We start from the raw sequence: 54,617 nt of genomic DNA, 5'->3' as shown, positions 1-54,617 counted from the left end.
TCGGCGGTGGGGTCCTCGAAGAACAGCAGCGCCAGCGTGCCGGTGTGCATCTTGCGCAAGTTGGACGCGTTCTTGTCGACCTTGTAGTTGAGCTGGTCGGCGGCGGCCTGGATGCGCCGCCGGGTTTCCTCATTGACCAGCGGGCTGCCACGCAGCGCACGCGACACCGTGGCCTGGGATACCCCGGCCAGGTGGGCAATGTCGATTGAAGTGGCCTTTGCCTTCATCCGCAACGCGATCCGCCGGCATCCCTTGCGACGGCGCCGTGCCGTCGTTTCCGAATCCTAGCCGGTTTGCGCGGCGCGCGTCGTATCGGCTCCTTCGCTGCTCGCGCGCGGCACAGGCCAGCTGCACCGTGGCCGGCTTTTTTTGCGGGAAGGCGTTCATGCGCGCATGTCCTCCAGTTCGACGCCGCGGGTCTCGCGCACGCCGGACAACACGAACAGCAGCGACAGCAGCGCGAAGCCGGCATACAGGCCGTAGGCGAAGGTGAGGCCCAGTTCGGCCAGCGCGGGGAAGCTGCTGGTGATGGCGAAGTTGGCCAGCCACTGCGCCGCGGCGGCCACCGCCAGCGCGGTGGCGCGAATCGAATTGGGGAACATCTCGCCCAGCAGCACCCAGACCACCGGGCCCCAGCTGACGCCGAAGAACACCACGTAGGCGTTCGCCGCGACCAGGGCCACCATGCCGACCGAACCGGGCAGGCTCAGCTCCGCGCCGCTGCCAGTGGCCTGCGAGAAGCACCACGCCATCACGCCCAGGGTGATCGCCATGCCGGCCGAGCCGACCACCAGCAGCGGCTTGCGGCCGATCCTGTCGACCAGCGCGATCGCCACCAGGGTCACCAGCACGTTGACGATCGAGGTGACCACGGTAATGGTGAACGAGTCGGCCTCGCTGAAGCCCACCGAATGCCACAGGGTGGACGAGTAGTAGAAGATCACGTTGATGCCCACGAACTGCTGGAACACCGACAGCAGGATGCCGATCCAGACCACCGGCAACAGCCCGGCCGCCTTGCCGCGCAGGTCGCTCAGGCGCGGCTTGTGTTCCGAATGCAGGCTGGCTTCGATGTCATGCAGCTTGCTGTCCAGCGCTGCCTCGCTGTGCATGTTCAGCACCTTGCGCAGCACGATGCGGGCTTCGTCGATGCGGCCCTTGGCCACCAGGTGGCGCGGCGATTCCGGCACGCCCAGCACCAGCACGCCGTACACCAGCGCCGGCAGGGTGGCCACCAGGAACATCCAGCGCCACGCCGCCAGGCCCAGCCACAGCGGCTGGCTGGCTCCGCCCGCTGCACCGCTCAGCCAGGCATCGCTGAGCAGGGCGGCGAAGATGCCCAGCACGATCGCCAGCTGCTGCATCGAGCCGAGCCGGCCGCGGATGTTCGCCGGCGATACCTCGGCGATATAGGTGGGCGCGATCACCGAGGCCACGCCCACGCCGATGCCGCCGACCAGTCGCCACAGGATCAGGTCCCACACCGCAGTGGCCAGTCCCGAACCGATCGCGCTGGCGACCAGCAGCACCGCCGCCACCTGCATGGTGCGCACGCGGCCGAAGCGGTTGGCCAGCATGCCCGCATACCAGGCGCCCAGCGCCGAACCGAGCAGGGCACAGGACACCGCGAAGCCGATCTGCGCCGCGTCCAGCGCGAAGCTGCCGCGGATCGCGTCGACCGCGCCGTTGATCACGGCCGTGTCGAAACCGAACAGGAATCCGCCCAGCGCGGCCGCCGCCGAAATCAGTACCACTCGCGCCGTGGCGTGCCGCCCCAGGCCATCTCCGGTTGCATCCATCGTGCTCATCGCGTCTCCCCAACGTCATGACCAGTCATCGCAGTCGATTCTGCGGTGTGCGTGCGGCGCTGTCCGGCTGAATACGTATGCAGGAACCCACGCGGACTGCCCGTGCCCACCCCTGCCCGCTCCTGCACCTGGCGCCATCGGGCGCTACTATGACAGCGCTGTCATGTTTCGCCAAGCGTGATCCGAAAACGTCGCTGGAACCGCGCTCCCATGCTGCTTGCGGAACGGCGGACGGCGCCCGGACGCAGCCGTACGCCAGGTGTTTGCGAATCATCGGTGGCGCCACCGGTGCGCTGCGGCGAAAGCTAGTCCGCCGCGTTGATCACCGCGAGGAAGTCGCGGCCGTAGCGCTTGAGCTTGGCCTCGCCCACGCCGCTGACGCTGGCCAGCTCGTCCTCGTTGGCCGGCAACGCCCGCAGCATGGCCAGCAAGGTGGCGTCGTGGAACACCACGTAGGGCGGCACGCCCTGCTGTTTCGCCAGCTGGGTGCGCAGCGCGCGCAGCTGGTCCCACATCGGCTGCTCGTAGGCCTCGATGCCCAGGCTGCCGCCATGACGGGGATCGCCGGTGACCAGCTTGCTGTCGCGCCGGCGCCGGGTGGCGCGTTCGGGGCGGGCGTCCTCGCGCAGCCTTACCTGCTTGCCGCCGCTGAGCACGGCGCGGCTGGCAGCGGTGAGCCGCAGCGTGCCATAGCCTTCGGCGTCGGCTTCGAGCAGGCCGGCCGCCAGCAACTGGCGGAACACCGAGCGCCACTGCTTGTCGTCCAGCTCCGCGCCGATGCCGAAGGTGCTCAGGCGATGGTGGTCGAAGCTCAGCACGCGCTCGCTCTCCTCCCCGCGCAGCACCGCGATGACGTGGCCGGAGCCGAAGCGCTGGCCGGTGCGGTACACCGCCGACAACGCCTTCTGCGCGGGCACCGTGGCGTCCCAGGTTTTCGGTGGCGCCACGCAGTTGTCGCAATGGCCGCAGGGGCCGGGATAGCTTTCGCCGAACGCGCCCAGCAGCAGCTGGCGGCGGCAATCGATCGCCTCGGCGTAGGCCAGCAGGGATTCCAGCTTCTGCCGCTCGACCCGCTTGCGCTCATCGGCCGATTCGGACTGCGCGATCATCTGGCTCATGGTGACCACGTCGGACAGGCCGTAGATCATCCACGCCTCGGCGGGCAGGCCATCGCGGCCGGCGCGTCCGGTTTCCTGGTAGTAGCCCTCGATGCTGCGCGGCAGGTCCAGATGCGCCACGAAGCGCACGTCGGGCTTGTCGATGCCCATGCCGAAGGCGACCGTGGCCACCATCACCACGCCGTCCTCGCGCAGGAAACGCTGCTGGTTCTTCGCACGGGTGGCCGCATCCAGGCCGGCGTGGTACGGCAGCGCCTCGATGCCCGATTCGGCCAGCCACGCGGCGGTGTCGTCCACCTTGCGCCGGCTGAGGCAGTACACGATGCCGGACTCGCCCTCGTGGCCGAGCAGGAACTCGCCCAGCTGGCGCTTCGCGTTGTGGCGCTGGCCGACCCGGTAGCCGATGTTGGGCCGGTCGAAACTGGAGACGAATTGCCGCGCGTCCTGCAGTGACAGGCGCTCGACGATTTCCTCGCGGGTGCGCGGATCGGCGGTGGCGGTGAGCGCGATGCGCGGCACGTCGGGGAAGCGCTGGTGCAGGATCGCCAGTTCGCGATATTCGGGGCGGAAGTCGTGGCCCCATTGCGACACGCAGTGCGCCTCGTCGATCGCGAACAGCGCCACTTCGGTGCGTTCGAGCAGGTCGAGGAAGCGTGAGGTCAGCAATCGCTCCGGCGCCACGTAGAGCAAATTCAGCTCACCGGCCAGCAGCTGCCTCTCGACCTCGCGCTGCTGATCCCCCGCCAGGCTGGAATTGAGAAACGCCGCCGCCACGCCGGCCTCGCGCAAGGCGTCGACCTGATCCTGCATCAGCGCGATCAACGGCGACACCACGATGCCGGTGCCCTGACGCAGCAACGCGGGGATCTGGTAGCACAGCGACTTGCCGCCGCCGGTAGGCATCAATACCAGTGCATCGCCGCCCTCGCCCAGATGCTCGACCACCGCCTGCTGCTGGCCGCGAAAACTGGGATAGCCGAAAACGCTTTGAAGAATGTCGAGGGAAGTGGGCATTCCGGGAATGCTAGCAAATGCAGGGGCGCCGCTTCGCGCAAGCGGGTGTGCGCGGGACGCGCGAGGGCTTGTGGGTTGGCGATGACAAGGGGCTTCTCCCCTTCCGTGGGCGGAGAGAAGAGGCGAAGGCAAGGGGCGCTTTGGCTTGTTGGGGCTTCCCTCTCCTCAATCCTCTCCCGCAAGCGGGAGAGGAGGCGAACGCAAGAGGCGCTTTTACTCTATTGGAGCGGGGGGCCCCACAGCGCGTGGTCGAGATCGGCGTCGAGGCCGAACCGCGACAGGGGAACACGGCCGTTCTTTACCTCGACGCCTTCGGCGCGCAGGCGGCGCGACTGTTCGCGGAAGCCGCGGCTTCCCGGCGGCATCGCAATGTGCCCGCTGGAACGCAGCACGCGGTACCACGGCAGTTCCATGCCGTCGGGCACTTCGCCCAGCAGCCGGCCGACCAGGCGCGCGCGACCGGGCAGGCCGGCGCGCGCGGCGATCGCGCCGTAGCTGGCCACGCGTCCTTGCGGAATGGCGGCGATGGCGGCGTAGATGCGGGCGGCGGCATCGTTCATGGTTCACGCGGCGCAAGGGAATCCGTGTCAGAGTAGCTTCCGACCTTCGCCAGCGGAAGCCGCACCATGCGCCACTTCGAAGCCGTGCGTTCCCACATCGGCAGCCTGCACGAGCTGCGCCACAACGATCCCTACCTGATCAGCTTTGACCTGCAGCTGGCGCAGGATCGCAGCCAGGGGATCTACCTGGCCGAGCTCGAGGACGAGGCGGGACGACGCTATCTGCGCATCTCCACGCCGGTGGGTCCGCTGGCCGGCACCGACCCGAACCGCTGCCTGCGCTTCAACTGGCAACAGCGCACCGGTTTCCTCGCGGTCGCCGACCTGGACGGCTCGCCCTATCTGCACCTGTGCGAAAACCGCCCCTACGAATTCCTCGACCAGGCCGAGCTGCAACGCGTGGTCGGCGAGCTGGGCACGCTGGGCGACGAGCTGGAGCAGCTCATCGCCAACAGCAGCGATTCGCTGTAGCCGAAACTTCGCTCAGGACACCAGCCGGAACAGCAGCACCAGCCCGTAGGCCAGCAACGCGGTGATAGGCAGGGTCAGGATCCATGCCCACACCATCCGCTCGACCACCGACCAGCGGATCGCGTTGAAGCGCTTGGCCGCGCCCACGCCCATGATCGAGGCGGACACGTTGTGGGTGGTCGACACGGGAATGCCGAACACCGACGCCACCAGGATCACCGCGGCGGAGCTGGTTTCGGCGGCGAAGCCGTTGATCGGATGCAGCTTGACCATCTTGTGGCCCAGCGTCTTGATGATGCGCCAGCCACCGCCGGCCGTGCCGGCGGCCATGGTCAGTGCCGATACCACCTTCACCCACACCGGGATTTCGAAACCGCCGGCCGGGTTGCCGTCGATGCGCAGGAAGCTCAACCAGTGCGGCAACTGGTCGAACTGGTGGGCGGCGGTGCCGCCGGCCAGTGCCAGCGCGATGATGCCCATGCTCTTCTGCGCGTCGTTCATGCCGTGCGCCACGCCCATCGCGCCCGCCGACAGGATCTGCGCCTTGCCGAAGAACGCGTTGACGAACGGCGTGCGCCCGAATCGGCGCGACCAGCCCTGCCGGTTGGCGAACCAGGCCAGCAACGCGTACAGCGCCCCCATCAGCAGGAAGCTGATGATGAAGCCGCCCAGCGGCGACAGCACCATCGGCACGATCACCTTGGGGATCACGCCGTGGCCCTTGAACACACTGCCCTCGACCCAGATCACCGAATCGAAGTTGTTGCCCGAGGCGGCGATCGCCGCACCGACCAGCGAACCGACCAGCGCATGGCTGGAGCTGGACGGCAGGCCCAGCCACCAGGTGATCAGGTTCCACACGATCGCCGCCAGCAGCGCGCAGATCAGCAACTGCGAACTCATCTCGATGACGCCGGCATTGATCAGCCCCGAGGCGATCGTGGCGGCCACCGCCGTGCCCATGAACGCGCCGACCAGGTTGGTGCCGGCCGCCATCAGCACGGCCTGCCCCGGCGTCAGCACCTTGGTCGCCACTACGGTGGCGATCGAGTTGGCGGTATCGTGGAAACCGTTGATGTAGGTGAAGGCCAGCGCGATCACCACCACCGCGATGACGATGCTCATGGGCGTTCACCGCAGCTGGGGGAAATCCCGCACGGCGTCGCATGCCGGGTTGCAATGCACAGGGTCACGGGCGTGGCCTCAGGAGTTCTTCAGCACGATCGAGTAGACGATGTTGCCGACGTCGCGGCACTTGTCGATGGCCTTCTCGATCAGCTCGAACAGATCCTTGGACAACATCGCCCGCATCACGTCGCCGCCTTCCACGTACAGCGTGCGGTACGGCGCCAGCAGCATGCGGTCGCCTTCGGACTCCAGCGCCTGCAGGCGATCCTGCAGCTTCTTCACCGGGTCGATGCGCAGGCCGCGGCGCAGCTCGTGCACCATCTGCACCACCACCGCGCTGGACTGCTCCAGCACCAGCGCGCGCTGGGCGAAATCCACGCCGACCAGGCGCCCGGCCACGATCTCGTAGCGCTCGGCGAATTTCTCCACGGTCTTGGGAATCTTGTACAGGGCGGAGTTCAGGGCCTCGATGTCCTCGCGATCCAGCGCGGTCACGAAGGTGTTGACCAGGCCTTCGCTGATCTGCGCAGCCAGTTCCTTTTCGCGCGCCCGGGTCACCGCGAACGCGGCCATCACCTGCTCGGCGCCCGGCCGGGTCAGCAGTTCGTGCAGCGCCTTGGCGCTTTCGTGGGCGGTCTCGGCGCTCTGTTCGAGCAAACCGTAGAACTTGTCGCCTTTGCCGAAAATCGTCTGCAGTGAAAACATGCGGGCCACGCCTGATCGAACGGAATGACCGGGATGTTACAGGACTGCCGTGCTGCCCTGCATCAATCCGCATCCATCGGCGGGGTGATGCGCAGGGTCAACACCACTTACACTGTGCCCATGCACCCTCCCCCATCATTGCCGCGATGCTGACCCAAATCGCGCTCGTCCTCGTCCTGGCCCTGTGCAACGGCTTCTTCGCGCTGTCGGAGATGGCCCTGGTGGCTTCGCGCAAGAGCCGCCTCAAGCAGATGGCCCTGAACAGCCGCAAGGCAGCCGCGGCATTGCGCCACGCCGAGGCGCCGGAGCATTTCCTGTCCACCGTGCAGGTCGGCATCACCCTGGTCATGCTGATCACCGGCGCGATCGCCGGCGACGCGCTGGGCGGCCACATTGCCGCCGCCTTGGAGGGCACGCGCCTGACCTGGCTGCTGCCGTACGCGCGGATCATCGGCATCGTGCTCGGCTTCGTGCTGATCTCGTACATCCAGATCGTGTTCGGCGAACTGGTGCCCAAGCGGCTGGCGCTGGCCTCGCCGGAGAAGGTGGCCTCCTACGTGGCCATCCCGATGCTGGTGCTGTCACGGATCACCGCGCCGTTCGTGTGGCTGCTGAACCATTCCAGCAACCTGCTGCTGCGCATGTTGCGGGTCAACCAGCTCGGTAGCGGCATGGTCACCGAGGAGGAGATCCGCCTGCTGGTGGCCGAGAGCGCCGAACAGGGCGTGCTGGACCCGGATGAGCACAACATGGTGAACCGGGTGCTGCGCCTGGGCGACCGCACGGTAGACAGCGTGATGACCCCGCGCATGCGCATCGCCTGGCTGGACATCGCCGGTACCCGCGAGGAGAACATCGAGGTGCTGCGCGAAACGCCGTATTCGCGCTACCCGGTCTACCGCGGCGACGAAAGCGACGTGGTCGGCGTGGTCGAGGTCAAGCGCCTGCTGCACAGCTTCGCCGAAGGCATGCCGGAACTGTTCGAACACCTGTCGAAACCCCTGTTCGTGCCCGCCGCCGCCCGCGCGCTGGACCTGCTGGAGGAATTCCGCGACGCCGAAACGCCGCTGGCGCTGGTGGTCGACGAGTACGGCGACATCGAGGGCGTAGTCACCGTCAACGACCTGCTGGCGGCCGTGGTGGGCGCCAGCCAGATCGGCCACGGTGGCGGCAACGAGGCCAGCCCGATCATGCAGCGCGCCGATGGCAGCTGGCTGATCGACGGCAGCCTGCCCACCGACGACCTGCGCGAACTGCTGCAGATCAGCACGCTACCGGGCGAGGACGAACACGATTTCCGCACCGTCGCCGGCATGGTGATGACCGCGCTGGGCCACGTGCCGCAGACCGGCGAAGTGTTCGCCTGGCACGGCATCCGCTTCGAGGTGGTCGACCTCGACGGCGCCCGCATCGACAAGCTGCTGGTCACGCCGGCACCGTCGCTGGAACCGTCCGACGACGAGCAGTAACACTGCTTATGTTCCTCCCCCTGCTTGGCAGGGGGAGGCCGGGAGGGGGTAGCCCGAGCTTGCCCCAAAGCTGAAATCAAGAGCGAACCCCTCCCCGGCCCTCCCCTGCATTGCAGGGGAGGGAGCGAAGCGGGCTACTTGTCTTTTGCCAGTCCCGCCATTCGCTGCGCGTCAGCCAGGATGCCGTGCAGCACGCGCAACTCGCGTTCGTCCGGCTGGGCGCGCTGGAACAGCTTGCGCAAGCGCAGCATGATCGTGGTGGGCTCGCGGCCCTTGTGGAATTCGATGTCGTTCAGGGTCTGCCCCAGGTGGCGGTAGAACTGCTCCATCTGCGCGGCGTCGGCCGGCGGCTCGTCGTGCTCGGGCGGTGGCGCGGGCAAGTCGTCGCCCAGCATCGCCAGACGCACCTCGTAGGCCATCACCTGCACCGCCTGCGACAGGTTCAGCGAACTGAAGTCGTCCACGCTGGGAATCCGCACCATCGCGTGGCAGCGCGCCAGTTCCTCGTTCTCCAGCCCGGTGCGCTCGTTGCCGAACACCAGCGCCACCTGCTCCCCGCGCATCGCCGCGGCCAGCACCTGTTGCGCCGCCTCGCGGGGGGAAATTTCCGGCAGGTTCACCCCGCGCCGGCGCGCCGACAAGCCCAGCGCCAGGCTGGTGCCGGCCAGGCCTTCAACCAGCTCGCGATGGATGCCGGCCCCGGCCAGCACGTCGTCCGCGCCCGCAGCCAGCGCGTTGGCCTCCGGGTCGGGGAAGCGGTACGGCGTCACCAGCTCCAGTCGCTGGAAGCCCATCGTGCGGATCGCCCGCGCCGCGCTGCCGATATTGCCCGGATGCGAGGTGCGCACCAGCACGTAACGGATGCGGGCGGCGAGGTCGTGGAGATCGGTCATGCGCTGGGCGGATTGGCGGTGCGGGTCGACAAGGATAGTGGACAAGGGCGCCCGGGGCTCGCCTCTGCTAGAATCGCCGGCCGCAAACCCGCTCTCTTCCAAAGTCGATACCCATGGCCAGACCACACGTCACGATCGCGGCGCGCGCCGCGCGTTCAGCAGGCAATGTGATCCTGCGCTACATGAACCGCATCGACGGCCTCAACATCGTCGAGAAGCAGCAGATGGACTTCGTCTCCGAAGTCGACAAGCTGGCCGAGGCGGAAATCATCAAGGAACTGCGCCGCGCCTACCCCGACCACGCGATCCTCGCCGAGGAAAGCGGCGCGATCGGCAAGGGCCCGCTGACCTGGGTGATCGACCCGCTGGACGGCACCCACAACTACCTGCGCGGCATCCCGCACTTCAGCGTCTCCATCGCGCTGCTGGAAAAGGGCGTGCCGATCCACGCCGTGGTGTTCGACCCGCTGCGCGACGAGCTGTACACCGCCAGCAAGGGCGATGGCGCCTATCTCAACGACCGCCGCATGCGCGTGTCCAAGCGCGAGAACCTGGGCGGCGCGATGATCGCCACCGGCTTCCCGTACCGCCAGCGCGAACACCTGGTGCCGCAGCTGGACATGACCCGCGCCATCCTCGGCCAGGCCGAGGACATCCGCCGCTCCGGCTCCGCCGCGCTCGACCTGGCCTACGTCGCCGCCGGCCGCTACGACGGCTACTTCGAGATCGGCCTGAAGCCGTGGGACATGGCCGCTGGCGTGCTGCTGGTGCATGAAGCGGGCGGTCGCTACTGCGACTTCGCCGGCCGCGACGGCATCCCGGAAAGCGGCAACATCGTCGCCGGCAACCTCAACGTGGCCAAGGCCATGGTCGACGCGATCGGTCAGCAGGCGACGCCGGCGTTGCTCAAGGCCTGAGCGCCTCCCCCCTTCCGTGAAAAAACAACGGTGCCCATGGGCACCGTTGTTTTTGTCATAACGAAACTGGCTCTGCGTCAGCGTGACGCCTGCGCCTGCCGCAGCCGTTTCATGAGAGCCTGCACGAAAAGCAGGTCGGTGACGGAATCGCCCATATCCTCGTCTTCGCTCAAGAGCAATTGCGCCTCGTACTTTTTCAGCGAAAGCAGCAGATACGTCAGTTCCCTGTCTGTGAATTCGAGTGCACTCATCGGTGTTCCAGGTCAATAAATGGAAGTAACAAGATCAATGCCGCGCAGGCTGAACGGAACTTGCGCAACCAACGAAAGGAAGGCGGAAACCGGCATCTTGCGAGTAATCGACAATCGTCCGAGTCGACTCAATATCCTGATTCGTCAGCCTCGCGCAGGAAGCTGCGCAGGAACGGCACGGTGATCCGCCGCTGCGCCGCGAGCGAGGCCTGATCCAGCTTGTCGAGCAGGTCGAGCAGCGCGCCGAGATCGCGCGCATAGCGGGTGAACAGCCAGTCCAGCACGCTGTCATCCAGTTCGATGCCGCGTGACGCGGCTTGCGCTTTCAGCACCATGCGGCGTTCGTCGTCGTCCAGCGACTTCAGCGCGAACTGGGTGCAGGCACCGAGGCGCGAGCGCAGGTCGGGCAGTTCGATGCCGAGCCGGGTGGGCGTGGCGTCGGCGGCGAACAGCAAGGCGCTGCCTTCGGCGCGGGCGCGGTTGTAGAGGTCGAACAGCGCGTGTTCCGCGTCGCGGTTGCCGGCAATGGCGCCCAGATCGTCCAGCGCCAGCAGTTCGCCGCCGGCGACGCCGCGCAAGGCCGCGGCATGGTCGGCAATCGTCGCCAGCGGCAGGTATTGCACGCGCCGTTCGGCGGCGATGGCGGCCTGGCAGGCGGCCATCAGCAGATGGCTGCGGCCGCTGCCGCTGGCGCCATGCAGGTAAACCCACGGTGCACCGGGCTGCAGCGCCAACGCCTGCACCGCGGCCAGTGCGGCGGCATTCGCGCCGGCATGAAAATGTTCGAAGCGCTGCCGGCGTGGCCAGCGCAGCGCGAGCGGCAACTGCGGGATCATGGCGTGGACGAGTCGCCCGGCGATGCCACGTCGACCGCGGAAGTCTCGACCTCACCATCGTGGTGCACGGCCACATCCACCTCGGCGATCACCGGATCGTCCGGCCCTTCCTCGTTGTACAGCTCGCTCATCCGGTAGCGTTCGATCAGGTAGCGCAGCAACACCATGATCACCGACGCCGCCGGCAGCGCCAGCAGCACGCCGAGGAAGCCGAACAGGTAGCCGCCGGCCAGCACCGCGAACATCACCGCCACCGGGTGCAGGCCGATCTTGTCGCCGACCAGCTTGGGCACCAGCACGTAGCCTTCCAGCAACTGGCCGACCGCGAACACGCCGCAGACCAGCAGCACGTGGGTCCAGTCGCCGTACTGCACCAGCGCGGCAATGATCGCCGCCACGAAGCCGATGATGAAACCCAGGTACGGCACGAAGCTGAGCAGACCGGCGACCATGCCGATCAGCAGGCCCACCTGCAGCCCGACCATGCCCAGGCCGGCGCCGTAGAAGACGCCCAGCGCCAGCATCACCAGCAACTGGCCGCGCACGAAGGCGCCGAGGATCTTGTCCGACTCGCTGGCCAGGTGCGCGATGGTGGGCTGGATCGAGCGCGGCAGCATGCCGTCGATCTTCGCCACCAGCCGATCCCAGTCGCGCAGCAGGTAGAACGCCACCACCGGGATCAGCACCAGATTGGTCAGCGCCATGGCGATGCCCAGACCCGAGCGCGAGACCTTGCCGATCACCGCGGTGGCGACGCCGCCGATCGAGCCGATGTGTTCCTTGATCGCCGTCAGCATCCGATCGCTGTCGAAGGTGTGCGGGTCCAGGTGCAGCCGCGCCTGCAGCCACGGCCACACGGTGTTCTGCGCCCAGTCGCCATAGCGCGGCAGGTTGCCGACCAAGTTCTCGACCTGGCGCGCGATCAGCGGGATCAGCAGCAGCAGCACGCCGACCACCGCCACCAGGATCACCACGAACACGATCGTGGCCGACCACATCCGGTTGAGGCCGAGCCGCTCCAGCCGGTCGGCCAGCGGGTCGCCCAGATAGGCCAGCATCGCGGCCACCGCGAACGGCATCAGCACCGGCGCCAGCAGCCACATCAGGTAGCCGATCACCAGCACGATCGCCAGCAGTTGCCAGCGCCGCGAAATGTCCCTGTCCTGATTCATCCCGTCACCTCAGCCAGCGCAGGTTCGCGTCGGCGCCCGGATGCGGTTCGCCCTGCAGCAGCAGGTGGCCGCCCGCGGCGAGGTTGGCGGCCAGCGCGCTGATCGGAACCGCCGCCTTGATGTCCAGCAGCACGGCATCGTTCTGCGCGCCCAGGGTCAGCACCTGTTTCACCGTCGGGTCGTCCTGCAAGGTGGAGATCAGCCTGGCGTAATCCATCGCGCTGTCCAGCCCGCTGACCCACAGTTTGCCCTCGCTGGGGCCGGCGCCAATCACGTTGAGCTGCTTGCCCAGCCGGTCGACCAGGCCGTTGCCGGCATCGCCCAGCAGGCTGTCCGCGCTCGCGCCCTGCGCAGTCCAGTGCTGGGCCTGGCCACCGGAAATCAGCGTCCAGTCCGCGCTGTTGCCGGCGAGCTTGCCCAGCAGGACCAGGCCGGTGCGGTACTGCTGGTTGACCCCGGCCAGGGCCGACGGGTCGGCAGCGGCGATCTTGGCCGGATCGGGCGCGCTGGCCGCATCGGGATACACCACGTTGATGCCGCGCGCGTTGGCACTGGCCGCCAGGCTGGCCAGTGCCGTCTGGTCGAGCAGATGACCATTGCCGTCCTGCACCAGCAACAGCACGGGCGGCTTGATGCCCGCGCTTTGCACGCCCAGCTTCGAGACCAGCCGGCGCACCGAACCGGGCTCGAAATCCACGTTCAGGATCAGCCCGGTGGCGGCGCGCTGGTACTGGAATTTCTGCACCATGGAGGTGGCCTTGCCCAGGGCATCGGCGTAACCGGCGTTGCTGCGCAGATCCTGCCCGCCGGCGACCCGCGTCAGCACCTGGGCCAGCGCGGTGGAGAACGCCTGGTCGCGCTGGGCGTCGCTGGTGTCGGCCACCGGCACCACCACCGAATACGGCGAGCCGGCGAGCTGGGCATGCAGGGACGGCAAGGCGGCAAAAGCCAGCAGCAAGGTGAGCATCAGCAGGCGGGACAGGCGCATGGGGCAGGCATCTTCTTGGAGAAATCTCCCGGGAAGTCTGCCCAATAGTGTCCCCAGCGTCCATCGCGACGGTGTCGAAGCCGGCGAAGGCGAACGGCAACGGCGCCACAAGCTGGTAAACTTGCGCGTTTCACCCACGCCGCAGATCCTGACCAAGGTCCTCGCCATGTCTGACGCCCTCACCTACCGCGCCGCCGGCGTCGATATCGATGCCGGCAATGCGCTGGTCGAACGCATCAAGCCGCTGGTCAAGCGCACCCTGCGGCCCGAGGTGATGGGCGGGCTGGGCGGCTTCGGCGGCCTGTTCGACCTTTCCGGCCGCTACAGGGAGCCGGTGCTGGTCTCGGGCACCGACGGCGTGGGCACCAAGCTGAAGCTGGCGCAGATGCTGAACCGCCACGACACGATCGGCATCGATCTGGTCGGCATGTGCGTCAACGACGTGCTGGTGCAGGGCGCCGAGCCGCTGTTCTTCCTCGACTATTTCGCCACCGGCAAGCTGGACGTGGACACCGCCGCGGCCGTGGTCGGCGGCATCGCCACCGGCTGCGAGCTGGCCGGCTGCGCGCTGATCGGCGGCGAGACCGCCGAGATGCCGGACATGTATCTGCCGGGCGAATACGACCTGGCCGGCTTCACCGTGGCCGCGGTGGAAAAGTCGCAGATGCTGACCGGCGACGCGATCGTGGCCGGCGACGTGGTGCTGGGCGTGGCCTCCAGCGGCCCGCATTCGAACGGTTACTCGCTGGTGCGCAAGATCCTCGAACGGGCGGGCAGCCCGCTGGATCTCGACCTCGGCGGCGTGAAGCTGGTCGACGCGCTGATGGCGCCGACCACGATCTACGTCAAGCCGATGCTGGGATTGCTGAAGAATGAAACCGTCCACGGCATGGCTCACATCACCGGCGGCGGCCTGAAGGAAAACATCATCCGCGTGGTGCCGGATGGCCTCGGCATTGCACTGGATGCCACCGCGATCGTGCTGCCGCCCGTATTCGACTGGCTGATGCGCGAAGGCAACGTGGCGCGCGAGGAAATGTGGCGCACGTTCAACTGCGGCGTCGGCTTCACCGTGATCCTGCCGCGCGAAGCGGTGGCCGGCGCGTCCGCGCTGCTGGCCACGCACGGCCTGGCCAGCTCGGTGATCGGCGAGATCGTGCCCGCGCAGGGCGACGAGCGCGTGCATATCGGCTGATCCGTTTGGCCTCCGCACCCGCCAAGGTCGCCGTGCTCGCCTCCGGGCGCGGCAGCAATCTCGCCGCCCTGCTCGACGCGCGTGCGCGCGGCGAACTGCCGGTCGAATTCGTGCTGGTGGGCAGCGACAAGGCCACCGCCGGCGCACTGCGGCTGGCCGAAGCCGCCGGCATCGCCACCCTGGCGCTGGACCCGCGCAGCTATGCGGATCGGCGCGCGTTCGATCTCGACCTGTTCAAACGAATCACCGACAGCGGCGCCGAATGGCTGGTGCTGGCCGGCTTCATGCGCATCCTCGACGGCGAGGCGCTGCGACCGTGGGCGGGACGCATCATCAACATCCACCCCTCGCTGCTGCCGAAATACCGGGGCCTGCACACGCATCGTCGCGCGCTGGAAGCAGGCGACGCCGAGCATGGCGCCAGCGTGCATTTCGTCACTGCCGAGCTGGACGGCGGCCCGGTGATCGCCCAGGCGCGCCTGCCGATCGTGGCCGACGACGACGAACAGTCGCTGGCCCAGCGGTTGCTGCCACTGGAACACCGCCTGCTGCCGGCGGTGCTGGCCGACCTGGCCCATGGTCGACTGCAATGGGACGGCCACGGCCCACGCTTCGACGACCAGTCGCTGGCGATGCCATTGCAACTGGGCGAGCACGGGCTGCAGCCTTAAAGCAGGTTCAGCCCGGCCTGCGCAGACTCGGCGCATGACTATCCGATCCCTGCTCGCTCCCCTGCTCGGCCTTGGCCTGCTGTTCGGCAGCCACGCCGCCGCAGCCACCCAACCCCAGGCCTTCACCGCCACCTACGACGTGCTGCAGGGTGGCCAGCCCATGGGCGTCGCCACGATCCGGTTGCACGCGGCCGGCGACGGCCAGTGGATCTACAGCAAGGACGTCAAGGGCACCGGCGGACTGGCCGCCCTGCTTGGCGCCAGCGTCAGCGAATCCTCGCGTTTCCGCTGGAAAGGCGACGTGCCCGAGGCGATCAGCTACGACTACCGGATGCAGGCCGCGGTGAAGCAGAAGCAGCGACACCTGGCGGTGGACTGGGCGGAAAACCGGGTCAGCGTCGACGAGGGCAAGGGCGCGCAGAGCTATCCCGCCAGTCCCGGCATGGTCGAACGCAACACCCTGGCGCTGGCGCTGGGGTTGGCGCTGCGCGACGGCAGACAGCAGATCGCCCTGCCGGTGGCGGTACGCCAGGAAGTGCAGACGCAGAACTTCAAGGTCAGCGGCAAGGAAACCGTCAAGGTACCCGCCGGCAGCTTCGACGCCGAGCGCATCGACCGCACCGACGCCGACCGCGGCTTCAGCGCCTGGTACGCCCCCGACCGCTACCCGCTGCCGGTGAAACTGGCCCAGCACGACGGCGGCGACCTGGTGCTGGAACTGGTGAGCTACCGGGCCGAGTAAGCCCAAACCCGCATCCCCGGCAGACCCGCCGCCCCGACAAACCGCCGCCCCGGCAAACCCGTAGCCCCGAGAGCACCTTGATCCCTCCCCCTGCTCGCAGGGGGAGGAAGGGAGGGGGTAGCTCAGGCCCTCGCGGAAAATCGGCGAAACCAGCGGGGGTAGCTCACGCCCTCGCAGAAAATGAGCGGAACCCGCGGGCTAGCCCAAGCCCTCGCGGAAAACGGGCGGAACCCGCGGGGCTAGCCCAAGCCCTCGCGGAAAACGGGACGGAACCAGCGGACTAGCCCCCCTCACCGAAGATCAAGCGCCCCCATCCCAACCCTCCCCTGCTACGCAGAAGAGGGAGCAAGACGAAGGATCAGTTCGGCAGACGCCGGATCTTCGCGCCAAGCACACCGAGCTTCTCCTCGATGTTTTCGTAGCCGCGATCGATGTGGTAGACGCGGTCGACGGTGGTGTCGCCCTTGGCCACCAGGCCGGCCAGCACCAGGCAGGCCGAGGCGCGCAGGTCGGTGGCCATGATCGGCGCGCCGCTCATCCGGGACACGCCCTGGATCACCGCGGTGTTGCCTTCGAGCTGGATGTTCGCGCCCAGTCGCTGCAATTCCTGCGCATGCATGAAGCGGTTCTCGAACACCGTCTCGGTCACCACGCCGGTGCCTTCGGCCACGCAGTTGAGCGCGGTGAACTGCGCCTGCATGTCGGTGGGGAACGCGGGGTATGGCGCGGTGCTGATGTTGACCGCCTTTGGCCGACGGCCACCCATGTCCAGCTCGATCCAGTCGTCGCCGGTGGAGATGTGCGCGCCGGTCTCCTCCAGCTTGGCCAGCACGGCCTCCAGCGAGCTGGCCCGGGCATGGCGGGCACGCACCTTTCCACCGGTCATCGCGGCGCCGACCAGGTAAGTGCCGGTTTCGATGCGGTCGGGCAGCACGTCGTGCTGGGCGCCGTGCAGTCGTTCGACGCCATGGATCACCATGGTCGAGGTGCCCACGCCCTCGATCTGCGCGCCCATCGCGATCAGGCAGTGCGCCAGATCGACCACTTCCGGCTCCTGCGCCGCGTTCTCGATCACCGTGGTGCCCTGCGCCAGCGTGGCAGCCATCATGATGTTCTCGGTGCCGGTGACGGTGACCATGTCCATCACGATGCGTGCGCCCTTCAGCCGCGATGCCTTCGCCTTGATGTAGCCGTTTTCGACCGTGATCTCGGCACCCAGCGCCTGCAGGCCACGGATGTGCTGATCGACCGGACGCGAGCCGATCGCGCAGCCGCCCGGCAGCGAGACCTCGGCCTGGCCGAAGCGCGCCACCAGCGGCCCCAGCACCAGGATCGAGGCGCGCATCGTGCGCACCAGGTCGTAGGGCGCCACGCAGGTGCTGGTGGTGCGCGGGTCGACGTGCATCTTCATGCGGTCGTCCAGCACCAGTCGCACGCCCATCTGACCGAGCAGCTCGATGAAGGTGGTGACGTCATGCAGGTGCGGCACGTTGCCGATGCTCACCGGCTCGTCGGCCAGCAGGCACGCAGCGAGGATGGGCAGCACGGCGTTCTTGGCGCCGGAAATGGCAACCTCGCCGTTGAGTGGCGTGCCGCCGCTGATCAGGATTTTGGCCATGGGTGCAGGGAATCGGGAATGGAGAATCGGGAATGGAAAATCGGAGGAGCCGAGGTCGGGCGCGGAACTGGACGGAATGGCTTTTGACCATTCCCCAGTCCCTATTCCCTGTTCCCGTCTTCCTCCGGAGTCAGTGTCTTCAGCGCCAGCGCGTGGATCGCACCGCCCATCAGCTCGCCCAGCGTGGCGTACACCAGCCGATGCCGGGCCAGCGGCAACTTGCCGCCGAACTGGCTGGCCACCACGGTGGCCTCGAAATGCACGCCATCGGCGCCGCTGACCTCCGCCTTTGCACCGGGCAGGCCCTGTTCGATCATCGCCTGGATGCGGCTGGAGTCCATCGGGTAGTGTTCCATGAGGTGGTCGGGCCAGCCGGAAGGCGGATTCCCGCTGGAACGGAATCCTTTGTGCTGGCTTATCACGTTAAAATGGGAAGATGCCATGGTAATGGAAATACGCTGGCGCAGAAATGACGAGGGCTCGGCAGCAGGCGGAACCGGCCCGCTTTCCACCGCCCTCCGTGTCCCCGCCACCTTGCCTGAGCCCTCATGAACGCACGCACCGCCCCGCCCCTCCCGACCTCGCTGGATGCCGACCTGGTCACCCGCAGCGCACGCACGGTGGTCGCCACCGAAGCGGCCGCCGCGCTGGCGCTGGAATCGCGGATCGGGCCGGAGTTCGTCGAGGCCTGCCGGCTGATCCTGGGCTGCAAGGGCCGCGTCGTGGTCAGCGGCATGGGCAAGTCCGGCCATATCGGGCGCAAGGTCGCTGCCACCCTGGCTTCCACCGGCACGCCGGCATTCTTCGTGCATCCGGGCGAGGCCAGCCATGGCGACCTCGGCATGATCCTGCCGCAGGACGTGGTGCTGGCGCTGTCCTATTCCGGCGAGACCGACGAACTGCTGTTGATCCTGCCGGTGATCAAACGCCAAGGCATCCCGCTGATCGCGATCACCGGACGCCCCACCTCCTCGCTGGCGACCCAGGCCGACGTGCACCTGGACGGCAGCATCTCCAGCGAAGCCTGCCCGCTGGGCCTGGCGCCGACCACCAGCACCACGGTGGCGCTGGTGTGGGGTGACGCGCTGGCGATCGCCCTGCTCGAGGCACGCGGGTTCACCTCGGACGACTTCGCCCGCTCGCACCCGGCCGGTGCGCTGGGCCGCCGCCTGCTGTTGCACATCAGCGACGTCATGCATACCGGCGACGACGTGCCGAAGATCTCGCCCGACGCCGGGATCACCGCCGCCCTGGTCGAGATGACCCGCAAGCACCTGGGCATGACCGCCGTGGTCGACGCCGATCAGCGCCTGCTGGGCGTATTCACCGACGGCGACCTGCGCCGCGCGCTGGACGACGAAGGCGTGGACCTGCGCGGGGCCACCGTGGCCGAGCTGATGACCCGCGGCCCGAAAACCATCGGCGCCGACAAGCTGGCGGCCGAGGCGGCGCAGCTGATGGAGAAATACCAGATCCACGCCCTGCTGGTGGTCGACGACGAACAGCGCGTGGTCGGCGCGTTGAACATTCATGATCTGCTCCGGGCGCGTGTGGTCTGATCCCGATTTGCCCCGGCAAATCGGAAAATCAGGCAAACCCGCCTTTCGAGGCTTTTCACAGCAACCATGGACTCATGACCTACCTCGCCAACCTCTCCGCCGACATCCTCACCCGCGCCGCGAAAATTCGCCTGGCCGTGTTCGACGTGGATGGCACGCTGACCGACGGCCGCCTGTGGTACGGCGAGGATGGCCGCGAAACCAAGGTCTTCCACGTGCATGACGGCCTGGGCCTGAAGCGGCTGCAGGCGAACGGCGTGCAGGTGGCCATCATCACGGCACGCATCAGCCACCCGGTGTCGCTGCGCGCCGAGGAACTGGGCATCAGCCACGTCTACCAGGGCCAGGGCGACAAGCGCGGCTGCCTGCAGCAATTGCTCGACGCCCTGCAGCTGACGCCCGAACAGGCCGCCTTCGTCGGCGACGACCTGCCCGACCTGCCGCCGATGCACATCGCCGGGCTCGCCGTGGCGGTGGCCAACGCCCACCCCTGGGTGGCCGAGGCGGCGCACTGGCAGACCACCCGCAGCGGCGGCATGGGCGCGGCGCGCGAGGCCTGCGATCTGATCCTGCACGCCCAGGGCAAGAGCGACGCCGAACGGGAGCGCTGGCAGTGAGCCTGCGCCTGTGGCTGCGCGACCGGCGCCTGCCGGCCGCGACCATCGCGATCGCGCTGGCTGCCGGCGTCGCCCAGATCCTGCTGTGGTGGTTCGGTCCGGCGCCCAGGACCAACGACTTCGTGGGCCCGCCGCGCTCGGGCTACACCCTGACCGACGCCCGCATGACCGAGTTCAACGCCGAGGGGAAGCCCAGCTTCCACCTGCAGTCGCCGCACCTGGAACGCCGCGAGGGCGACGACTCGCTGTACCTGAATTCGCCCACGTTCCAGCTGCCGGCGAACCAGGCTGGCGTCCCCGACTGGCAGGGCAAGTCGTTGTATGGCTGGGTCAACAAGAGCGGCACCGAGCTGAAACTGCAAGGTCCGGTCGACATGCACCGGGCAGCCTTCCGCGACGCGCCCGCCGCGCAGATCCAGACCGCCGACATCACCGCCTGGCCGAAACAGAACCGGCTGGAAACCGCCGCGCCCGCGCAGATGGTGCAAGGCGGCACTAGAATCAGCGGTATCGGCATGCGCGCCGACCTGAATGACAAACACCTGGAGCTGCTCGATGACGTTCATGCCACCTTCCCGCCGCGCAAGCGCTAGGTTCGCGCTCGGCATTGCCGCTCTGGGCCTGCTCGCGGCACAACCTGCCCTGGCGAAAAAGAGCGACCGCCTGCAGGAAATGCACGTCGGCGCGAAGCATTTCGACGGTTTCCAGAAGCCCAACAGCGTCAGTACGCTGAGCGGCAGCGTGGTGATCACCCAGGGCACCCTGAAAGCCACCGGGGCGCAGGCCAAGGTGTATTTCGACGGCGACAGCCAGATCAGCCGCGTGGTGATCACCGGCAGCCCGGCCCATCTCGAGCAACTGGACGAGAACAACAACCTGGTGCTGGGCGACGCCGCCACGCTCGACTACGACAACCTCAAGGGAATCGCCGTACTCAGCGGCAACGCCTCGATCACCCAGAAGGGACGTGGCGACGCCCACGGCGACAAGCTCACCTACAACACCGAGACCAGCCAGATGACCGGCGAAAGCAGCGGTGACGGCCTGGTCCACATGACCTTCAAGCCGAAGGCGAAACCTGCCGACGACGCGGCGCCCGCCGCATCCTCGAGCACACCGGCCAAGCCGGCCACGCAGGGACAGCCGTAACCGATGCTCTCCGCCGAAGGTCTGCAAAAGAGTTTCAAGTCGCGCCAGGTCGTGCGCGAATTCGGTTTCTCGATCCGCGAGGGCGAAGTGGTCGGCCTGCTCGGCCCCAACGGCGCGGGCAAGACCACCTGCTTCTACATGGTGGTGGGACTGATCGAGGCCGACGCGGGCAGCATCAAGCTGGACAAGCTCGACATCACCGGCCTGCCGATGCATGCGCGCGCCAAACTCGGCATCGGCTACCTGCCGCAGGAAGCGTCGGTATTCCGCCGGCTCAGCGTGTCCGACAACATCATGGCGGTGCTGGAACTGCGCGACGGCCTGACCGCGCAGCAGCGCGAGACCGAGCTGGAAAACCTGCTGGACGAGCTGAAGATCGCCCACATCACCGAACAGAAAGGCATCAGCCTGTCCGGCGGCGAGCGGCGCCGGGTGGAAATCGCCCGGGCGCTGGCCGCCAACCCCCGCTACATGCTGCTGGACGAACCGTTCGCCGGCGTCGATCCGATCTCCGTGGGCGAAATCCAGCGCATCGTGCGCCACCTCAAGGAACGCGGCATCGGCGTGCTGATCACCGACCACAACGTGCGCGAGACCCTGGGCATCTGCGACCGCGCCTACATCCTCAACGAGGGCGAAGTGCTGTCGCGCGGCACGCCGGCACACATCCTGGCCGACGACAAGGTGCGCGAGGTGTACCTGGGTCGCGAGTTCCGGCTCTGAAAAAGCTGTCGCGGCATCTTTCGGCGCCACGGGAATCTATGGCCGCGCCCGCAGGCTCGGGTTACGATGGCCCGCGTCCCCTTCCGATCCGGCTGGCATGAAACCCGCACTGCAGTTTCGCCTCCACCAGCAGCTGACGCTGACGCCGCAATTGCAGCAGGCCATACGCCTGCTGCAGCTGTCGCAACTGGAGCTGGAGACCGAGCTGCGGCAAATCGCCGAAAGCAATCCGCTGCTGGAATTCGCCGAGGAGATCGAAGACGAGGAAGCCCCCGAGGTCAGCGAGGCCGAATTCGACTACCCCAGCGTCGAGGCGGTGGCCACGGCCGGCAGCAACGACGAGGGCGAAAGCAGCGAGTGGGCTGACGGCGGCGGCACGGCGGAAGCGCCCATCGACTTCTCCAGCAGCAGCTCGGGCAGCAGCTCCGGCTCGCGTGGCGACGACGACTTCGAGCCGCAGAGCGTCGCGCCGGAAACGCTGCAGCAACACCTGCTGTGGCAGCTCAACCTCGCCTCGTTCAGTCCGCGCCAGCACCTGATCGCCACGGTGCTGATCGATGCGCTGAACCCCGCCGGCTACCTGGCCGAGGGCCTCGATGCGGTCATCGCCGCCCTGCCCGCCGGTTTCGATGCCAGCATGATCGAGATCGAGACCGTGCGCCGCCAGTTGCAGGGATTCGATCCCACCGGCGTGGCCAGCCTCGACCTGCGCGACTGCCTGCGCGTGCAGCTGGAACAGTTCGATGCCGCCACGCCGCAGCGCGAACTGGCGTTGCACATCGTGGACAGCGAACTGGACCTGCTGGCCCGCAACGACATCGCCCGGCTGGCCCGGCGCCTGCGCGCCAGCGAGGACGACGTGGCCGAGGCGGCTGTATTGATCCGCAGCCTGGACCCGCGCCCCGGCGCGGCGCTGGACACCACGCCGGTGGAATACGTGGCGCCGGACGTCTACGCCCTGCGCGACGGCCCCCGCTGGCGGGTCAGCCTGAATGCCGACGCACAGCCGCGGCTGGGCCTCAACCAGCACTACTGCGGGCTGATCGCCAAGGCGCGCGGCGAGGATGCCAGCTGGATGCGCGGCCAGCTGCAGGAAGCGCGCTGGCTGATCAAGAGCCTGGAATCGCGCGCCGAGACGCTGCTGAAAGTGGCCGACGCGATCGTGCGTCGGCAAAGCGCCTTCCTCGACTACGGCCCCGAGGCGATGCACCCGCTGGTGCTGCGCGAGGTGGCCGAGGAGGTCGGCATGCACGAATCGACCATCTCGCGGGTCACCACGCGCAAGTACCTGCATACGCCACGCGGCACCTTCGAGCTGAAATACTTCTTTTCCAGTGGCGTATCCACCGAGGACGGCGGCAGCGCCTCGGCCACCGCCATCCAGGCCATGCTGCGCAAACTCATCGACGCCGAAGACGTGCGCAAGCCGTTGTCCGACCTCGCCATCACTGAGGAGCTCAAGCGCAAGGGCATCCAGGTTGCCCGTCGCACCGTCGCCAAGTACCGGGAAGGCCTGCGCATTCCCACCTCCAGCGAGCGCCAGCGCGCGGGCTGAACGCCTCGTCGCGGCGGGAACTTGGTTAACGAAAATTCGCTCCCATACCTGTTACAGAATGACTGACGATGTGTCGGCGCCTGCGGCCCGACGCGTCCACCCCGCCGCGACAACGCGGCACTGCACCACCAGAGGAGGCGACCCATGCAATTCCAACTCAGCGGCCAGCAGATTGAAGTCACCCCGGCCTTGCGCGAACACGCCACGGCCAAGCTCGACCGCCTCACTCGCCTCGACGACAAGCTGATGAGCCTCGCGATCGTGCTTTCGGTCGACAAGCTGCAGCAGCGCGCCGATGGCACGCTCAACGCGGTCGGCGCCACCCTGCATGCCGAGGCCACCGAGGCCGACATGTATGCCTCGATCGACGTGCTGTTCGACAAGCTGGTCGCCCAGTTGCGCAAGCACCGCGAGAAAGTGGCCGACAAGCATCAACGCGAAGCGCGCGAGGAGCGCCAGTACGGCTGATCCCGTCGCTTGAACGCCACCCGGAACGGCCCGCCACGTGCGGGCCGTTTCCTTTTCTGAACACGTACCACCGTCCAAGCTGGCACAATGGCCGCGTCGCCGCGAAGCCCCGCCGGGCAACGACACGCGGCGCAGAGGACTGAGCTTGGACCGGATCAGCGCGCGACAACTCTACGATGGTGTCCACGAACGCATGGCCCTGCGCTGGGTGTCGGGCATGCGTGGCGAATCGCGCGTGCTGGAGCCGGGCGTGGCGCAGTCGCGGCGGCCTTCGCTGATCGGCTACCTCAACGTCATCTACCCGAACAAGGTGCAGATCATCGGCTCGGAGGAGCTGAACTTCCTCGACGGGCTGGACTCGCGCCAGCGCTGGGAGGTGATGCACAAGATCGCCGCCTACCAGCCGGTGGCCCTGATCGTGACCAAGGACCAGCCGATCCCCGCCGACCTGCGCGAGGTCGCCGAGGAAACCGGCACGCCGCTGTGGACCAGTTCCAAGCGCGGCCACGAACTGCTGACCTACCTGCAATACCACCTGGCGCGCATGCTGGCGGCGAAGATCACCCTGCATGGCGTGTTCATGGAGGTCTTCTCGATCGGCGTACTGATCACCGGCGAAGCCGGCTCGGGCAAGAGCGAGCTGGCGCTGGAACTGATCAGCCGCGGCCACCGGCTGGTCGCCGATGACGCCACCGAATTCACCCTGATCGCGCCGGACGTGATCGACGGCACCTGCCCCGACCTGCTGCAGGACCTGCTGGAAGTGCGCGGCCTGGGCGTGCTCAACGTGCGCGAGATGTTCGGCCACATGTCGGTAAAGACGTCCAAATACCTGCGCCTGGTGATCCACCTGAAGCCGCTGCGCGACGGCGAGGACATCGATGCGCTGACCCGTCTGACCGGCGACATCGGCCACCGCGAGGTGTTCGACGTGCAGGTGCCGATGATCACCCTGCCGGTCGCCTCCGGCCGCAACCTCGCCGTGCTGGTCGAGGCCGCCGTGCGCAGCCATGCGCTGAAGAGCAAGGGCATCGATCCGGCGCAGACCTTCATTGACCGCCAGGCGCATCAGTTGCGCCGGCTGCCGCCATGGTGAACGCATGAACGGAAACACTCCCCTGCTCGACCTGCAGGTCGACCCCAGCGAGATCCACCTGATCGTGCTCACCGGCATGTCCGGCGGCGGCAAGACGGTGGCGCTGCGCGCGATGGAGGACCTGGAGTTCTACTGCGTCGACAACCTGCCATCGGCCCTGCTGCCGCAGCTGGTCAACGCGGTGATCCAGGGCAACAGCAAGCACCGGCGCATCGCGGTGGGCGTGGACGTGCGCAATCGCGGTACCGACTTCGCCCACATGCCGACCGTGCTGTCCGAGCTGGCCGCCGCCGGCGTGCAGGTGCACCTGGTATTCCTGGACTGCCGCGACGAGGTGCTGATCAAGCGCTACTCGGAAACCCGTCGCCGTCATCCGCTGGCCACCCGCGGCGTGTCGCTGGCCGATGCCATCGTCGAGGAGCGCCGGCTGCTGCGCCCGCTGATGGCGATCGCCGAGAAGGTGATCGACTCCAGCGAACTCAACGTGCACCAGTTGCGTCGCCTGGTGGCCACCGGCTACGCCCAGGCCACCGAGGGCCTGACCCTGATGTTCCAGTCGTTCGCCTTCAAGCGCGGCCTGCCGCTGGACGCCGATTTCGTGTTCGACGCGCGCTGCCTGCCCAATCCGCACTGGCAGGCGCACCTGCGTCCGCTGTCGGGCAAGGACGCACCGGTACGCGAGTTCCTCGAAGCCGAACCCCTGGTCGGCGAATACTTCGCCGACACCGCGCGCTGGCTGGATGCCTGGCTGCCCCGCTTCGAACAGGACGACCGCAGCTACGTGACCATCTCGATCGGCTGCACCGGCGGCCGGCATCGTTCGGTCTACCTGGTCGAAAAGCTGGCCGCCTACTATCGTGACCGCCGCGAGGGCGTGCTCGCCTTCCATCGCGAGCTGGAGTGAACCGGCATGACTTCGCCAACCCGCAGGAAACAGCAGCCATGAGCGTGGGCGTGCTGCTGATGACCCACGAAGCGGTCGGTCACGCGATCATCTCGGCGGCGCACCACGTGATGCCGAAGCTGCCCTTGCGGGTGGACGCGGTGGAGGTGCCGCCCAATGCCGATCCCGACGTGATGCGCACGCTCACCGCGCATCACGCCCGCGAACTCGACCACGGCGACGGCGTGCTGATCCTTGCCGACCTGTACGGCGCCACGCCGTGCAACATCGGGCTGTCGCTGGGTGCGCTGGGCGTGCGCCTGCGCTGTGTCTCCGGGCTCAACCTGCCGATGCTGCTGCGCGTACTCAACTATGCGGAAAAACCGCTGGACGAACTGGCCGAGATCGCGGCCAGCGGTGGCCGCGGGGGAATTTTCATCGACCATGCCTGACCTCAAGGATGCCCTGATCCATTCCACGCAGGCGTCACCGGCTCTGTCTGCCCGCAGGTTCGCGGTGCGTCGACGAAGCCAGGCCGGCCGCCTGTCAAGGAGGCGCGCCGCGGAGATGCGGGCAGACAGAGCCGGCCCCCACCGGCTGACAAATAATGACGGGGTGATGTCCAGAAGGCCCGCAGCCGGCAGCGCGCGGCTTGCCAAGGCGGCCGGCCTTGGCTGCGCCACGCGCCACCATCTGCGAACCTTCTGGACATCATGCCGCCTGTGCGGAATGGATCAGGGCATCCTTTCTCATGCTTGAACAAGAAGTCGTCATCTCCAACAAACTCGGGCTGCACGCCCGCGCCTCGGCCAAGCTGGTGCAGCTGGTGCAGGGCTTCAAGTCCACCGTGTGGCTGATCAGCAAGGGCCGCGAGGTCAACGCCCAGAGCATCATGGGCGTGATGATGCTGGCCGCCGGCCTGGGCAGTCCGCTGACCATCCGCGCCGAAGGCCCCGACGAGGAACCTGCGCTCGCCGCCGTGGTCGAGCTGTTCGAGCGCAAGTTCGACGAGGGGGCATAGTGATGCAGGGAATCGGGAATCTGGAACCGGGAATCGGCAAAGCCGGCTGCACCAGGTTGACGGTGCATCGCCGGCCTTCGCGCGCCCTGCTCCTGACCATTCTCCATTCCCCATTGCCCATTCCCGACTCCGCAAGGAGCCAAGCGTGAGACACCTCCTTCCCGGCACCGTCGCCGCCCACGGCATGGCGCTTGGCCGTGCGCGGCTGGTGCAGCCCAGTCGTTACGCGGTCGACAACCGGCCGCTGGGCGAGGACGAAATCGAGGGCGAGCTGGAACACCTGCACCGCGCGCTCGACACGGCGCGGCAGGAGCTGCGCGAACTGCGCAACCGGCTGCACGGCGCGCTGGCCCGCGAGGTCAACGAATTCATCGACGCGCACAGCCTGCTGCTGGACGACGCCGAACTGCTGCGCGGGCTGGACGACCTGGTCCGGATCGGCCACTACCGCGCCGGTGCCGCGCTGAAGAAGCAGCGCGATCGCCTGTCCGCCGTGTTCGAGGCGATGGACGACCCCTACCTGCGCAGCCGCAAGGAAGACGTCGAGCAGGTGATCAACCGGGTGATCTCCGCGCTGCAGCGACAGACCAGTCCGGAAGAACGCAAGCTGGCCGCCCGCGTGGGCGAAATCCTGGTGGCCGATTCGATCGCGCCGGGCGACATGGCGCAACTGGCCGGCAACGGCCTGCTCGGCGTGGTCGCCAGTTCCGGCAGCGCCTATTCGCACAGCGCGATCCTGGCGCGCAGCCTGGGCCTGCCGATGCTGGTGGGCACCCGTGACGCGCTGTCCAACATCCACGACGACGACCTGATCCTGCTCGACGCCGAAGGCGGCGAGGCGATCGTCCATCCGACCGCGCAGGACCTGTCGCGCTACCGTGCCTGGCAGCGCGAGGCGGCCATCGAGGGGCGCCGCCTGGCCAAGCTGGCCAACGCGCCCACCCGCACCCGCGACGGCGTCGAGATCGCCCTGCTGGCCAACGCCGAAACGCCATCGGACGTGGCCATGGCCCGCGCCCGCGGCGCCGACGGCGTGGGTCTGTACCGCACCGAATTCCTGTTCCTCAAGCACAAGGGGCTGCCTTCGGAAGACGAGCAGTTCATCGCCTATCGCGACCTGGTGATGGGCATGGGCGGCCTGCCCGTCACCATCCGCACGCTGGACCTGGGCGCCGACAAGGCCGACGCCGCCGGGCTCAGCCTGCGCGGCGAGGACAACCCCGCGCTGGGCGTGCGCGGCGTGCGCCTGTCGCTGCGCTATCCCGCGGTGTTCACCACCCAGATCCGGGCGATCCTGCGCGCCGCCTGCTACGGCCCGGTGCGCGTGCTGGTGCCGATGGTGACCCAGCCCGACGAACTGATCGCGGTGCGCACGCTGTTCAAGCTGGCGCGCCAGGACCTGAAGCGCGAGAACATCGACCTGCCCGAGAAACTGCCGCTGGGCGCGATGATCGAGGTGCCGGCGGCGGCGATCAACGTGCGCGCGCTGCTGGAGCACGCCGACTTCCTCGCCATCGGCACCAACGACCTGGCCCAGTACGTGCTAGCCGCCGACCGCGGCAACGACGCGCTGGAGAACATCTACAACCCGTTGCAGCCGGCGCTGCTGCGACTGATCTCGCACGTGCTCAGCGCCGGCCGCCGGGCGAAGAAGCCGGTCAGCCTGTGCGGTGAAATCGCCGGCGACGTGAATTTCACCGCGCTGCTGCTGTTGCTCGGCCTCAACGAATTCAGCATGCACCCGGCGCAGATCCTGCAGGTGCGCGACCGCCTCGCCACGCTCGATCACGCCGACCTGCGCCGCAACCTGGCCCGCCTGCTGCGCGCCCACACCCATGAGCAGGCCGAGGCGATGCTGCGCGAGATCGTGAGCCGTTCACAGGAGCAGGCGCTGCCCGCCAGCGCTTCCACGTAAATCATCGCGGGTTTCCGGCGCGGCAAGGCGGCGCGGGCTTCAGGCGGCGATCTAGAAACCGATGCTGTCGAGAAACGCCTCCAGCAACGCACCCCGGTATTTCTGCCGGTGCAGCAGCAGCGAGAGTTTGCGTTGCAGATCCAGGAACGGCGTCTTCAGCGCCTTCAGCCGTCCGGTTGCCAGGGCATCGGTGACCGCCACCGAAGGCAGGCAGGCGATGCCCAGGCCGGCGACCACGGCCTGCTTGATCGCCTCGATCTGGTCCAGCTCCAGCACCGTCTCGCCTGGCGGCAGCTGTGACAGCACCCGCTCGCTGGTGGCGCGCGTGGCCGAACCCGGCTCGCGTAACACCCAGCGGGCACCGGCGAAATCGGCGGGTTTCAAACCCCGCTTGCGCGCCAGCGGATGCTCCGGCGGCGCGCATACCACCAGCGAGTCGTCGCGCCACGGTCGCACTTCCAGCAGCGGATGGGCCACTGGGCCCTCGACGCAGCTGATGTCCAGGCTATGCTCCAGCATGCCTGCGGTGATCGTCTCGGTGTTGGCCACGCGCAGCCGGATCGCCACCTGCGAATGCGCCCGCACGAAGCCACCCAGCAATTCGCCGACCAGGTAATTGCCCACCGTGTTGCTGGCGCCGATGCGCAGCTCGCCGCCCAGTTCGGCACCGTCCTCGCGGCCGCGGCGACCGAACTCGGCGTGTCGCTCCAGCAGCTCCTGCGCCAGCGGCAACAGCTCGCGGCCACGGGCGTTGAGGTGCAAGCGGCCGCGCTCGCGGTCGAACACCGGCCCGTCCAGCTGTCGCTCCATCTCGGCCAGCGCCATGCTGGCCGCCGGCTGGGTCAGGTGCAGTCGCTCGGCCGCGGCACGCACGCTGCCGAGCAGTGCGATCTGCACGAACACGTCCATCTGTCGCGGGCTGATGTTGATCATCAGCCGAGTTTATACGACCAATCACATATTCCAAGTTCTGGTTATGGACTGCACGACGGACAATGGCCGCCATTCCAGGAGTCCAGCATGTCCGCCCCCGCTTCCGTCGCCACGCCCAACCCCTTGCTGCAACGCGCGCCTGGCTTGTTGCTGGCGGTGGCGATCGCGCTGCTGGCCTGGTTGCTGGGCCGCTGGGCGCCGCTGATCGGCGGGCCGGTGATCGGCATCGTGCTGGGCATCGTGGTCGGCAACACGCTGCCGCTGGGCGCGCGTTACGCGCCGGGCATCGCGTTCGCCGGCAAGAAGGTGCTGCAGTGGTCGATCATCACGCTGGGCTTCGGGCTCAGCCTGGACCAGGTGGCGAAGACCGGACTGGAGTCGCTCTCAGTCACCCTGATCACGATGACGATGGCCTTTCTGTCGGCTTGGGCGCTGGGCCGCTGGCTGGGCGTGCACGACAAGCTGATGGTGCTGATCGGCGTGGGCACCGCGATCTGCGGCGGCTCGGCGATCGCCGCGGTGACGCCGATCATCCGTCCCGACGACCACGACACCGCCTTCGCGATCTCGACCATCTTCCTGTTCAACGTGGTCGCCGTGCTGCTGTTCCCGCTGCTCGGCCACCTGATGCACCTGTCCGACCTCGGTTTCGGCCTGTGGGCCGGCACCGCGATCAACGACACCTCGTCGGTGGTCGCCGCCGGCTACAGCTACAGCCACGCCGCCGGTGACTACGCCACCATCGTCAAGCTGACCCGTGCCACCCTGATCATCCCGATCTGCCTGGTGCTGGCCTTCGTGGTCGCAGCCCGCGAAAAGAGCAAGCACGCCGAAGCAGGCAGCGCCGGCCACTTCAGTCTGGCCAGCATCTTCCCGTGGTTCATCCTGTGGTTTCTTGTCGCCTCCGCCTTGCGCACCGCCGGCCTGATCCCTCTGGCCATCCAGCCATCCATCCACTTGCTCGCCGAATTCCTGATCATCGTGGCGCTCACCGCGATCGGCCTGTCCGCCAACCTGCGCAAGATGATCTCCAGCGGCCCCCGCCCGATCCTGCTCGGCCTGGGCGTGTGGATCGCGGTGGCAGTGAGCAGCCTGCTGGTGCAACTGGTGATCGGGCGGCTCTGAGCCACTGCTCGAGGCGTGACCCTGCGCCAACCACCTGCCATGCTTTGCCGACCACGCCCGCGTCCAGCGGCACATAGGGAAATGTCGAATGATGAAACAGGTGATTTTTGCCGCCCTGGCGCTCGGTCTTCTCACCTCCTGCAGTTCCAGAAAGCTTTCTGCCGATGAATGTGGGACCTTGATCGACAAGGAAATCGACTTCGCCGTCTCGGTCATGCCGCCTGATGCCGAAGATTGGTTCCGCAAATCACACGCGGATGACCGTGCCGATCTCGTGGCCAAGTGCGTTGCGCGCAAAACCCATCGCAAGTATTACAACTGCATGAGCAAGGCCAACGATCCGTCGACCCTGCGAAAATGCGTCATGGACGAAGGCCGGCGCAACAAGTAGAACTTCAAAATGGGCATCATGGGGAGCATCGCGATGCTCCGCTGGCAGGATGGCAACGGGATATTCCACGCTGCCTCCCTGCATGACCCTCGACGCTTACGCCTTGCCCTGCTCCACCAACGTCAACGCCACCTTGTCGCGCAGATACACCGGCAAGGCCAGCTCCGGCGCTTGCGCGTGGCCAGCCATGAACTCGCGCATGGCCAGTTCGGCGACGTGCGCAGCTTGCGGGTAGCAATGGCCATCGGCCGAATGCAGGGTGCCAGTGAGGCGCTGGCTCAGCACGGTGGCGTAGGTGACCCAGCCGCTGCCGACCACCTGCCAGGCATCCGCTTCAGGCAACACCAAGGTGTCGGCGGTGCAGATGCGTTCGTCGTCCAGCGCGACCAGGCCACCGTTGTCGTCGCGGCGGTAGCAGGCAGCGTAGATTTCGCCCATGCGCGCGTCGATCACCGCGAGGATGGCGGTGCCTTCCTCCTCCGGCGCCTCCAGCGCCAGCGCGGCGAGCGAGGAGACGGTGATCACTGGCAGGTCCAGCGCCAGCGCCATGCCCTGCGCCAGCGACACGCCCAGGCGCACGCCGGTGAACGCGCCGGGGCCGCGGCCCACGGCGATCGCGTCGAGCGCGTGGCGGCCGATGCCGGCTTCGGCCAGCAGTTCGTCGGCCATCGGCAACACCAGTTCGGTGTGCCGGCGTGGCGCGATTTCGCTGCGGGCGATCAGTTCGTCGCCGTGGATCAGGGCGACGGAGCAGGCTTCGGTGGCGGTTTCGATCGCGAGCAGATTCATGATTGTTCCATGATAGCCGCTGGCGGCTCGGTCGAGGTCGGTACGTACGCATACCAGTCGATGCGGCGGGTCAGGTACATCATCAGCGCGACCATCGCCAGCAGCACCAGGGCGCCGATCAGCAGCGCGTACTGCTCGGCCGCGATCAGCCCGTACAGCATCGCGTAGATCAGCCCAAGCACGCCGCCCAGCAGCAGGCCGGCGCGACGTGCATGCAGCACCGCCATCGCATAGCCACCGACCGGCACGACTACCGCGGCCGCCGCCAGTGCATAGGCCAGACCGAAACCGATCTGCTCGGACAACGCCAGCAGCACCACGTAGAACGTGGCCAGCGCCGCGCCGACCAGCAGGTATTGCACCGGGTGCACGCGCAGCCGCTTGAGCACCTCGAACAGGAAGAACGCCACGAAGGTCATCGCGATGAACAGCAGGCCGTACTTCCCCGCGCGCACGTTGCGCTGGTACACGTCGACCGGCTGGTACAGCTGCACGCCGAAGGTCGACGCCTGCAGCGCGGCCGCCATGGCGTCGCCGTCCGTCCAGTGCTGGCCGTAGCTGCGATTGAGATCCAGCAGGTGCCAGTGGGCGCTGAAGCCGTTGGCATCGATCGCGTGTTCCAGCGGCAACGCGGCGCCGATGAAGCTGGGGTCGCTCCACGGCGCGCGCATGGTCACGTCGGTGCTGCGCGCCAGCGGCAGCATCTGCAGCGCCTCGGTGCCAGCCAGCTTCAGGCTGATCTGCACGTCGATCGGCCGGTCGCCCAGCACGTCGAGGTCGATCGGCACCACCACGTTCGGCCATCCACCCAAGCGATCGGCCGACGATTCGAAACGGGCCGGCTGACCGTTGACCCGCAGGTCGGAAATTTCCTGCAGCCCGCGCAGGTCACCGATCGGCAGCCGCAGCTCGGCCTTGCCGCCCTGCCACGGCGCGTCGCTGGCATGGCGATACTGGGCGATGTCCTGCGCCCGGAATTGCGCGCCGAGCTTCACCGTGGCGACGAAGACCGGGGCGGTGTAGATGCCATAACTGCGCGTGGTCACAGCCATCGCCACGTCCAGCTTCAGCGCGTCGGCCAGCATGCTTTCGCTGCCCGCCTGCCAGCGCGGCGCCGCCTGACCTTCCACCGCCACCTGACGCAACGTGGGCACCACCAGCACCGGCCCGCCCAGCACCTGCTTGCCGCCCCAGCCTTGCGCGATCTGGCTGATCGCATCGGTGCGCAATTGCTGCCGCTCGCCCACCAGCCCGCGTACCTGCATCAGCGGTATCGTCATCAACAAGGCCAGCACCCCGACGCCAAGCACCTTGGCGGTCACCGTCTGTGTCCATTGCATCATGTCGCCTCCCCGAATGGAGCCTGCATGAAAACAGGCACAACGGGCTGCACCGCGCCCCAAACGGCCCGTTCGAGGGCGGGCATGTGGCCGGGGCAAGGCAAGCAGGAACCGGGTGACGCCACTTCGCAACGACGGTCTTCAATCGCGGGCGCCGCTGCGGATGGCTTCGAGAAAGCGCATCACCTCATCGGTGCGCCCAAGAGCCACCAGGTTCGCGGCCGTGAGGCCATCCAACTCCGCGATGCGGATGTGCAGATACCAGTCGGCTGCCTCGTCGGGGTTGCGCTCGATGCGCGACGCGGCCCGGCACACCGCCAGCATGTCACTGGCCGGAGGCAGCACAGCGGCGCTGTCCCGCCTCGATTCGCTCGACAAACCCATGGCACTCTCCCGAAGTGATCCAGCCGCACGGCGTGCGTCCATCACGGCAGGGTCCGGTGGCGGCACCCATCACACGATGGTGTCGATCGATACCATCGGAGAGGGCGCGGCTCAGCGGTGTCCTGTTCACGTGGTCGGCCTGTAAAGATCGACAGGCAAGCGCTGGCAGAACGCCAACGCCTGCCCGCTTGGCCCGGTTACCTTGCCTGCGCGGCCTGTTCGATCAGCGCCGCGACCTCGGCGGGGTGCGACACCATCACCACATGCGAGGCGCCCTTGATCACCACGGTCTTGCGCGAGTGGGCGCGTTTCGCCATGAAGGCCTGGGCTGCCGGCGGAATGTTGAGGTCCGCGCTGCCGTAGATGAACCATGACGGGATGCTCTTCCACGCCGCCGACGTGCTCGCCTCGTGCAAGGCGGCGTCGGTGACGGGACGCTGCCCGACGGCCATCAGCGAAGCCTGCGCGGCGGGAACGTCCGCGGCGAACTGGGCATGGAACTTGTCCTGTTCGATGTACAGATCCTTGCCGCCGTCGGCCAGCTCCACCGGCGGTGCCAGCGCCGAACCCAGCGAACTTCCCGGGAAGCGGCCGGACAGCTCAGCCGCGTTCTCTCCGACTTCGGGCGCGAACGCCGCCACGTAGACCAGCGCCTTGACGTTGTCCTGACCCGTGGCCGCTACGCTGATCACCGGGCCGCCATAGGAATGGCCGACCAGCACCACCGGCCCGTGAATCGACTTGACCAGGCTGGTGACCGCCACCGCGTCGCCGTTGACGCTGCGCAACTCGTTGGCCGCCGCGATCACCGTATAGCCCTTGTCGTGCAGGCGCTTGATCACGCCATTCCAGCTGGACGAATCGGCGAAGGCGCCATGCACCAGCACCACCGTGGGCTTGGGCGCCGGCGTGTTCCGTGCCGAGGCGGCCAGCGGCATGGCCAGCGCGAGGACACCCAGCACGAGCCATCCGGCGAGCGGGTTGATGAGACGTTGGGACAGGAATTTCATGAGCTTGCCTCCGAGGGCGGGATGGGGAAGGTCAGCCAGGCTGACGCGAGAGTTCAGGCCAGTTCGATCGTCACCACGATGTTGCCGCGCGTGGCATGTGAGTACGGGCAAGCCTGGTGCGCGCCGTCGACCAGCCGCTGCGCCTGCTCGCGATCCAGTCCCGGCAGCGAAACCGACAGGGTCACGGCGAGTCCATAGGCCGTGTCGTTTTCCGTGCGCCCCAGCGACACGCTGGCGTCCACTGCGGTATCCGCCGGCAGCCTGATCTTCTGCGCCGCGCCGACGATCTGCATCGCACCCATGAAGCAGGCGGAATAACCGACGCCGAACAGCTGTTCCGGATTGGTGCCCGGCTTGCCCGAGCCGGGCGGACTGAGCGTGACATCGAGAGCGCCGTCGCTGGATGTGCCCGCGCCGTCACGACCGCCGGTGGTGTGGGTATGCGCGGTGTACAGGATTTTCTCGAGTGGCCTGGTCATGCTGAATCCTCTTGCGGAATGGAAGAAACCGAATCCACCGGTGACCGCCAGCCCCGTTTCGCGATGAAGAGGTGGCTGCCTTGTGGCAGACATGTTTGCGATATCGCGCAGCACCGGCCAGCCGGGTTCAGGGCAACAGACTGTCGACACGAAAGACTGTTGACGGGCGCCTCCCGGAAGCAGCAGGCCACTCAGCGCGATGCCGATGACGCGTGGCGCATGACATCAAAGCCAGTGCCCCGGCTCCATTGCACGAAGGTATCGACCGATACCAAAGCATCACTGCGCCGCGCGGTCAGCGCCGGATGTCTTCCGCCAGCTGCCCGTCGGAAAGTTCAAGCCAGCGCTCCACGGCGATCTCCGCCAGAAAGGCCGGATCGTGGCTGACCACGACCAGCGCGCCTTCGTACGCGCGCAGCGCCTGCGCCAGCAGATCGGCGGATGCGAGGTCGAGGTTGTTGGTGGGCTCGTCCAGCAGCAGTAGTTGCGGTGCCGGCGTGGCATGCAGCACGCAGGCCAGCATTGCACGCAGGCGCTCGCCGCCGGACAGCGCGGCGGCCGGCAGGTGCATGCGCGCGCCCTGGAACTGCAGCCGGGCGAGCAGGTTCGCGCGCTCCCGCGCCGGCATGTCGGGTGCGGCAAGCGCAAGGTTCTCGATCACCGTGCGAGCAGGATCGAGCCCGTCCAGTCGTTGCGACAGGTAGGCCACGCGGCCCGCGCCGCGTCGCACGCTGCCCGCGTCCGGCGTCAGTTCGCCGGCGATCACCCGCAGCAGGCTGGACTTCCCCGCACCATTGCGGCCGCCCAGTGCGATGCGTTGTGGCCCCTGGATGTCCAGCGCCAGTCCCTGCGGGCCGAACAGCTCGCGGCCGCCCTGCCGCACTCGCAAACCTTCAGCGGCAAACAGCACGCGATCGGCTGGCACCCGCGTGGTCGGCAATGAAAGATCGAGCTGCGCGCTATCGCGCAGCGCCTGCGAAGCATCGAGCAGACGCGCACGCGCCTGCTCCACCCGCGCCGCGTGCGTCGCGTCTGTCTTCGCTGCCGAAACCTGCGCCGCGCTCTTGCGGTTGCCCGCGACGATCCGCGGCAGCCCGGCATCGGCCACGCCGCGCGCGGCGTTGCCCGCCCGTCGCGCGGCGCGTTCGCGTGACTGCTGCATCGCGCGCTGCTCGCGCTTCGCCTCGCTGCGCAGGTTGCGCGCCTGCTGCTCGGCCGCGTTCTGCGCGGTTTCCAGCGCGTCGCGATAGAACGAAAAGCCGCCGCCGTAGACACGCAGGCCGGTCGGCGTCAGCTCGGCGACCTGGTCCATCCGCTCCAGCAACTCCCGGTCGTGGCTGGCCACCAGCAGGCAGCCCTTCCAGTCCTGCAGCACCGAATGGAGCCGCTGGCGCGCCGTCCGATCCAGGTTGTTGCTCGGCTCATCCAGCAAAAGGACGCCAGGACGCCGCAGCAGTTGCGCGGCAAGCCCGAGCGACATGGTCTCGCCGCCACTGAACGTCGCGAGCCGGCGTTCCAGCACCACCTCGCCGAGGCCCAGACGGGCCAGCGTCGCCATGCTGCGCTCGCGCAGGTCCCAGTCGTTGCCCACCGTGTCGAAGTGCGCAGGATCGGCATCACCCGCGGCGATCGCTTCCAGCGCACGCAGCTTCGCCGCAATGCCCAGCACCTCGGCCACCGTGGCCTCGCCATCCAGCACCAGGTCCTGCGGCAGGTAGCCGACGATGCCGGACACCTCGATCCGGCCCGCTTGCGGTTGGAGTTCGCCCGCCAGCAGTTTCAGCAAGCTGCTCTTGCCCGCACCGTTGGGTGCGACCAGACCGGTGCGCACGGCACCCAGGACGAAGGAAAGATCCTGCAGCACCGGCGTGCCGTCGGGCCAGGAAAAAACGAGGTTGGAAACGCGAATGCGTGGATCCGCCATGCGGAATCTCCCATAGTGCGCAACCGCCTTGGCGGATGCAGCTGAAGCCGGACGGCAGCCCTTGGGCATGTCGTCAGATGCTATGGATGGACCGTATGGCTCACATGTGGATCGCGATCTCCTGCAGGAACACGCATTCTACAGACAGGCCAGCTGCAGCAAACTAGGCCACCGGAAAATCCGTGGAGGCACTCAATTCGCGCCATCGCTCCAGTTCGTCGAGCTTCGCCCGGTCAGCCTGCTCGATGATCTTCAGCGCGTCGCTGCCCAGCGGCAGACGAAACGGCGGTTGTTCCAGCGATGCCAGCTTGAGGATGGCCTGCGCCGCGCGTACGGGATCACCCGGCTGCTTGCCGTCATAAGCGCGCTGCGCCCGCGCGGTCGCGCCGACCACCGCATCGTATTCCGGACGTCCCGAGTTCAAACGGGTCGACGCGCCGGCAAAGTCGGTGCGAAAGCCACCGGGTTCGACCACGCTGACGTGCACGCCGATCAAGGCCATCTCGCGCGCCAGCGATTCGGAGAAACCTTCGATTGCCCACTTGGCAGCGGAATAAGGCGCGCGCCCAGGGGCACCGATGCGTCCGCCCACCGACGAGAACTGGATGATGTGGCCGCTGCGCTGCGCACGCATCAGCGGAATCACCGCCTTGGTCATGATGATGGTGCCGAACAGGTTGGTGTCGATCTCGCGCCGGAAGTCCTCCAGCGTGGTGTCCTCCACCGAATCGACATTGCCGTAGCCCGCCACGTTGGCCAGCACGTCGAGTCCGCCGAAATCCTCCAGCGCCATCGCCACGGCACGGGCGGCCGCCACCGGATCGGTCACGTCCAGCGCGACAAGCCGCACGGCGTCACCGTGACGCCGTTTCAGATCGTCGAGCGTTGACGGATCGCGGGCGGTGGCGACCAGCTGATGCCCGGCCTCCAGCACGGCCTCGGCCAGTGCGCGGCCGATGCCGCGCGAGCTGCCGGTGATGAGCCATCGTTGTGACATGGGTTCTCTCCTGATGGTTTCTGCTGATCAACAACTCACTTCGCGTAGCGGGTGAACACCAGATCGTGGTTCTTCACCCGCGAATGGTGACAGGCGTAACAGGTGCGGTGCTGCGTCTCGTCGGCCGGCTTGCCGTTGATGAAGCGGCCAAAGCCCCAGCCGCCAGTGGCCGCGTACCTCTTCGAATCCTTCACCATGAACTGCACCGTGGTGGCCGCACCGGGGACGGAAGCCGGCTCGAACTCGCTCGACGGCACACGCTTCCACGCCAGCTTGGCCAGCACCGCGCCATCCGGAAATGGCAGCGTACCTTCGCGATAGGCCTGGATCGCGATGGCATTGCCCAATACCGCGCGCAGCTCGTTCAGCGGCGCCGCTTCCTGCGCCGGGGCGATCAACTGCCATTGCCGGTAGCCGTCGGGGATGGTGACGCCGTAGATCGGCGAGGCGGGCTTTTCGGCGGTGGCGTGAGTGGCGAACGCCACCGCCAACGTGCAAGAGGTGGCGGCCGCCGCGAAAATCACGAGCTGCAGCAGTTTCATCGAAGTACTCCCTTCACAGACTCGACTTTTTCAATGCCGTCATTCCCGCGAAAGCGGGAATCGCTCCACCACGGCGGAGCGGGTCATCCAGGTCGCTTCCCTGCGAGATCAGGATGGATTCCCGCTTCGCGGAAATGACGGCCGGAGGGGAAGGCTCGGGCGGCGTCAGAGATGATCAGCGTCGACCACTGCCTTCGTGAACGCCTGCGGTGCTTCCTGTGGCAGGTTGTGGCCGATGCCGCCGCTGATCAGGCGGTATTCGTACTTGCCGCTGAAGCGCTTGCGGTAGGCCTCCGCTGGCGGATGCGGTGCGCCATTGGCGTCGCCTTCCATGGTGATGGTCGGCACGCTGATCGCCGGGAATGTGGCCAGCTTCTTTTCCAGCGTCGCGTACTTCGCCTCGCCCCTGGCCAGATCCAGCCGCCAGCGGTAATTGTGGATCACGATGGCGACGTGGTCGGGGTTGTCCATCGCCACGGCGCTGCGTTCGAAGGTGGCGTCGTCGAACTTCCATTGCGGCGAGGCCAGCTGCCAGATCAGCCTGGCGAAGTCGTGGCGGTTCTTTGCATAACCGATGCGGCCGCGCTCGGTGGCGAAGTAATACTGGTACCACCACTGCAGCTCGGCCTTGGGCGGCAGCGGCTGCTTGCCGGATTCCTGGCTGCCGATCAGGTAGCCGCTCACCGACACCAGCGACGTCACCCGCTGCGGCCATAAGGCTGCGACGATGTCGGCCGAACGAGCACCCCAGTCGAAGCCGGCCAGTTCGGCGCGCTCGATTTTCAGCGCATCCATGAAGTCGATGACATCCTGCGCCAGCGCGGCGGGCTCGGCATTGCGCATGGTCTTCGCCGACAGGAAGCGCGTGCCGCCATAGCCGCGCGCATAGGGCACCAGCACGCGGTAGCCCTTCGCCGCCAGCGCCGGAGCTACCTCGGCGAAGCTGTCGATGTCGTACGGCCAGCCGTGCAGCAGGATCACCACCGGCCCATCGGCCGGGCCGGCCTCGGCATAGGCCACGTCGAGCACACCGGCCTTGACGTGCTTCAACGGTCCCAGCGTCGCGTGCGCCGTGGCAACCGGCGCGGGCACGGGCTGGATCGGCTGCGCATCGGCCGAACCGGCCAGGCCCAGCTGCGTGATCGCCAGCGCCAGCAGCGAGGTACTGAGGAAGCGGCGACGGATGGACCGGCTCGGTCCGTTCAACATGTTCAAGTTCATGACAGTCTCCGCGCAGGCGCGTGCCTGCGGTTCGGGTTCAAGTGGGGAAACAGGCAACGCTCAGTGCGGGGCGCGTCGTTGCTGGCTGGCGCGCCAGGCCAGCAGGCCTGCCTGGATGATGAAAAACACGCCGCCGCCGGTGGCGTAGACCGACAACACGGCCAGCGACGGCTGCTCGCCGAGCGCACGGGCGACGTACGACGTGCCGACCAGGAAAGACAGGCCGCCGGCAATCAGCATCGGCCACTGCCTGCCCAGTTCGCGTCCGCGCCGGCGCAGGCCAAGCACCAGCTGCGCCGCCCCGGCGATCACCGCCCACGCGCCGAACAGCGCCAGCGCCTGCGCCACGCCGAGCGTTCCCGCCACGCCCATGCCGATCGCGGCGAGCGTGCTCAGCACCGCGTTGAAGGCGGTGATCCGGCGTTCCGCGTCGCGCGGCATGCTGGCGTAGTCGATCAGCGACGACACCGCGTCGATCAGCGGATACGTCGCCAGCAGCGCGATCGCCAGCGCATCGAGCGGGTCATGTCCCTTGGCAAACGCTGCCGCCCACAGCACGGCCAGCACGCCGCGGACCAGGTACAGCCGCAACAGGGAGGACCGGTTCGCCGGGCGCGGACGCGTCGGCGCTACGAGGACGGCACGTTTCAAGGTGGTAGTCGTGGTCATGGTTCGCTCCATGGCGAAGTGGAGAATGGACAAGCGCAGCCAGGGGCCGCACCTGCCTCCGTGGTCAGCCGGCCGGCGCGGCCGTCACGTCCTCGGCGTTCTTGCGCAGCGGACGGAACGCCTCGCGCAATTCCTCGCTGAACTCCTGCGGCTGCTCCCACGCGGCGAAATGGCCACCCTTGGCCGCTTCGTGGAAGTAGTACAGCGACGGATACGCCTGGCTGGTCCAGCTCTTCGGCGCGCGGTAGATCTCGCCGGGAAACACCGTCACCGCCACCGGCACCTTGATGGTGGCGGTCTTCTGCGCCTCGGCGCTGAAGTTGTTGTTGTTGTTTTCCCAGTAGAAGCGCGACGACGCGGCGCCGGTGTTGGTGACCCAGTACAGGGTCAGGTCGTCGAGGATCTGGTCGCGGCTGAGCACGCGCTCGGGGTGGCCGTCGCTGTCGGTCCACTCGGCGATCTTCTCGTAGGTGAAGGAGGCCAGGCCGGCGGGCGAATCGGACAGCGCATAGCCGATGGTCTGCGGCCGCGTCACCATCATCGCGCCGTACGCCGCGTTGCGGCCGAAGAAGGTGCTGAGCTGGTTGTACGCGCGACGTTCGTCGGCGGAAAGATTCGCCGGCGCCGGCGCGTCGGTGTTGATGCCGGTCACCAGGTTCGCCGGTATCGTCGCCGGCATGTTGAGGTGGATGCCGAGCAGGCCCTTCGGCGCCTGGCGTGCCAGCGCATCGGAAATCACCGAGCCGTGGTCGCCACCCTGCGACACGTAATGCGTGTAGCCCAGGCGCTTCATCAGCACGTCCCACGCCCTCGCCACGCGGTCGGGATTCCAGCCAAGCTCGGTCGGCTTGCCCGAAAAGCCGTAGCCGGGGATCGCCGGGATCACCACGTCGAACGCATCCGTGGCACGGCCGCCGTGGGCCACCGGATCGGTCAGCGGCCCGATCGTGTTGATGAACTCCAGCGGCGAACCCGGCCAGCCGTGGGTGAGGATCAGCGGCATCGCATTCGGTTCGCGCGAACGCACGTGGACGAACTGGATGTCGACACCGTCGATCGTGGTGACGAATTCGGGCAGTGCATTCAACTTCGCCTCCACCTTGCGCCAGTCATAACCGTTGCCCCAGTACTTAAGCAGCGCCTGCATCGTCGCCAGCTGCACACCTTGCGAGGCGTCGCTCACGGTTTCCTTGTCGGGCCAACGTGTAGCAGCGATGCGCTTGCGCAGGTCGGCCAGCTCGGACTCCGGCACGTGGATTCGGAAAGGACGAATGCTCGTGTCGCCCTTGCCGGCAGTCGATCGCGCACCGGCGACCGAAGCGGCCTGGGCGAAATGGCAAGGCACCGACAAGACGACAGCACTCGCCATGACCAGGAACGAGGCGACGATGGGGCGCCGACGGGGCAACGAAGGGGATGCAGACATGACCGATCTCCGGGGACGGGAGCACCGCAGCGAGCGATGCGAAACGGTGAGCTGCCGAGCGGCAACTCGCAGAACCGATCACACCAGAAGACCCGGAGACGCACGATTGCACGATGGTGTCGGTCGATACCTTGGTATCGGTGGCTGTGCGCAAGGCTACCCTGAGACTGCCGCGAATTCGCCGATCTTCCCTGCCATGACGCTGGCATGGAGACATTCAGGCGTGTCCGCACTCGCGGATGCGGACACGCGCAACAGCGCCTCGCAAGGAAACGCAGCTTGCAGTGGCGTCGAGCGGCACGCTTATCCGAGGAACGACATCAGGCGAGCGTGAGGCGCCCGCCTGCTCATTCGGCTAGCGGAGACATGGCCGCTATGAGGCGCCGGTGTCTGTATCCGGCAATGCGGAGGCAAGTTGCTTCCTCAGTGTCTGCAGATTGTTCACCGCTTGCTCAAGCATGGCCGTCATCTGACTGACCACATGCAGGAATTCCCGCGGATGCACCGTATCGGTACGCAAGTCGGCCACCGTGTCGACCAGACCGGTCCCGCTCATCAGCAGCTCCGTGTCTTCGGACATCGTGGTAACGACGTCGCGCTGGCTCGCATAGGCCACGGCGTACCGTTGCAAGCGGCCCGGATCGATCCACCCGGCCGACTGATTGGCGACCATCACGTCCCATGCCTCATGGCGCAACGTGGGAAACATGAGTTTCAGGTCGAAATGTTGCCTGGTCTGCTCCAGGACGCGCTGCGCGATCAGGTCATCGGAGGTGTGCATCTTCAGCTCCCGGGTCACCTCATCCCGGATGCCCCGCAGTCGCACCATCTGCGCCAGGTCGTGTTGAAGATCGGTATCGCATTCCGCGAGGTTCGCGCGGATTTCCGCTTCGATCTGGGTACTGGCCTCGGCCGCTGCATGACGGTGATGCGCATGTTCGATCCAGGCTTCCAGCCCCAGCGCCGTGAGGATGCTCAGCACGATCATCAGATAATGCTTGGCGAAATCCTTGAGTGAATGGAGGCGTACTTTCAACACTTCGAGGTGCATGGCGGACTCCGCTGAATGACGTTTTGAATTGCCATCGGCGATATTAATGGGGGCGGAGGTTCCTGGCAGGCTCAAACAACGGCGCCTGGCCTTGGCAGCCACCTCACGTTCTTCCAGACATGGCATGTGGTGAACGCAGCGCGCCTGCAAGGCGCGCAGGTCTTGATCACCGCCAGTCGCCCAGGAGCATTCGTGCCGGCCTTCTGATGATCCGCAAGGGCAGCGCTCGCTGGCCGTTCACGCCAGGTAGCCGCCGTCGACCGTCAGTGCCGCGCCGGTGATGTAACTGGCCTCGGGGCGGGCCAGGTAGGCGACCAGGCTGGCCACTTCATCACCACTGCCCATGCGTCCCAGCGCCATCATCGGCCGCAGCCGTTCGCGCACGGCTTCGTCGCTGACGATGTCGGTTTCGGTGGGGCCGGGCTGCACCACGTTGACGGTGATGCCGCGTGGCCCGAGGTCGCGGGCCATGCCGCGGGTGAGGCCGGCGACCGCCGCCTTGCTCATGCTGTACGCCGACGAGCCCGCAAAGCCGGTGCGGTCCGCCGCCACGCTTCCGGTGGTAATGATCCGCCCACCCTCACCCATGTGGGCCAGCGCCGCCTGCACCGCCACGAACACAGCGCGCACGTTCACTGCCACGATGCGGTCGAAATCGGCCAGCGCGTAGTTGTCGACGCTGCCGTTGCTGATGATGCCCGCGTTGTTGACCAGGATGTCCAGACGGCCAAACCGCTGCGCCGCCTGTGCCACCGCCGCTTCGACTTCGGCAGGCTCGGCGCTATCCGCCTTGATCGCAACGGCGGTGCCACCGTTCGCTGCGATGCCGGCAACGATTTCTTCGGCGGCCGCCGGTGAAGCCGCGTAGGTGAAGGCAACCGCAACGCCTTCGCTGGCGAGCCGGCGCACGATGGCCGCGCCAATGCCACGGGAGCCGCCGGTGACCAGCGCGGCCTTGCCGGCGAGACTGTTGGTGTCGTTCATGAGCGTGCTCTCTCTGGAAAGTCAGGGGAGCGATCAGACCAGAGCGATCACGGCCGCGCGATCGCACGATGGTGTCGGTCGACCTTGCGCCACGCCTACCTGGAGCGGGCGCACGCTACACGAAGCGAGCCTCCATCGACGCGCCCTTCCGGACGGCCCCGCTCGGGGCCACCGAACCGGCACGCCGCCAACCGACACCAAAGTATGATGGGCAGGCGCCGGTGACTGGCGCATCCTGCTGCCACGACGACGCCAAGCGAGGGCCGGTATGGAGAACGAATTCAGCCGCGCCGTCGATGTGATTCCGGGACTTGTCTGGATCGCGCGTCCCGACGGGCAGGTCGACCACGTCAACCGGGGCTGGTGCGAATACACCGGCGGCACGCCTGGCGATGCCGCCGGCCAGGGCTGGCTCGATGCCATCCATCCCGACGACCTGCCCGAGCTGCGTGAGCACTGGCATGTCATCGTGGCGTCGCGGCAACCCGTGGACATGGCGGCACGCCTGCGGCGTTTCGATGGCGCCTGGCACCACTTCGTCTTGCGGGTCAGCCCCGTAACCGACGACACCGGCAAGCTGACCCATTGGCTCGGCATGGCCTGTGACATCGAAGATCACCGGCACACGACCGGCGTAGCCTTGAGCTTCGTCGGCGATTTCGCGGCAATGGCCGATGTCATCCCCGCCTCCGTGCTGCTCATGACGCCTGACGGAGAGATCGAGTATTCCAATCGCCGGTCGCAGGAATTTCGCGGCGCGACACTGGAGCAGCAGCGAGGCTGGAAGTCGGCCGATCTGATTCACCCGGACGATCTGCCTGCCGTGGTTGCCGCCTGGGAACGCTGCGTCGAGACCGGCGACCTGTTCGAGATGGAATTTCGCTCACGCCGCGCCGATGGCGTCTATCGCTGGTTCCACGTGTTCAGCCAGCCGATGCGGGGTGCCGCAGGCCGCATCGAGCGCTGGTGCACGCTGGACGTGGACATCGACGACCAGAAGCGCGGCGAGGCCTTGCTGGCAAGCACGCTGGATGAGCTGGCGGATTCGGAAAATCACATGCGCGCGCTGATCGACACGGTGCCGGGTTTCGTGTGGCGGGCCAAGCCGACCGGCGAGGTGGAATTCATCAACCAGCGCTGGTGCGACTACACCGGCCTCAGCCTGCAGCAGTCGCTGGGCCATGGCTGGACGTCGCGGATTCATCCGGAGGATGCCCTCCCGCTGGGCAACTACTGGCAAGCGCTGCTTGATGCCGGCAAACCCGGATCATTCGAAGCCAGGCTGCGCCACCTCGACGGCAGCTATCGCTGGTTTCTGATCCGCGCCGTGCCGCTGCTGGACGCCGCCGGCCGTGTCGTCAACTGGTACGGGCAAAACACCGAGATCAACGATCGCAAGCGGGCCGAGATGCTGCTCGCGGGCGAGAAACACCTGCTGGGGCTGATGGCTGGCGGCGCACCGCTGTCGCAGGTGCTCGCATCGCTTTGCAAGCTGGTGCAGGCGAGCCTGGATGACGCACTTTGCAGCGTGGTGCTGGTCGACCCCCGGCGCACGCGCTCGGTGCAGGAAACATCGCGGCGCCTGCGCCTGCAGCCAGGCGCCGCCCCGGATGTGCCCGCCGACCTGCTGGAAGACACCGATGGCCGACCGCTGGAGTCCGATGCCAGTCCCCTCGCGCTGGCGGCGACGCGCGACGTGCCGGTGTTCGTGGCGAACGTGGCCGAAGAAGCCCGTTGGGAGGCGTGGCAGTCAACCGCGTTCGCGCACGGCATCCGCGCCCATTTGTCGACGCCGGTCAAGTCCAGCACCGGTGACGTGATGGGCGTGCTGTCGATCCTGTTCCGCGAACCCAGGGCACCGGAGCCGTCGCACCACAACCTGATCGCACAGTTCACGCAGTTGGCCAGCATCGCGATCGAACGCTCCCGCAGCGAGGCCGCGCTGCGGCAGAGCGAAGCGTTTCTGGCCAGGACCCAGCGACTCACCCTGACCGGCACGGTTGCCTGGCGGGTGGCTACCGACGAAATCCTCTGGTCGGAAGAGTTGTATCGCATCTACGAATTCGATCCCGGCGTGACGCTGACACACGACCTGATCAACACCCGCATCCACCCGGAAGACATTCCCGCCCACGATGAAATGCTGCGGCGGCAACGCTACGAGGCCAGGGATTTCGAAAGCGAGCACCGATTGCTCATGCCCGACGGGAAGGTGAAGTTCCTGCACCTTGTCGCCCACATGACGCGCGACGAGGACGGTGGACTGGAATACATCTCCGCCGTGCAGGACATTACCCACCGCAGGCTGGCGGAAGAAGCCCTGGGCAAGGCGCGCACCGAACTTGCCCACGTGGCGCGCGTGGCCACGCTCGGCGCCCTGACCGCGTCGATCGCGCACGAGGTGAACCAGCCACTGGCCGGCATCATCACCAACGCCAATACCTGCCTGCGCATGCTCGGCGCCGATCCGCCCAATGTCGATGGCGCACGCGAAACCGCGCGCCGCACGATCCGCGACGGCAACCGCGCCTCCGACGTGATCAAGCGGTTGCGCGCGCTGTTCGCCAAGAAGGACATGACGACCGAACGCGTCGACCTCAACGAGGCCGCGCGCGAGGTGATCGCGATGCTGCTGGGCGAACTGCAACGTGGCGGCGTGATCCTGCATCCGGATTTCGACGACGACCTTCCCCCTATCCGCGGCGACCGGGTGCAACTGCAGCAGGTCATCCTCAACCTGGTGATGAATGCCAGCGACGCAATGAGCGAGGTGGCGGATCGACCGCGGCAGATGCGGATCAGCACCTCGCGCGACGATGGCGCGCGGGTTCGCCTGACCGTGAGCGACAGCGGCATCGGGTTCGACCCGCACGATGCGGAACGGCTGTTCCAGGCGTTCTACACCACCAAGAGCACGGGCATGGGCATGGGCTTGTCAGTCAGCCGTTCGATCATCGAAGGCCACGACGGCCGTCTCTGGGCCACACCCAATGACGGCTGCGGTGCGAGCTTTGCGTTTTCCCTGCCCCAGCTGGCCGCCAGCGAGCTCGATGCGCCGGAGGCAGACCACGTTCACCCGGAAAGCAACGTCGATCCGGATCACGTCATGGAGCGTTCTTGATGGGCCTGCCGTTACTCGTGTCGGTGGTGGATGACGACGAGTCCGTGCGCGAGTCACTGCCGGACCTGCTGCGTGAGTTCGGCTTCGCGGTCGAGGCGTTCGCGTCGGCCGAGGCGTTTCTCGCCTCGGGCCACGTCGGGACGACCCGCTGCCTGATCCTGGACATCGCGATGCCGGGCATGTCCGGGCCGGACCTGCAGCTTGAACTGATCCGGCGCGGTCACGCGATTCCGATCATCTTCATCACGGCGCACGGCGACGCCGCCGACCGGCCACGGCTGATTCGCCAGGGCGCGGTGGACTGCCTGTTCAAACCGTTCAGCGAGGCGGCCCTGCTGCGGGCACTCGGCGCCGCTCTGCCGCTGAACTGACAAACATTCGACGCCAGCGGGAGGTCGTGGCATGTTCAACGCAGACTTTGCACCCATCGACGAATCGAGGTTTTCAGCGATGCCTTCGGCCCTGCCCATCGTCTTCGTGGTGGACGACGACATCTCGGTGCGCGAATCGCTGGAGCTGATGATCCGCTCCGCCGGATGGCTACCCGAGCTGTTCGACTCCGCGCAGGCCTTCCTGGCCCGGCCGCGGCCCACGGCGCCCAGCTGCCTCGTGCTGGACGTGAACCTGCCGGACCTCAACGGGCTGGACCTGCAGACGTCGATCGGCACCGACCGGCCCGAGATGCCGATCATCTTCATCACCGGCTACGGCGACATCCCGCTCACCGTGCGCGCGATGAAGGCCGGCGCCGCCGAGTTCCTGACCAAACCGTTCGAGGACGACGTGCTGTTGCTCGCCATGGCCGACGCGCTGGAGCGCAGCCGCGAAGCGCTGGTGCGGGAGCGAGGCCTGCACGGGCTGCGCGACGCCCATGCCTCGCTGACGCCTCGCGAGCGCGAAGTGCTCGCGATGGTGGTGGCCGGTCGCTTGAACAAGCAGATCGCCGCCGACCTGGGCATCAGCGAGATCACGGTGAAGGCGCACCGCGGCAAGGTGATGCGCAAGATGCATGCGCGCTCGCTGCCGGATCTGGTGAAGATGGCGGCGCAGCTTCCAGCCGTCCCGGCTGCGCACGACTGAAGTCTGCTTCGTCGTACCCGACGGGTGACGAACCGGGGCCATCAGGAAACTTCGCCTTGCCGGCGCGGTCATCCTCCTGACCACGGGCGTTCGCCCCGCATCGCCCTGCACCCGGAACACCCGACTGGAGATCTGCATGCACAGGCTCGTCCGCTTTCTGACCCGCAACCGGGGCTTCATCACCTTCATGCTGTGCATGGTCGTTTTCCGCAGCGCGGTGGCCGACTGGAACGTGGTGCCGACCGGCTCGATGCAGCCGACCATCCGCATCGGCGACCGCATCCTGGTCGACAAGCTGGCCTATGACCTGCGCCTGCCGCTGACCCACGTCTCGCTGCGCCACCTGGCCGATCCGCAACGCGGCGACATCGTGGTGCTGGATTCGCCGGCCGCGCGCGAGCGCCTGGTGAAACGCGTGATCGGCCTGCCCGGCGACGAGGTGGCGATGCGCGCCAACGTGCTCTTCATCAACGGCCGCGCGGCCAGCTACGCGGCCAGCGGCTACCAGGGCATCCACGACGACCTGCGCGATCCCGCGCATTACGCAACCGAACGCTACGGCGCGCTGCGCCACGCGATCCGCCTGTCCAACGGTCACCCCAGCCCGCTCAGCAACTTCGGTCCGACCAAGGTTCCGCCCGGCCAGTACCTGCTGCTGGGCGACGACCGCGACAACAGCATGGACTCGCGCTACTTCGGCTTCTTCGCCCGCAGCGAGATCGTCGGCCGCGCGCACCACGTCCTCGTCTCGCTGGACCCGCAACAGCATTACCTGCCGCGCGGAGACCGCTTCGGCGCCGCGCTGCACTGAGACCGCGGTGACGCCGGCCTGACCAGTCCGGGCTGTTCGCCGTGCAGCTACACTGGCGCGCTTCGGCTTCCACGGTTTCCGCATGCAGGCTTGGGTGATCATCTACGCCAGTGCCGCCGCCCAGGCGGTGCTGCTCGCACTGGCGCTGTGGCGGCGCCCGGCCAATGCTGCCGCCAACCGCGTCCTGTCCGCATGGACCGGCCTGGTCGGCGTGGACCTGGCGGTCAAGGCCGTCCATCTGGCCGGGGCCGATGATCGCTGGTCGCTGGCCTACGCGGTCGTCAGCCTGTTTCCGTTCCTGCACGCCAGTCTGTTCTATGTCTACGTGCGTGCACTCACCACCGGCAGTCGCCTGTGCATGCGCGACCTGGTGCATTTCGCCGGCTTCGCACTGGCGCTGGTGGTGGCCTGGCCACGGCTTGCCGGTAACGCCGGTTGGGAAGGACCCGGAGCGTGGTTCACGCTGTTCCTGTTCGGCTACGCGCTGGCCTACGTCGCCGCGGCCCTGGTGCGGATCGCCCGGTTCCGACAGGAATTGCGCGCGCGTCGTGCCGACGCCGACCGCCAGTCGCTGCAATGGCTCGGCGCGATGGCGTTCTCGCAGGCATTGATCTGGTGCATCGCCGCCTTGCGGGAAATCGCGCACATTCCGTTCGTGGATTACCACCTGATCTACGGTGCCGTGGCCTTGTGGATCTTCGTGATCGGCTGGTTCAGCCTGGCGCAGCCGCAGGTGCCGGCCCAGCCGATGACCGGTGCCGGACACGATGCAGCGACGCCCGACGAAAGCGGCGTGCCGCCCGATCGCTCGCGCGACGAGGTGGAAGACGACCCGCGCTTTCCCGAAGTTGAGGTCCGGCTCACCCAACTGATGAGCGGCGAACAGCTCTACCGCGAGCCGGCCTTGACGATCGGCCAGCTGGCGCGACGCAGCGGTTACCCGGAGTACCTGGTATCGGTGGTGATCAACCGCCGCTTCGGCGCCACTTTCTGGGATTACGTCAACCGCCTGCGCATCGACGCGATGCGCGACCATCTGGCCAATCCGGGCGAGACGCGCACGATCCTGGACCTCGCCTACGCCTGCGGATTCACCTCGAAATCGACCTTCAACGCGGCGTTCAAGCGCCAGTTGGGCGAGACGCCCAGCGACTACCGCCGGCGGCACGCGCGCGACGCCACGACGGCCAGCGCAGGATGAATTCGCACACGGCAAGGTTGAGCAGCCACGACGCCCACGCCATCGTGATGTAGACCGACAGGAACGGCAGGTGCAGCACACCCGCGCCCACGCCGAGTCCCACCCTCAGCGTGACGGCAGCGAAGGTCAACGCCACGCTGCGGCACATCCAGCGCCGGTGGCCGGCGGTGTCGCCCGCGATCGCCAGCACCACGCCGCGCAAGGTGAAAACCGGCCACAGCAGCGCCAGCAGGGCGAAGCCGACGCCGCTGGCCGCGCCGCCTTGCGCATGGAACGCCAGCGACAGTCCCGACGGCGCACCGATCAGGATCGCGGCCACGTACAACCAGCCCGCGGTGCGATGCAGCGCCGGCAGGCGTCGGCGCACGCCGGCGCTGAGCTGCAACGGCGCCAGCAGCAACGCCAGCCCGGCCAGGAACATGTGCAGCGGCACGTCCCATCCGGAAATCGCGAACTGCGCGGCGAACGGATTGCCGGCCGCGTGGCTGCGATAGAGATAGCCGAAGGCGTAGATGGCGACCGCCACCGACGTGAGCGCGAACAGAAACCGGGCGGTCCAGCGAACGAGAGACAGCAGAAGGGACATGGTGGTCTACCTGGGCGGAATGCGAACTCCAGCCTCGCTCCGCCGGGGCGTTCGGTCGCCCGAGACCGTCGGACCGGACGTCCGACCCGGCCGGATCGGACGTCCTGCACGCCGCAAGTGCAGGATCGACCTATCGCCCGGCGGTGGGCCGGTTCCCGCGCGGCTCTTCCCGGGACAGCCAGGCGAGGAAGTCGGCGCACATTGGCGCGCCCAGTTCGTGGCCGGTCGGATAGAGCTTCGTCTCGTGGGCGACGCCAAGGCGGGTCAGCCAGTCATCGCTGCGCTGTGCCCAGCTCACCGGGAGTTTGTCGTCGTGCGTGCCATGCGCGATGTAGCCCCGCAAGGCGGACAGATGTTCCGGACTCGCCAACAGCGGCTCGAGCTCCGGCAGGATGCGCCCGGCCAGCACGGCGAATGCGGTGACGCGCTCGGGCGCGGTCAACGCCACGCTGGCGCTGAGGATGCCGCCCTGGCTGAAGCCGGCCACGACGGTATGCGCCGCGTCGATGCCGTGAGCCTGCTGCAGTTGTCCGATGAAGTCGATCAGGCTGCGACGGCTGGCGTCGGCTTCGCTGGCCACGATCTGCGGACCATTGCCGCTGAAGGCCACGCGGAACCAGCCGAACGCTGTCGAGCCCAGCGTGATCGGGCCGCGCGGCAAGACCACCAGCGTGTTGCTGTCGACCTCGGCGCCGAGCGCGGCGAGATTGGTTTCGTTGCCACCCACGCCATGTAGCAGCACCAGCAGCGACGTCGGCTTGTCCGGCGGCGGCTGCAAGGTGCGGAAGGCCAGCGCAAAGGCCGAGTCGTTCGACGGTGCTGACAAGGTCTTCATGCTGCTTTCTCCGGCGCGGCCTGCGCGACATGAGGCAGGCCGAATGCGAACGAATCCATCGACAGCACGCCGTAGGTCATGCCGCCTTCGACCAGCTGCGCCGTGTCCGTCGCGGAGCTTGCGCCCACAGCCACCAGCAGCGGCAGGTAGTGTTCCTCGGTCGGATGCGCACGCTCGCCGTGCGGGGCGCGACGACGGTAGTCGAGCAGCGCTTCGACATCGCGCGCGGCTATCGCGTCGCGAACCCAGTCGACGAATTGCTGGGCGTATTCCGGGTCGCGGATGTGCTGGCGGAATTCGTACAGGTTGTGGGTGAGGCTGCCGGAGCCGACCACCAGCACGCCACGCTGGCGCAGCGGCGCCAGCGCCTGGCCCAGTCGCAGGGCGCCGGCCGCATCGATGCCCTGCGGCAGCGACACCTGAAACACCGGCACGTCGGCGTCCGGAAACAGGTAGCGCATCGGCACCCATGCGCCGTGATCGAGGCCGCGACGTTCGTCGAGGGTCACTTCAAAACCCGCCGACGCAAGCAGACGCGCCGCGTCCTGCGCCAGCGCCGGTGCACCCGGCGCGGGGTATTGCAGCTGATACAGCGGCTCGGGGAAGCCGCCGAAGTCGTGGATCGTTCCCGGCGCGCCGTTGCTGCCGATGCGCACGCCGCGCGTCTGCCAGTGCGGCGACACCACCAGCACGGCGGTGATGCCGCTCAGCGACTGGCCGATGGCGCGCAGGTTCGGGCCCAGCAGGCCCGGTTCCAGCGCAAACATCGGCGAACCGTGGGAGATGAAGAGCGAAGGGGCGGTGGTCATGGTGTTTTCTCCATGGGCAACGGGCGCGAGGCGCCCGTTGCGTGACTGCAGGATGGAAACTCAGGCGTTGCGGCGCTTGTTCCACAAGTGGTCGAGGCTGAGCGCGCCGGCACCGTGGGCGGCGACCGTCAGGAAGCCGCCGGCCATCGCCACGTTCTTCCAGAAGTTGATCGCCTGGGCGGCATCGTCGAAGTGGGCGTGGAACACCACGGCACTGACCAGCGAGAACGCGGCCATCGCCAACGCGATCCAGCGGGTGAAAGCACCGGTGAGGATGGCCAGGCCACCGCCGAGTTCCAGCGCGATCACCAGCGGCAGCAGCGCCCCCGGCAAACCTGCGGATTCCATGTACTGCTGGGTGCCGGCGTAGGCAGCGATCTTGCCCCAGCCGGAAATGATGAAGATGAGCGAGAGGCCGATGCGGCCAAACAGCGCGAGCGAAGCGTTCATGAGGATTCCTTGATGACGAGAAGTGAGGGGATGACGCGGACGCATCAGGCCTTGCTGATCCAGGTCGGCGCGATCGACGTGCCAAGACCGGCGCCGTAGCCGAGATAGATGTTCAGTCCGGCCAGCGGTTCGAGATAGCGCGCGTTCTTCAGCGGGCCGGCATCGACCGGCGTGAAACCAAGGCTTTCAATCAACGCTTTCGCGGTCTGCTTGGCACGCTCGCTGTCACCGGCAAAGAACGCCGGAGCCACCTGGCCATCGGCAAACTGCGGGCCGTCGGCCAGCACCTGCGCGAACAAAGTATTGAACGCCTTGACCACCTCGGCTTCGGGCAAGGCCTTGGCGATCTCCTCGGCGGCCGAGGTGTCGTAGCCGAGGGTCAGCCCCATGTAGTCGGCGGTCAGCGGATTGGTGATGTCGATGACGATTTTGCCCGCCAGCGAACCCAGCGAGCGCAGCGCCGGCACCGCATCGGCGTAACCGGTGGCGACGATGACGACGTCCGAACCGGCCAGCGCATCGGCGGCAGCCGCGGCCACGGCACCGGGATTCGCGGCGGCGAGCGCGTGGGCCTTGGCCAAGTCGCGGGCGGTGATGCGCACGGCGTGGCCGGCGCGGGTGAGTTGCTTGGCAAGCGCCGAACCCATGTTGCCGGTGCCGATCAGGGTGATGTTCATGGAAGTCTCCGTCAGGGACCCGGGACGTCCGGGCATGGAACGTACTCTATTGACCAGCGAATCACCGATAAACTAGCTTTGCATTGACTTTCTGTCTCGAAATTCGAGACAAAAGGAGGCGTCGTGGATAAATTCCAGGAAATGGCCAGCTTCGTGGCGGTGGTCGAGGCCGGTAGCTTCGTCGGCGCGGCGGACGCGATTGGGTTGTCCAAGGCGGCGGTATCGCGGCATGTCGGCGAACTCGAACAGCGCCTCGGCACGCGCCTGCTGCACCGGACCACGCGGCGGCTGTCGCTGACCGACGACGGCCAGCTGTTCTTCGCCCGCGCGAAGGAGATGCTGGCCGCAGTCGACGAAGCGGAATCGGAAATCAGCTCGCGCAGCGGTGAGCCCAGCGGCATGCTGCGCATCAACGCGCCGCTCACCTTCGGCGTACTGCATCTGGCCCCGCTGTGGGGACGCTTCGCGCAGCTGTACCCGAAAGTGTCGCTGGACATCGACCTCAGCGATCGCGTGGTCGACCTCGTCGAAGAGGGCTACGACCTCGCCGTGCGCATCACCAACCTGCCCAGCTCGCAACTGGTCAGCCGGCAGCTGGCGACCACCCGCATGATCGCCTGCGCATCCCCCCAATACCTTGCGGAACACGGCACGCCCACGCACCCCGCCGAACTGGCGCAGCACGAAGTCATCTCCTACAGCTACTTCGCAGGCCGCGACGAATGGACTTTCACCGCGCCCGACGACACCCCCATCGTGGTGCGCATCCATGCACGCATCCACGCCAACAACGGCGACACCTGCCGCGCGGCAGCGCTCGACCATCAGGGCATCATCCTGCAACCGGATTTCATCGTCGCCGACGACCTGCGCCGCGGCGACCTGGTCGAACTGATGCCGACGTACCGCGCGATGACGCTCGGCATCCACGCGGTGTATCCGTCGCGCAAGCACCTGCCCATCAAGACGCGCAGGCTGGTGGATTTTCTGGTGGAGGGGTTTGCGGTGCCGGGATGGGATATGGCGCGATGATCGCGCTTCTCTTGCGTAGCCCGCACCTGCAGGAGCGCACCCTGTGCGCGATGCTCTGGCCCTGTCGTAGGGCGGGCACTGCCCGCCGGCTTTCCCCACGTGTCACTCATGCCCATCAAACCCTGGCGGGCAACGCTTGTACCCGCGTGTTTCGTTCAACCCGAAGCATTTGGAGCGAAGAGCTTTCGTCCTCCTTCGGAGGGCGAGG

58 protein-coding genes (1 of these 58 running past the window's edge) are annotated in these 54,617 nt (G+C 67.4%); 26 read left to right on the top strand and 32 right to left on the bottom strand.

The window, feature by feature from the left end:
• From ASD82_RS06685 to ASD82_RS06670, 4 genes are all read right to left on the bottom strand, one after another.
• On the bottom strand, positions 1–227 hold the 5' portion of the coding sequence (locus ASD82_RS06685; RefSeq protein ID WP_056717067.1) for a LacI family DNA-binding transcriptional regulator. Its footprint begins 796 nt before the window's first position; the window shows 227 of its 1,023 coding nt (coding positions 1–227); its start codon is at positions 225–227; its stop codon lies beyond the left edge, outside the window.
• 156 nt (positions 228–383) lie between these two features.
• Entirely contained in the window at positions 384–1,808 is a 1,425-nt protein-coding gene (locus ASD82_RS06680; protein WP_056717066.1) for a sugar porter family MFS transporter, read from the bottom strand.
• A gap of 305 nt (positions 1,809–2,113) precedes the next feature.
• Positions 2,114–3,940, bottom strand: a complete 1,827-nt coding sequence (gene recQ / locus ASD82_RS06675) for a DNA helicase RecQ (protein ID WP_056717065.1) — start codon at positions 3,938–3,940, stop codon at positions 2,114–2,116.
• A 218-nt stretch (positions 3,941–4,158) separates the two neighbouring features.
• Positions 4,159–4,500 carry an MGMT family protein gene (locus ASD82_RS06670; RefSeq protein WP_056717064.1) on the bottom strand — a complete coding sequence of 114 codons (342 nt, stop codon included), beginning with the start codon at positions 4,498–4,500 and terminating at the stop codon, positions 4,159–4,161.
• A gap of 66 nt (positions 4,501–4,566) precedes the next feature.
• Here ASD82_RS06670 and ASD82_RS06665 point away from each other — a divergent pair, with 66 nt between their 5' ends.
• Positions 4,567–4,971: a hypothetical protein gene (locus ASD82_RS06665; RefSeq protein WP_056717063.1), complete on the top strand. Its 405-nt coding sequence runs from the start codon at positions 4,567–4,569 to the stop codon at positions 4,969–4,971.
• 12 nt (positions 4,972–4,983) lie between these two features.
• Here the strand turns inward: ASD82_RS06665 and ASD82_RS06660 are convergent, their stop codons facing one another.
• Both ASD82_RS06660 and ASD82_RS06655 read right to left on the bottom strand, forming a co-directional pair.
• Positions 4,984–6,096, bottom strand: coding sequence for an inorganic phosphate transporter (locus ASD82_RS06660; protein WP_056717062.1), 1,113 nt, complete (start codon positions 6,094–6,096; stop codon positions 4,984–4,986).
• Positions 6,097–6,174: 78 nt separating this feature from the next.
• Positions 6,175–6,804, bottom strand: a complete 630-nt coding sequence (locus ASD82_RS06655) for a hypothetical protein (protein ID WP_007805738.1) — start codon at positions 6,802–6,804, stop codon at positions 6,175–6,177.
• Positions 6,805–6,950: 146 nt separating this feature from the next.
• On the opposite strand from ASD82_RS06655, the gene ASD82_RS06650 reads away from it, so the two are divergent.
• Positions 6,951–8,273 carry a hemolysin family protein gene (locus ASD82_RS06650; protein WP_056717061.1) on the top strand — a complete coding sequence of 441 codons (1,323 nt, stop codon included), beginning with the start codon at positions 6,951–6,953 and terminating at the stop codon, positions 8,271–8,273.
• A gap of 134 nt (positions 8,274–8,407) precedes the next feature.
• Here ASD82_RS06650 and ASD82_RS06645 read toward each other — a convergent pair whose 3' ends face one another.
• Positions 8,408–9,166: an RNA methyltransferase gene (locus ASD82_RS06645; protein ID WP_056717060.1), complete on the bottom strand. Its 759-nt coding sequence runs from the start codon at positions 9,164–9,166 to the stop codon at positions 8,408–8,410.
• A 113-nt stretch (positions 9,167–9,279) separates the two neighbouring features.
• Here ASD82_RS06645 and ASD82_RS06640 point away from each other — a divergent pair, with 113 nt between their 5' ends.
• Positions 9,280–10,083, top strand: coding sequence for an inositol monophosphatase family protein (locus ASD82_RS06640; RefSeq protein ID WP_056717059.1), 804 nt, complete (start codon positions 9,280–9,282; stop codon positions 10,081–10,083).
• Positions 10,084–10,160: 77 nt separating this feature from the next.
• On the opposite strand, the gene ASD82_RS17680 is transcribed toward ASD82_RS06640, so the two are convergent.
• The 4 genes from ASD82_RS17680 to ASD82_RS06625 form a co-directional block, all read right to left on the bottom strand.
• Positions 10,161–10,334: a hypothetical protein gene (locus ASD82_RS17680; RefSeq protein ID WP_157581863.1), complete on the bottom strand. Its 174-nt coding sequence runs from the start codon at positions 10,332–10,334 to the stop codon at positions 10,161–10,163.
• Between the two features lie 128 nt (positions 10,335–10,462).
• Positions 10,463–11,170: a DnaA regulatory inactivator Hda gene (hda, locus tag ASD82_RS06635; protein ID WP_056717058.1), complete on the bottom strand. Its 708-nt coding sequence runs from the start codon at positions 11,168–11,170 to the stop codon at positions 10,463–10,465.
• Positions 11,167–12,342, bottom strand: coding sequence for an AI-2E family transporter (locus tag ASD82_RS06630; RefSeq protein WP_056717057.1), 1,176 nt, complete (start codon positions 12,340–12,342; stop codon positions 11,167–11,169). The genes hda and ASD82_RS06630 overlap by 4 nt, the downstream gene beginning before the upstream one ends.
• Positions 12,343–12,346: 4 nt before the next feature.
• On the bottom strand, positions 12,347–13,330 hold the full coding sequence (locus tag ASD82_RS06625) for a DUF2066 domain-containing protein (protein WP_056717056.1): 984 nt from the start codon (positions 13,328–13,330) through the stop codon (positions 12,347–12,349).
• A gap of 166 nt (positions 13,331–13,496) precedes the next feature.
• On the opposite strand from ASD82_RS06625, the gene purM reads away from it, so the two are divergent.
• From purM to ASD82_RS06610, 3 genes are read left to right on the top strand one after another with little or no spacing between them, the layout of a single operon-like run.
• Entirely contained in the window at positions 13,497–14,525 is a 1,029-nt protein-coding gene (purM, locus tag ASD82_RS06620; RefSeq protein WP_056717055.1) for a phosphoribosylformylglycinamidine cyclo-ligase, read from the top strand.
• 5 nt (positions 14,526–14,530) lie between these two features.
• Entirely contained in the window at positions 14,531–15,196 is a 666-nt protein-coding gene (gene purN, locus ASD82_RS06615) for a phosphoribosylglycinamide formyltransferase (RefSeq protein WP_056717054.1), read from the top strand.
• A 34-nt stretch (positions 15,197–15,230) separates the two neighbouring features.
• Positions 15,231–15,938 carry a DUF3108 domain-containing protein gene (locus ASD82_RS06610; protein WP_056717053.1) on the top strand — a complete coding sequence of 236 codons (708 nt, stop codon included), beginning with the start codon at positions 15,231–15,233 and terminating at the stop codon, positions 15,936–15,938.
• A 358-nt stretch (positions 15,939–16,296) separates the two neighbouring features.
• Here ASD82_RS06610 and murA read toward each other — a convergent pair whose 3' ends face one another.
• Both murA and ASD82_RS06600 read right to left on the bottom strand, forming a co-directional pair.
• Positions 16,297–17,556 (bottom strand): UDP-N-acetylglucosamine 1-carboxyvinyltransferase, encoded by a 1,260-nt coding sequence (gene murA / locus ASD82_RS06605; RefSeq protein ID WP_056717052.1) that lies wholly within the window; start codon positions 17,554–17,556, stop codon positions 16,297–16,299.
• A 101-nt stretch (positions 17,557–17,657) separates the two neighbouring features.
• Positions 17,658–17,897, bottom strand: coding sequence for a BolA/IbaG family iron-sulfur metabolism protein (locus ASD82_RS06600; RefSeq protein ID WP_056717076.1), 240 nt, complete (start codon positions 17,895–17,897; stop codon positions 17,658–17,660).
• A gap of 207 nt (positions 17,898–18,104) precedes the next feature.
• On the opposite strand from ASD82_RS06600, the gene ASD82_RS06595 reads away from it, so the two are divergent.
• From ASD82_RS06595 to ptsP, 12 genes are all read left to right on the top strand, one after another.
• Complete coding sequence (locus ASD82_RS06595; protein ID WP_056717051.1) at positions 18,105–19,115, top strand: KpsF/GutQ family sugar-phosphate isomerase; 1,011 nt, start codon at positions 18,105–18,107, stop codon at positions 19,113–19,115.
• Between the two features lie 74 nt (positions 19,116–19,189).
• Positions 19,190–19,732: an HAD-IIIA family hydrolase gene (locus ASD82_RS06590; RefSeq protein ID WP_056717050.1), complete on the top strand. Its 543-nt coding sequence runs from the start codon at positions 19,190–19,192 to the stop codon at positions 19,730–19,732.
• Entirely contained in the window at positions 19,729–20,325 is a 597-nt protein-coding gene (gene lptC, locus ASD82_RS06585) for an LPS export ABC transporter periplasmic protein LptC (RefSeq protein WP_056717049.1), read from the top strand. Before ASD82_RS06590 ends, lptC begins: the two co-directional genes overlap by 4 nt.
• Entirely contained in the window at positions 20,288–20,881 is a 594-nt protein-coding gene (gene lptA / locus ASD82_RS06580) for a lipopolysaccharide transport periplasmic protein LptA (protein WP_056717048.1), read from the top strand. The genes lptC and lptA overlap by 38 nt, the downstream gene beginning before the upstream one ends.
• A 3-nt stretch (positions 20,882–20,884) precedes the next feature.
• Positions 20,885–21,604, top strand: a complete 720-nt coding sequence (lptB, locus tag ASD82_RS06575) for an LPS export ABC transporter ATP-binding protein (RefSeq protein WP_056717047.1) — start codon at positions 20,885–20,887, stop codon at positions 21,602–21,604.
• A gap of 97 nt (positions 21,605–21,701) precedes the next feature.
• Positions 21,702–23,159, top strand: coding sequence for an RNA polymerase factor sigma-54 (locus tag ASD82_RS06570; protein WP_056717045.1), 1,458 nt, complete (start codon positions 21,702–21,704; stop codon positions 23,157–23,159).
• Between the two features lie 144 nt (positions 23,160–23,303).
• On the top strand, positions 23,304–23,627 hold the full coding sequence (raiA, locus tag ASD82_RS06565) for a ribosome-associated translation inhibitor RaiA (RefSeq protein WP_056717044.1): 324 nt from the start codon (positions 23,304–23,306) through the stop codon (positions 23,625–23,627).
• Between the two features lie 145 nt (positions 23,628–23,772).
• Positions 23,773–24,723 (top strand): HPr(Ser) kinase/phosphatase, encoded by a 951-nt coding sequence (hprK, locus tag ASD82_RS06560; RefSeq protein ID WP_056717042.1) that lies wholly within the window; start codon positions 23,773–23,775, stop codon positions 24,721–24,723.
• A 4-nt stretch (positions 24,724–24,727) separates the two neighbouring features.
• Entirely contained in the window at positions 24,728–25,627 is a 900-nt protein-coding gene (rapZ, locus tag ASD82_RS06555) for an RNase adapter RapZ (RefSeq protein ID WP_056717040.1), read from the top strand.
• A gap of 38 nt (positions 25,628–25,665) precedes the next feature.
• Positions 25,666–26,058: a PTS fructose transporter subunit IIA gene (locus ASD82_RS06550; protein WP_007805705.1), complete on the top strand. Its 393-nt coding sequence runs from the start codon at positions 25,666–25,668 to the stop codon at positions 26,056–26,058.
• A gap of 299 nt (positions 26,059–26,357) precedes the next feature.
• The gene (locus tag ASD82_RS06545) at positions 26,358–26,627 is read left to right on the top strand and encodes an HPr family phosphocarrier protein (protein WP_056717038.1); all 270 of its coding nucleotides are present in this window, start codon (positions 26,358–26,360) and stop codon (positions 26,625–26,627) included.
• Positions 26,628–26,772: 145 nt separating this feature from the next.
• On the top strand, positions 26,773–28,542 hold the full coding sequence (ptsP, locus tag ASD82_RS06540) for a phosphoenolpyruvate--protein phosphotransferase (RefSeq protein ID WP_056717035.1): 1,770 nt from the start codon (positions 26,773–26,775) through the stop codon (positions 28,540–28,542).
• A 51-nt stretch (positions 28,543–28,593) separates the two neighbouring features.
• On the opposite strand, the gene ASD82_RS06535 is transcribed toward ptsP, so the two are convergent.
• Entirely contained in the window at positions 28,594–29,475 is an 882-nt protein-coding gene (locus ASD82_RS06535) for a LysR family transcriptional regulator (protein WP_056717033.1), read from the bottom strand.
• An 87-nt stretch (positions 29,476–29,562) separates the two neighbouring features.
• Here ASD82_RS06535 and ASD82_RS06530 point away from each other — a divergent pair, with 87 nt between their 5' ends.
• Positions 29,563–30,600 carry a putative sulfate exporter family transporter gene (locus tag ASD82_RS06530; protein WP_056717031.1) on the top strand — a complete coding sequence of 346 codons (1,038 nt, stop codon included), beginning with the start codon at positions 29,563–29,565 and terminating at the stop codon, positions 30,598–30,600.
• 91 nt (positions 30,601–30,691) lie between these two features.
• A complete protein-coding gene (locus ASD82_RS06525) occupies positions 30,692–30,991 on the top strand; it encodes a hypothetical protein (protein ID WP_157599206.1) in 300 nt (99 codons plus the stop codon).
• A gap of 96 nt (positions 30,992–31,087) precedes the next feature.
• Here the strand turns inward: ASD82_RS06525 and tsaB are convergent, their stop codons facing one another.
• The 13 genes from tsaB to ASD82_RS06460 all read right to left on the bottom strand — a co-directional run bounded on the left by tsaB (position 31,088) and on the right by ASD82_RS06460 (position 43,807).
• Positions 31,088–31,780, bottom strand: coding sequence for a tRNA (adenosine(37)-N6)-threonylcarbamoyltransferase complex dimerization subunit type 1 TsaB (gene tsaB / locus ASD82_RS06520; RefSeq protein WP_056717027.1), 693 nt, complete (start codon positions 31,778–31,780; stop codon positions 31,088–31,090).
• Positions 31,777–33,123 (bottom strand): cell envelope integrity protein CreD, encoded by a 1,347-nt coding sequence (creD, locus tag ASD82_RS06515; RefSeq protein WP_056717026.1) that lies wholly within the window; start codon positions 33,121–33,123, stop codon positions 31,777–31,779. Before creD ends, tsaB begins: the two co-directional genes overlap by 4 nt.
• A gap of 138 nt (positions 33,124–33,261) precedes the next feature.
• Complete coding sequence (locus tag ASD82_RS06510; RefSeq protein ID WP_056717024.1) at positions 33,262–33,504, bottom strand: hypothetical protein; 243 nt, start codon at positions 33,502–33,504, stop codon at positions 33,262–33,264.
• 197 nt (positions 33,505–33,701) lie between these two features.
• Positions 33,702–34,514 (bottom strand): alpha/beta hydrolase, encoded by an 813-nt coding sequence (locus tag ASD82_RS06505; RefSeq protein WP_056717022.1) that lies wholly within the window; start codon positions 34,512–34,514, stop codon positions 33,702–33,704.
• A gap of 53 nt (positions 34,515–34,567) precedes the next feature.
• A complete protein-coding gene (locus ASD82_RS06500; protein WP_056717020.1) occupies positions 34,568–34,993 on the bottom strand; it encodes an organic hydroperoxide resistance protein in 426 nt (141 codons plus the stop codon).
• 295 nt (positions 34,994–35,288) lie between these two features.
• Positions 35,289–36,917, bottom strand: coding sequence for an ABC-F family ATP-binding cassette domain-containing protein (locus ASD82_RS06495; RefSeq protein ID WP_056717018.1), 1,629 nt, complete (start codon positions 36,915–36,917; stop codon positions 35,289–35,291).
• Between the two features lie 163 nt (positions 36,918–37,080).
• Complete coding sequence (locus ASD82_RS06490) at positions 37,081–37,914, bottom strand: oxidoreductase (protein WP_056717016.1); 834 nt, start codon at positions 37,912–37,914, stop codon at positions 37,081–37,083.
• Positions 37,915–37,949: 35 nt separating this feature from the next.
• A complete protein-coding gene (locus ASD82_RS06485) occupies positions 37,950–38,456 on the bottom strand; it encodes a cytochrome P460 family protein (RefSeq protein WP_056717015.1) in 507 nt (168 codons plus the stop codon).
• Positions 38,457–38,621: 165 nt separating this feature from the next.
• A complete protein-coding gene (locus ASD82_RS06480; RefSeq protein ID WP_056717013.1) occupies positions 38,622–39,677 on the bottom strand; it encodes an alpha/beta hydrolase in 1,056 nt (351 codons plus the stop codon).
• Between the two features lie 60 nt (positions 39,678–39,737).
• Positions 39,738–40,346: a DUF308 domain-containing protein gene (locus tag ASD82_RS06475; protein ID WP_056717011.1), complete on the bottom strand. Its 609-nt coding sequence runs from the start codon at positions 40,344–40,346 to the stop codon at positions 39,738–39,740.
• Positions 40,347–40,410: 64 nt separating this feature from the next.
• Positions 40,411–41,715: an epoxide hydrolase gene (locus ASD82_RS06470; RefSeq protein ID WP_255357995.1), complete on the bottom strand. Its 1,305-nt coding sequence runs from the start codon at positions 41,713–41,715 to the stop codon at positions 40,411–40,413.
• A 430-nt stretch (positions 41,716–42,145) separates the two neighbouring features.
• Positions 42,146–42,823 carry a hypothetical protein gene (locus tag ASD82_RS06465; protein ID WP_056717007.1) on the bottom strand — a complete coding sequence of 226 codons (678 nt, stop codon included), beginning with the start codon at positions 42,821–42,823 and terminating at the stop codon, positions 42,146–42,148.
• Between the two features lie 237 nt (positions 42,824–43,060).
• Positions 43,061–43,807, bottom strand: coding sequence for a 3-oxoacyl-ACP reductase family protein (locus ASD82_RS06460; RefSeq protein WP_056717006.1), 747 nt, complete (start codon positions 43,805–43,807; stop codon positions 43,061–43,063).
• A 268-nt stretch (positions 43,808–44,075) separates the two neighbouring features.
• On the opposite strand from ASD82_RS06460, the gene ASD82_RS06455 reads away from it, so the two are divergent.
• From ASD82_RS06455 to ASD82_RS06435, 5 genes are all read left to right on the top strand, one after another.
• Positions 44,076–46,928 (top strand): PAS domain-containing protein, encoded by a 2,853-nt coding sequence (locus tag ASD82_RS06455; RefSeq protein ID WP_056717004.1) that lies wholly within the window; start codon positions 44,076–44,078, stop codon positions 46,926–46,928.
• Entirely contained in the window at positions 46,928–47,299 is a 372-nt protein-coding gene (locus tag ASD82_RS06450; protein WP_056717001.1) for a response regulator, read from the top strand. Before ASD82_RS06455 ends, ASD82_RS06450 begins: the two co-directional genes overlap by 1 nt.
• A gap of 31 nt (positions 47,300–47,330) precedes the next feature.
• Positions 47,331–48,008, top strand: a complete 678-nt coding sequence (locus tag ASD82_RS06445) for a response regulator (protein ID WP_235580652.1) — start codon at positions 47,331–47,333, stop codon at positions 48,006–48,008.
• Positions 48,009–48,144: 136 nt separating this feature from the next.
• Entirely contained in the window at positions 48,145–48,819 is a 675-nt protein-coding gene (gene lepB, locus ASD82_RS06440) for a signal peptidase I (protein ID WP_056716995.1), read from the top strand.
• An 82-nt stretch (positions 48,820–48,901) separates the two neighbouring features.
• On the top strand, positions 48,902–50,020 hold the full coding sequence (locus ASD82_RS06435; RefSeq protein ID WP_056716993.1) for an AraC family transcriptional regulator: 1,119 nt from the start codon (positions 48,902–48,904) through the stop codon (positions 50,018–50,020).
• On the opposite strand, the gene ASD82_RS06430 is transcribed toward ASD82_RS06435, so the two are convergent.
• The 5 genes from ASD82_RS06430 to ASD82_RS06410 all read right to left on the bottom strand — a co-directional run bounded on the left by ASD82_RS06430 (position 49,941) and on the right by ASD82_RS06410 (position 53,377).
• On the bottom strand, positions 49,941–50,606 hold the full coding sequence (locus tag ASD82_RS06430; RefSeq protein ID WP_056716992.1) for a DUF2306 domain-containing protein: 666 nt from the start codon (positions 50,604–50,606) through the stop codon (positions 49,941–49,943). The genes ASD82_RS06435 and ASD82_RS06430 overlap by 80 nt on opposite strands.
• 130 nt (positions 50,607–50,736) lie before the next feature.
• Positions 50,737–51,441 carry an alpha/beta fold hydrolase gene (locus ASD82_RS06425; RefSeq protein WP_056716990.1) on the bottom strand — a complete coding sequence of 235 codons (705 nt, stop codon included), beginning with the start codon at positions 51,439–51,441 and terminating at the stop codon, positions 50,737–50,739.
• Entirely contained in the window at positions 51,438–52,250 is an 813-nt protein-coding gene (locus tag ASD82_RS06420) for a class III extradiol ring-cleavage dioxygenase (protein ID WP_056716988.1), read from the bottom strand. Before ASD82_RS06420 ends, ASD82_RS06425 begins: the two co-directional genes overlap by 4 nt.
• Positions 52,251–52,310: 60 nt before the next feature.
• On the bottom strand, positions 52,311–52,700 hold the full coding sequence (locus tag ASD82_RS06415) for a DoxX family protein (protein ID WP_056716986.1): 390 nt from the start codon (positions 52,698–52,700) through the stop codon (positions 52,311–52,313).
• Positions 52,701–52,744: 44 nt separating this feature from the next.
• Positions 52,745–53,377, bottom strand: a complete 633-nt coding sequence (locus ASD82_RS06410; protein ID WP_056716984.1) for an NAD(P)-binding domain-containing protein — start codon at positions 53,375–53,377, stop codon at positions 52,745–52,747.
• A gap of 123 nt (positions 53,378–53,500) precedes the next feature.
• Here ASD82_RS06410 and ASD82_RS06405 point away from each other — a divergent pair, with 123 nt between their 5' ends.
• A complete protein-coding gene (locus ASD82_RS06405) occupies positions 53,501–54,409 on the top strand; it encodes a LysR family transcriptional regulator (RefSeq protein ID WP_056716982.1) in 909 nt (302 codons plus the stop codon).
• Positions 54,410–54,617: the final 208 nt, after the last annotated feature.

Source organism: Rhodanobacter sp. Root179, assembly GCF_001428465.1.
Taxonomy (GTDB): Bacteria; Pseudomonadota; Gammaproteobacteria; order Xanthomonadales; family Rhodanobacteraceae; genus Rhodanobacter.
Note: the sequence above shows the minus strand (reverse complement) of the source record. Positions and strands in the feature narration are given on the sequence as shown.

What these genes read in the sequence shown, in the direction of transcription:
- ASD82_RS06680 (WP_056717066.1), bottom strand. Translation starts at nt 1,808, where the DNA reads ATGAGCACGATGGATGCAACCGGAGATGGCCTGGGGCGGCACGCCACG.
- ASD82_RS06485 (WP_056717015.1), bottom strand. Translation starts at nt 38,456, where the DNA reads ATGAAACTGCTGCAGCTCGTGATTTTCGCGGCGGCCGCCACCTCTTGC.
- ASD82_RS06500 (WP_056717020.1), bottom strand. Translation starts at nt 34,993, where the DNA reads ATGACCAGGCCACTCGAGAAAATCCTGTACACCGCGCATACCCACACC.
- ASD82_RS06625 (WP_056717056.1), bottom strand. Translation starts at nt 13,330, where the DNA reads ATGCGCCTGTCCCGCCTGCTGATGCTCACCTTGCTGCTGGCTTTTGCC.
- ASD82_RS06600 (WP_056717076.1), bottom strand. Translation starts at nt 17,897, where the DNA reads ATGGACTCCAGCCGCATCCAGGCGATGATCGAACAGGGCCTGCCCGGT.
- ASD82_RS06660 (WP_056717062.1), bottom strand. Translation starts at nt 6,096, where the DNA reads ATGAGCATCGTCATCGCGGTGGTGGTGATCGCGCTGGCCTTCACCTAC.
- ASD82_RS06475 (WP_056717011.1), bottom strand. Translation starts at nt 40,346, where the DNA reads ATGACCACGACTACCACCTTGAAACGTGCCGTCCTCGTAGCGCCGACG.
- ASD82_RS06525 (WP_157599206.1), top strand. Translation starts at nt 30,692, where the DNA reads ATGAAACAGGTGATTTTTGCCGCCCTGGCGCTCGGTCTTCTCACCTCC.
- ASD82_RS06640 (WP_056717059.1), top strand. Translation starts at nt 9,280, where the DNA reads ATGGCCAGACCACACGTCACGATCGCGGCGCGCGCCGCGCGTTCAGCA.
- ASD82_RS06420 (WP_056716988.1), bottom strand. Translation starts at nt 52,250, where the DNA reads ATGACCACCGCCCCTTCGCTCTTCATCTCCCACGGTTCGCCGATGTTT.
- ASD82_RS06570 (WP_056717045.1), top strand. Translation starts at nt 21,702, where the DNA reads ATGAAACCCGCACTGCAGTTTCGCCTCCACCAGCAGCTGACGCTGACG.
- ASD82_RS06430 (WP_056716992.1), bottom strand. Translation starts at nt 50,606, where the DNA reads ATGTCCCTTCTGCTGTCTCTCGTTCGCTGGACCGCCCGGTTTCTGTTC.
- lepB (WP_056716995.1), top strand. Translation starts at nt 48,145, where the DNA reads ATGCACAGGCTCGTCCGCTTTCTGACCCGCAACCGGGGCTTCATCACC.
- ASD82_RS06490 (WP_056717016.1), bottom strand. Translation starts at nt 37,914, where the DNA reads ATGTCACAACGATGGCTCATCACCGGCAGCTCGCGCGGCATCGGCCGC.
- ASD82_RS06445 (WP_235580652.1), top strand. Translation starts at nt 47,331, where the DNA reads ATGTTCAACGCAGACTTTGCACCCATCGACGAATCGAGGTTTTCAGCG.
- ASD82_RS06645 (WP_056717060.1), bottom strand. Translation starts at nt 9,166, where the DNA reads ATGACCGATCTCCACGACCTCGCCGCCCGCATCCGTTACGTGCTGGTG.
- lptA (WP_056717048.1), top strand. Translation starts at nt 20,288, where the DNA reads ATGACGTTCATGCCACCTTCCCGCCGCGCAAGCGCTAGGTTCGCGCTC.
- ASD82_RS06465 (WP_056717007.1), bottom strand. Translation starts at nt 42,823, where the DNA reads ATGCACCTCGAAGTGTTGAAAGTACGCCTCCATTCACTCAAGGATTTC.
- ASD82_RS06460 (WP_056717006.1), bottom strand. Translation starts at nt 43,807, where the DNA reads ATGAACGACACCAACAGTCTCGCCGGCAAGGCCGCGCTGGTCACCGGC.
- tsaB (WP_056717027.1), bottom strand. Translation starts at nt 31,780, where the DNA reads ATGAATCTGCTCGCGATCGAAACCGCCACCGAAGCCTGCTCCGTCGCC.
- ASD82_RS06480 (WP_056717013.1), bottom strand. Translation starts at nt 39,677, where the DNA reads ATGAACTTGAACATGTTGAACGGACCGAGCCGGTCCATCCGTCGCCGC.
- ASD82_RS06655 (WP_007805738.1), bottom strand. Translation starts at nt 6,804, where the DNA reads ATGTTTTCACTGCAGACGATTTTCGGCAAAGGCGACAAGTTCTACGGT.
- ASD82_RS06630 (WP_056717057.1), bottom strand. Translation starts at nt 12,342, where the DNA reads ATGAATCAGGACAGGGACATTTCGCGGCGCTGGCAACTGCTGGCGATC.
- hda (WP_056717058.1), bottom strand. Translation starts at nt 11,170, where the DNA reads ATGATCCCGCAGTTGCCGCTCGCGCTGCGCTGGCCACGCCGGCAGCGC.
- ASD82_RS06410 (WP_056716984.1), bottom strand. Translation starts at nt 53,377, where the DNA reads ATGAACATCACCCTGATCGGCACCGGCAACATGGGTTCGGCGCTTGCC.
- ASD82_RS06530 (WP_056717031.1), top strand. Translation starts at nt 29,563, where the DNA reads ATGTCCGCCCCCGCTTCCGTCGCCACGCCCAACCCCTTGCTGCAACGC.
- ASD82_RS06535 (WP_056717033.1), bottom strand. Translation starts at nt 29,475, where the DNA reads ATGATCAACATCAGCCCGCGACAGATGGACGTGTTCGTGCAGATCGCA.
- ASD82_RS06545 (WP_056717038.1), top strand. Translation starts at nt 26,358, where the DNA reads ATGCTTGAACAAGAAGTCGTCATCTCCAACAAACTCGGGCTGCACGCC.
- ASD82_RS06450 (WP_056717001.1), top strand. Translation starts at nt 46,928, where the DNA reads ATGGGCCTGCCGTTACTCGTGTCGGTGGTGGATGACGACGAGTCCGTG.
- ASD82_RS06435 (WP_056716993.1), top strand. Translation starts at nt 48,902, where the DNA reads ATGCAGGCTTGGGTGATCATCTACGCCAGTGCCGCCGCCCAGGCGGTG.
- murA (WP_056717052.1), bottom strand. Translation starts at nt 17,556, where the DNA reads ATGGCCAAAATCCTGATCAGCGGCGGCACGCCACTCAACGGCGAGGTT.
- ASD82_RS06510 (WP_056717024.1), bottom strand. Translation starts at nt 33,504, where the DNA reads ATGGGTTTGTCGAGCGAATCGAGGCGGGACAGCGCCGCTGTGCTGCCT.
- ASD82_RS06550 (WP_007805705.1), top strand. Translation starts at nt 25,666, where the DNA reads ATGAGCGTGGGCGTGCTGCTGATGACCCACGAAGCGGTCGGTCACGCG.
- ASD82_RS06455 (WP_056717004.1), top strand. Translation starts at nt 44,076, where the DNA reads ATGGAGAACGAATTCAGCCGCGCCGTCGATGTGATTCCGGGACTTGTC.
- ASD82_RS06590 (WP_056717050.1), top strand. Translation starts at nt 19,190, where the DNA reads ATGACCTACCTCGCCAACCTCTCCGCCGACATCCTCACCCGCGCCGCG.
- ASD82_RS06415 (WP_056716986.1), bottom strand. Translation starts at nt 52,700, where the DNA reads ATGAACGCTTCGCTCGCGCTGTTTGGCCGCATCGGCCTCTCGCTCATC.
- ASD82_RS06665 (WP_056717063.1), top strand. Translation starts at nt 4,567, where the DNA reads ATGCGCCACTTCGAAGCCGTGCGTTCCCACATCGGCAGCCTGCACGAG.
- ASD82_RS06505 (WP_056717022.1), bottom strand. Translation starts at nt 34,514, where the DNA reads ATGAAATTCCTGTCCCAACGTCTCATCAACCCGCTCGCCGGATGGCTC.
- ASD82_RS06595 (WP_056717051.1), top strand. Translation starts at nt 18,105, where the DNA reads ATGAACGCACGCACCGCCCCGCCCCTCCCGACCTCGCTGGATGCCGAC.
- rapZ (WP_056717040.1), top strand. Translation starts at nt 24,728, where the DNA reads ATGAACGGAAACACTCCCCTGCTCGACCTGCAGGTCGACCCCAGCGAG.
- ASD82_RS06670 (WP_056717064.1), bottom strand. Translation starts at nt 4,500, where the DNA reads ATGAACGATGCCGCCGCCCGCATCTACGCCGCCATCGCCGCCATTCCG.
- ASD82_RS06610 (WP_056717053.1), top strand. Translation starts at nt 15,231, where the DNA reads ATGACTATCCGATCCCTGCTCGCTCCCCTGCTCGGCCTTGGCCTGCTG.
- ASD82_RS06495 (WP_056717018.1), bottom strand. Translation starts at nt 36,917, where the DNA reads ATGGCGGATCCACGCATTCGCGTTTCCAACCTCGTTTTTTCCTGGCCC.
- recQ (WP_056717065.1), bottom strand. Translation starts at nt 3,940, where the DNA reads ATGCCCACTTCCCTCGACATTCTTCAAAGCGTTTTCGGCTATCCCAGT.
- raiA (WP_056717044.1), top strand. Translation starts at nt 23,304, where the DNA reads ATGCAATTCCAACTCAGCGGCCAGCAGATTGAAGTCACCCCGGCCTTG.
- lptB (WP_056717047.1), top strand. Translation starts at nt 20,885, where the DNA reads ATGCTCTCCGCCGAAGGTCTGCAAAAGAGTTTCAAGTCGCGCCAGGTC.
- creD (WP_056717026.1), bottom strand. Translation starts at nt 33,123, where the DNA reads ATGATGCAATGGACACAGACGGTGACCGCCAAGGTGCTTGGCGTCGGG.
- ASD82_RS06470 (WP_255357995.1), bottom strand. Translation starts at nt 41,715, where the DNA reads ATGGCGAGTGCTGTCGTCTTGTCGGTGCCTTGCCATTTCGCCCAGGCC.
- ASD82_RS17680 (WP_157581863.1), bottom strand. Translation starts at nt 10,334, where the DNA reads ATGAGTGCACTCGAATTCACAGACAGGGAACTGACGTATCTGCTGCTT.
- purM (WP_056717055.1), top strand. Translation starts at nt 13,497, where the DNA reads ATGTCTGACGCCCTCACCTACCGCGCCGCCGGCGTCGATATCGATGCC.
- ASD82_RS06650 (WP_056717061.1), top strand. Translation starts at nt 6,951, where the DNA reads ATGCTGACCCAAATCGCGCTCGTCCTCGTCCTGGCCCTGTGCAACGGC.
- ASD82_RS06425 (WP_056716990.1), bottom strand. Translation starts at nt 51,441, where the DNA reads ATGAAGACCTTGTCAGCACCGTCGAACGACTCGGCCTTTGCGCTGGCC.